The organism is Roseovarius confluentis, from assembly GCF_002917925.1.
Classification (GTDB): Bacteria; Pseudomonadota; Alphaproteobacteria; order Rhodobacterales; family Rhodobacteraceae; genus Roseovarius; species Roseovarius confluentis.
Genome location: NZ_PPFE01000005.1, coordinates 112,565 through 168,296, shown reverse-complemented (window position 1 = coordinate 168,296; position 55,732 = coordinate 112,565). Strand labels below are relative to the sequence as shown.

Annotated in this window: 54 protein-coding genes (2 of these 54 cut by a window edge); 32 read left to right on the top strand and 22 right to left on the bottom strand. The window is 63.5% G+C overall.

The features are described from left to right. From mdoH to C2I35_RS13590, 6 genes are all read right to left on the bottom strand, one after another. Positions 1–1,586: the 5' portion of a glucans biosynthesis glucosyltransferase MdoH gene (gene mdoH, locus C2I35_RS13615; protein ID WP_103763612.1), read on the bottom strand. Its footprint begins 283 nt before the window's first position; the window shows 1,586 of its 1,869 coding nt (coding positions 1–1,586); it begins with the start codon at positions 1,584–1,586; its stop codon lies beyond the left edge, outside the window. Between the two features lie 2 nt (positions 1,587–1,588). Beyond that, complete coding sequence (locus C2I35_RS13610) at positions 1,589–3,121, bottom strand: OpgD/OpgG family glucan biosynthesis protein (RefSeq protein WP_103763690.1); 1,533 nt, start codon at positions 3,119–3,121, stop codon at positions 1,589–1,591. Then, positions 3,118–4,428, bottom strand: coding sequence for an OpgC family protein (locus C2I35_RS13605; RefSeq protein WP_103763611.1), 1,311 nt, complete (start codon positions 4,426–4,428; stop codon positions 3,118–3,120). Before C2I35_RS13605 ends, C2I35_RS13610 begins: the two co-directional genes overlap by 4 nt. A 45-nt stretch (positions 4,429–4,473) precedes the next feature. Continuing rightward, on the bottom strand, positions 4,474–5,838 hold the full coding sequence (locus C2I35_RS13600) for a tetratricopeptide repeat protein (RefSeq protein WP_103763610.1): 1,365 nt from the start codon (positions 5,836–5,838) through the stop codon (positions 4,474–4,476). 235 nt (positions 5,839–6,073) lie between these two features. Further along, complete coding sequence (locus C2I35_RS13595; protein ID WP_103763609.1) at positions 6,074–7,696, bottom strand: thiamine pyrophosphate-binding protein; 1,623 nt, start codon at positions 7,694–7,696, stop codon at positions 6,074–6,076. Positions 7,697–7,864: 168 nt separating this feature from the next. Beyond that, positions 7,865–8,821 carry an HpcH/HpaI aldolase/citrate lyase family protein gene (locus C2I35_RS13590; protein WP_103763608.1) on the bottom strand — a complete coding sequence of 319 codons (957 nt, stop codon included), beginning with the start codon at positions 8,819–8,821 and terminating at the stop codon, positions 7,865–7,867. A gap of 143 nt (positions 8,822–8,964) precedes the next feature. On the opposite strand from C2I35_RS13590, the gene C2I35_RS13585 reads away from it, so the two are divergent. From C2I35_RS13585 to C2I35_RS13570, 4 genes are all read left to right on the top strand, one after another. Then, positions 8,965–10,251: an MFS transporter gene (locus C2I35_RS13585; RefSeq protein ID WP_103763607.1), complete on the top strand. Its 1,287-nt coding sequence runs from the start codon at positions 8,965–8,967 to the stop codon at positions 10,249–10,251. 104 nt (positions 10,252–10,355) lie between these two features. Beyond that, positions 10,356–11,357: an N-acetyltransferase DgcN gene (dgcN, locus tag C2I35_RS13580; RefSeq protein WP_103763606.1), complete on the top strand. Its 1,002-nt coding sequence runs from the start codon at positions 10,356–10,358 to the stop codon at positions 11,355–11,357. 78 nt (positions 11,358–11,435) lie between these two features. Beyond that, a complete protein-coding gene (gene dgcA / locus C2I35_RS13575; RefSeq protein WP_103763605.1) occupies positions 11,436–12,401 on the top strand; it encodes an N-acetyl-D-Glu racemase DgcA in 966 nt (321 codons plus the stop codon). Continuing rightward, a complete protein-coding gene (locus C2I35_RS13570) occupies positions 12,398–13,261 on the top strand; it encodes a D-amino-acid transaminase (RefSeq protein WP_103763604.1) in 864 nt (287 codons plus the stop codon). Before dgcA ends, C2I35_RS13570 begins: the two co-directional genes overlap by 4 nt. Positions 13,262–13,543: 282 nt before the next feature. On the opposite strand, the gene C2I35_RS13565 is transcribed toward C2I35_RS13570, so the two are convergent. The 3 genes from C2I35_RS13565 to C2I35_RS13555 are packed head-to-tail and all read right to left on the bottom strand — an operon-like array spanning position 13,544 to position 15,040. Further along, a complete protein-coding gene (locus tag C2I35_RS13565; protein WP_103763603.1) occupies positions 13,544–13,858 on the bottom strand; it encodes a DUF1244 domain-containing protein in 315 nt (104 codons plus the stop codon). 21 nt (positions 13,859–13,879) lie between these two features. Further along, positions 13,880–14,221 (bottom strand): tautomerase family protein, encoded by a 342-nt coding sequence (locus tag C2I35_RS13560; RefSeq protein WP_103763602.1) that lies wholly within the window; start codon positions 14,219–14,221, stop codon positions 13,880–13,882. 48 nt (positions 14,222–14,269) lie between these two features. Continuing rightward, the gene (locus C2I35_RS13555) at positions 14,270–15,040 is read right to left on the bottom strand and encodes an N-formylglutamate amidohydrolase (RefSeq protein ID WP_103763601.1); all 771 of its coding nucleotides are present in this window, start codon (positions 15,038–15,040) and stop codon (positions 14,270–14,272) included. A 117-nt stretch (positions 15,041–15,157) separates the two neighbouring features. On the opposite strand from C2I35_RS13555, the gene pyk reads away from it, so the two are divergent. Together pyk and C2I35_RS13545 are read left to right on the top strand one after the other, a co-directional pair. Then, positions 15,158–16,603, top strand: a complete 1,446-nt coding sequence (gene pyk, locus C2I35_RS13550; RefSeq protein ID WP_103763600.1) for a pyruvate kinase — start codon at positions 15,158–15,160, stop codon at positions 16,601–16,603. A gap of 46 nt (positions 16,604–16,649) precedes the next feature. Further along, positions 16,650–16,874, top strand: coding sequence for a hypothetical protein (locus tag C2I35_RS13545; protein WP_103763599.1), 225 nt, complete (start codon positions 16,650–16,652; stop codon positions 16,872–16,874). Positions 16,875–16,917: 43 nt separating this feature from the next. Here C2I35_RS13545 and adh read toward each other — a convergent pair whose 3' ends face one another. The 3 genes from adh to C2I35_RS13530 form a co-directional block, all read right to left on the bottom strand. Further along, positions 16,918–18,438, bottom strand: coding sequence for an aldehyde dehydrogenase (gene adh, locus C2I35_RS13540; RefSeq protein WP_103763598.1), 1,521 nt, complete (start codon positions 18,436–18,438; stop codon positions 16,918–16,920). Positions 18,439–18,571: 133 nt separating this feature from the next. Next, positions 18,572–19,564: a helix-turn-helix domain-containing protein gene (locus C2I35_RS13535; protein ID WP_245890492.1), complete on the bottom strand. Its 993-nt coding sequence runs from the start codon at positions 19,562–19,564 to the stop codon at positions 18,572–18,574. A 43-nt stretch (positions 19,565–19,607) separates the two neighbouring features. Further along, the gene (locus C2I35_RS13530; RefSeq protein WP_103763597.1) at positions 19,608–20,498 is read right to left on the bottom strand and encodes a cation diffusion facilitator family transporter; all 891 of its coding nucleotides are present in this window, start codon (positions 20,496–20,498) and stop codon (positions 19,608–19,610) included. A 214-nt stretch (positions 20,499–20,712) separates the two neighbouring features. Between C2I35_RS13530 and rpmI the strand changes: the two genes are divergently transcribed. Beyond that, positions 20,713–20,913, top strand: a complete 201-nt coding sequence (gene rpmI / locus C2I35_RS13525; RefSeq protein WP_103763596.1) for a 50S ribosomal protein L35 — start codon at positions 20,713–20,715, stop codon at positions 20,911–20,913. Positions 20,914–20,925: 12 nt separating this feature from the next. Next, on the top strand, positions 20,926–21,291 hold the full coding sequence (gene rplT, locus C2I35_RS13520; protein ID WP_103763595.1) for a 50S ribosomal protein L20: 366 nt from the start codon (positions 20,926–20,928) through the stop codon (positions 21,289–21,291). 333 nt (positions 21,292–21,624) lie between these two features. Here rplT and C2I35_RS13515 read toward each other — a convergent pair whose 3' ends face one another. Beyond that, positions 21,625–22,305: a hypothetical protein gene (locus C2I35_RS13515; RefSeq protein ID WP_103763594.1), complete on the bottom strand. Its 681-nt coding sequence runs from the start codon at positions 22,303–22,305 to the stop codon at positions 21,625–21,627. A 252-nt stretch (positions 22,306–22,557) separates the two neighbouring features. Between C2I35_RS13515 and C2I35_RS13510 the strand changes: the two genes are divergently transcribed. From C2I35_RS13510 to C2I35_RS13420, 19 genes are all read left to right on the top strand, one after another. Next, positions 22,558–23,451 carry a fatty acid desaturase gene (locus tag C2I35_RS13510; RefSeq protein WP_103763593.1) on the top strand — a complete coding sequence of 298 codons (894 nt, stop codon included), beginning with the start codon at positions 22,558–22,560 and terminating at the stop codon, positions 23,449–23,451. A gap of 179 nt (positions 23,452–23,630) precedes the next feature. Then, positions 23,631–24,704 carry a phenylalanine--tRNA ligase subunit alpha gene (gene pheS / locus C2I35_RS13505; RefSeq protein ID WP_103763592.1) on the top strand — a complete coding sequence of 358 codons (1,074 nt, stop codon included), beginning with the start codon at positions 23,631–23,633 and terminating at the stop codon, positions 24,702–24,704. Continuing rightward, on the top strand, positions 24,638–25,150 hold the full coding sequence (locus C2I35_RS13500; RefSeq protein WP_146050037.1) for a hypothetical protein: 513 nt from the start codon (positions 24,638–24,640) through the stop codon (positions 25,148–25,150). The genes pheS and C2I35_RS13500 overlap by 67 nt, the downstream gene beginning before the upstream one ends. A 56-nt stretch (positions 25,151–25,206) precedes the next feature. Beyond that, positions 25,207–25,623 (top strand): BLUF domain-containing protein, encoded by a 417-nt coding sequence (locus tag C2I35_RS13495; RefSeq protein WP_103763590.1) that lies wholly within the window; start codon positions 25,207–25,209, stop codon positions 25,621–25,623. 70 nt (positions 25,624–25,693) lie between these two features. After that, positions 25,694–25,972 (top strand): YrhK family protein, encoded by a 279-nt coding sequence (locus tag C2I35_RS13490; RefSeq protein WP_103763589.1) that lies wholly within the window; start codon positions 25,694–25,696, stop codon positions 25,970–25,972. A 120-nt stretch (positions 25,973–26,092) separates the two neighbouring features. Further along, positions 26,093–27,025 carry a dimethylarginine dimethylaminohydrolase family protein gene (locus tag C2I35_RS13485; protein WP_103763588.1) on the top strand — a complete coding sequence of 311 codons (933 nt, stop codon included), beginning with the start codon at positions 26,093–26,095 and terminating at the stop codon, positions 27,023–27,025. Positions 27,026–27,140: 115 nt separating this feature from the next. Then, positions 27,141–28,517 carry a hypothetical protein gene (locus tag C2I35_RS13480; protein WP_103763587.1) on the top strand — a complete coding sequence of 459 codons (1,377 nt, stop codon included), beginning with the start codon at positions 27,141–27,143 and terminating at the stop codon, positions 28,515–28,517. An 84-nt stretch (positions 28,518–28,601) separates the two neighbouring features. Continuing rightward, positions 28,602–29,888, top strand: a complete 1,287-nt coding sequence (locus C2I35_RS13475) for an ABC transporter substrate-binding protein (RefSeq protein WP_103763586.1) — start codon at positions 28,602–28,604, stop codon at positions 29,886–29,888. Between the two features lie 38 nt (positions 29,889–29,926). After that, a complete protein-coding gene (locus C2I35_RS13470) occupies positions 29,927–30,853 on the top strand; it encodes a branched-chain amino acid ABC transporter permease (protein ID WP_103763585.1) in 927 nt (308 codons plus the stop codon). Further along, positions 30,850–31,794, top strand: a complete 945-nt coding sequence (locus C2I35_RS13465) for a branched-chain amino acid ABC transporter permease (RefSeq protein WP_103763584.1) — start codon at positions 30,850–30,852, stop codon at positions 31,792–31,794. Before C2I35_RS13470 ends, C2I35_RS13465 begins: the two co-directional genes overlap by 4 nt. Then, on the top strand, positions 31,791–32,498 hold the full coding sequence (locus tag C2I35_RS13460) for an ABC transporter ATP-binding protein (RefSeq protein ID WP_211286146.1): 708 nt from the start codon (positions 31,791–31,793) through the stop codon (positions 32,496–32,498). Before C2I35_RS13465 ends, C2I35_RS13460 begins: the two co-directional genes overlap by 4 nt. Further along, the gene (locus C2I35_RS13455; RefSeq protein ID WP_103763688.1) at positions 32,498–33,193 is read left to right on the top strand and encodes an ABC transporter ATP-binding protein; all 696 of its coding nucleotides are present in this window, start codon (positions 32,498–32,500) and stop codon (positions 33,191–33,193) included. The genes C2I35_RS13460 and C2I35_RS13455 overlap by 1 nt, the downstream gene beginning before the upstream one ends. Positions 33,194–33,326: 133 nt before the next feature. Next, entirely contained in the window at positions 33,327–34,178 is an 852-nt protein-coding gene (locus C2I35_RS13450; RefSeq protein ID WP_103763687.1) for an FAD binding domain-containing protein, read from the top strand. An 8-nt stretch (positions 34,179–34,186) separates the two neighbouring features. After that, positions 34,187–36,865: a molybdopterin-dependent oxidoreductase gene (locus C2I35_RS13445; protein ID WP_103763582.1), complete on the top strand. Its 2,679-nt coding sequence runs from the start codon at positions 34,187–34,189 to the stop codon at positions 36,863–36,865. After that, entirely contained in the window at positions 36,858–38,297 is a 1,440-nt protein-coding gene (locus C2I35_RS13440) for a 6-hydroxynicotinate reductase (RefSeq protein WP_103763581.1), read from the top strand. The genes C2I35_RS13445 and C2I35_RS13440 overlap by 8 nt, the downstream gene beginning before the upstream one ends. After that, a complete protein-coding gene (locus C2I35_RS13435; RefSeq protein ID WP_103763580.1) occupies positions 38,297–39,139 on the top strand; it encodes a UPF0280 family protein in 843 nt (280 codons plus the stop codon). The genes C2I35_RS13440 and C2I35_RS13435 overlap by 1 nt, the downstream gene beginning before the upstream one ends. Further along, positions 39,132–39,713, top strand: a complete 582-nt coding sequence (locus C2I35_RS13430; RefSeq protein ID WP_103763579.1) for an amino acid synthesis family protein — start codon at positions 39,132–39,134, stop codon at positions 39,711–39,713. The genes C2I35_RS13435 and C2I35_RS13430 overlap by 8 nt, the downstream gene beginning before the upstream one ends. A 94-nt stretch (positions 39,714–39,807) precedes the next feature. Further along, complete coding sequence (locus C2I35_RS13425; protein WP_103763578.1) at positions 39,808–40,731, top strand: HNH endonuclease; 924 nt, start codon at positions 39,808–39,810, stop codon at positions 40,729–40,731. 213 nt (positions 40,732–40,944) lie between these two features. After that, entirely contained in the window at positions 40,945–42,729 is a 1,785-nt protein-coding gene (locus C2I35_RS13420; RefSeq protein ID WP_103763577.1) for an ABC transporter ATP-binding protein, read from the top strand. 713 nt (positions 42,730–43,442) lie between these two features. On the opposite strand, the gene C2I35_RS13415 is transcribed toward C2I35_RS13420, so the two are convergent. Beyond that, a complete protein-coding gene (locus C2I35_RS13415; RefSeq protein WP_103763576.1) occupies positions 43,443–44,306 on the bottom strand; it encodes an aldo/keto reductase in 864 nt (287 codons plus the stop codon). Between the two features lie 677 nt (positions 44,307–44,983). Between C2I35_RS13415 and C2I35_RS13410 the strand changes: the two genes are divergently transcribed. Genes C2I35_RS13410 through C2I35_RS13400 form a run of 3 tightly spaced genes read left to right on the top strand, consistent with a single transcriptional unit; the run spans position 44,984 to position 47,072 of the window. Continuing rightward, complete coding sequence (locus C2I35_RS13410; RefSeq protein WP_281255067.1) at positions 44,984–45,688, top strand: phosphatidylserine decarboxylase; 705 nt, start codon at positions 44,984–44,986, stop codon at positions 45,686–45,688. Beyond that, positions 45,675–46,439 carry a CDP-diacylglycerol--serine O-phosphatidyltransferase gene (pssA, locus tag C2I35_RS13405; protein WP_103763574.1) on the top strand — a complete coding sequence of 255 codons (765 nt, stop codon included), beginning with the start codon at positions 45,675–45,677 and terminating at the stop codon, positions 46,437–46,439. Before C2I35_RS13410 ends, pssA begins: the two co-directional genes overlap by 14 nt. A gap of 9 nt (positions 46,440–46,448) precedes the next feature. Then, on the top strand, positions 46,449–47,072 hold the full coding sequence (locus tag C2I35_RS13400; RefSeq protein ID WP_103763573.1) for a class I SAM-dependent methyltransferase: 624 nt from the start codon (positions 46,449–46,451) through the stop codon (positions 47,070–47,072). A gap of 105 nt (positions 47,073–47,177) precedes the next feature. Here the strand turns inward: C2I35_RS13400 and C2I35_RS13395 are convergent, their stop codons facing one another. Genes C2I35_RS13395 through fdhD form a run of 4 tightly spaced genes read right to left on the bottom strand, consistent with a single transcriptional unit; the run spans position 47,178 to position 51,329 of the window. Further along, complete coding sequence (locus C2I35_RS13395) at positions 47,178–49,289, bottom strand: molybdenum cofactor synthesis domain-containing protein (RefSeq protein ID WP_103763572.1); 2,112 nt, start codon at positions 49,287–49,289, stop codon at positions 47,178–47,180. Beyond that, entirely contained in the window at positions 49,286–49,777 is a 492-nt protein-coding gene (gene mobB / locus C2I35_RS13390) for a molybdopterin-guanine dinucleotide biosynthesis protein B (protein WP_103763571.1), read from the bottom strand. The genes C2I35_RS13395 and mobB overlap by 4 nt, the downstream gene beginning before the upstream one ends. After that, positions 49,774–50,418, bottom strand: coding sequence for a molybdenum cofactor guanylyltransferase MobA (mobA, locus tag C2I35_RS13385; RefSeq protein ID WP_103763570.1), 645 nt, complete (start codon positions 50,416–50,418; stop codon positions 49,774–49,776). Before mobA ends, mobB begins: the two co-directional genes overlap by 4 nt. After that, positions 50,415–51,329, bottom strand: coding sequence for a formate dehydrogenase accessory sulfurtransferase FdhD (fdhD, locus tag C2I35_RS13380; RefSeq protein ID WP_103763569.1), 915 nt, complete (start codon positions 51,327–51,329; stop codon positions 50,415–50,417). The genes mobA and fdhD overlap by 4 nt, the downstream gene beginning before the upstream one ends. A 31-nt stretch (positions 51,330–51,360) precedes the next feature. Here fdhD and C2I35_RS13375 point away from each other — a divergent pair, with 31 nt between their 5' ends. After that, entirely contained in the window at positions 51,361–52,074 is a 714-nt protein-coding gene (locus tag C2I35_RS13375) for an AzlC family ABC transporter permease (protein ID WP_103763568.1), read from the top strand. Beyond that, positions 52,074–52,397 (top strand): AzlD domain-containing protein, encoded by a 324-nt coding sequence (locus C2I35_RS13370; RefSeq protein ID WP_211286144.1) that lies wholly within the window; start codon positions 52,074–52,076, stop codon positions 52,395–52,397. Before C2I35_RS13375 ends, C2I35_RS13370 begins: the two co-directional genes overlap by 1 nt. 96 nt (positions 52,398–52,493) lie before the next feature. Here C2I35_RS13370 and C2I35_RS13365 read toward each other — a convergent pair whose 3' ends face one another. The 4 genes from C2I35_RS13365 to C2I35_RS13350 all read right to left on the bottom strand — a co-directional run. Next, positions 52,494–52,631 carry an aa3-type cytochrome c oxidase subunit IV gene (locus C2I35_RS13365; protein ID WP_103763566.1) on the bottom strand — a complete coding sequence of 46 codons (138 nt, stop codon included), beginning with the start codon at positions 52,629–52,631 and terminating at the stop codon, positions 52,494–52,496. A gap of 84 nt (positions 52,632–52,715) precedes the next feature. Next, positions 52,716–53,171, bottom strand: a complete 456-nt coding sequence (locus C2I35_RS13360; RefSeq protein ID WP_103763565.1) for a hypothetical protein — start codon at positions 53,169–53,171, stop codon at positions 52,716–52,718. Positions 53,172–53,184: 13 nt separating this feature from the next. Beyond that, a complete protein-coding gene (locus C2I35_RS13355) occupies positions 53,185–54,219 on the bottom strand; it encodes an MBL fold metallo-hydrolase (RefSeq protein WP_103763564.1) in 1,035 nt (344 codons plus the stop codon). Then, on the bottom strand, positions 54,219–55,732 hold the 3' portion of the coding sequence (locus C2I35_RS13350) for an acyl-CoA dehydrogenase (protein WP_103763563.1). 202 nt of this gene lie beyond the right edge of the window; 1,514 of the gene's 1,716 nt are visible here — the last part of the coding sequence; the start codon falls outside the window, past its right edge — the gene reads right to left on this strand; it ends in the stop codon at positions 54,219–54,221. The genes C2I35_RS13355 and C2I35_RS13350 overlap by 1 nt, the downstream gene beginning before the upstream one ends.

The following is a 55,732-nucleotide window of genomic DNA, read 5'->3' as shown; positions in this document are numbered from 1 at the left end:
AAGGTGCCCAAGCCGTAGCGGCCACCATCGCGTTGTTGCGGGCTCCAGCCGCTTTGCAGGCCGAACACGGTGCGGAAGACCGCGATCATCTGCTGCACCATCAGGATAGGCGCATAGGCGACGGATAGCGCGAGTTCGGACAGGAATGACAACGCGAAACGCCATGGCCCACCGTATTCGGCAAAGCGCGACCGTGTCAGCGGGACCACCAGGATGCCCAGTAGTTTCGGCAGCAAGAGCAGCGAATACATAAGGGCAATGATCAGGACGTGTTTCGCCTCGGTCATCTCGGGCCAGACCGGCATCAGCGGGTTGTCGGGACGGAAGTAGGTCAGCACGGACTTTTCGCCGCCCTGGCCCATCAGCGCCCACATCACCAGAAGCGCGAACCAGATCGGCGACGCGAGATAGCTCATCGCGCCGTGGAACATGTGAAAGCGCGATGCGGTCCGCAGGCCGCGCGTCGAGAGAAGGCGCAGGTGCTGCAAGTTGCCCTGGCACCAGCGGCGGTCTCGTTGAATGTGGTCGATCAGCGTCGGCGGCGTTTCCTCGTAAGAGCCGCGGATGCGCGGAAGGACCCGCACGCCCCACCCGGCCCGGCGCAACAGACCGGCCTCGACAAAATCGTGGCTCATGATCAACTGATCGCGGCCCGTCAGCGAACGCAGGTGCGGCAGGCCGGCGCTGGCCGCAAAGGCCTCGGTGCGGATGATCGCGTTGTGACCCCAGTAATTGCCTTCCTGCCCGGTCCAGCGGGCCAGCCCCTCGGCGAGGGCGGTGCCATAGACGCCGTTGGCGAACTGCTGCATCCGGGAAAAAACGGTGTTGGCGCCGATCAGCTGCGGACAGCTTTGAATGAGGCCCGCGCCCGGATCCTGGGCCAGCGCATCGGTCAGGCGGCCTATCGCGCGGCCGGACATCAGGCTGTCAGCATCCAGCACCAGCATGGCGGGCCAGTCGGCGCCCCAGTTCTGCACCCAGTCCGTGATGTTGCCGACTTTGCGGTCGGTATTCTCGGCGCGTCTGCGATAGTAGATGCGCAGCCCCGGAGACAGCGTGGCCTGAAGCGAGCGGATGGAATCCTGTTCCGCACGGGCGATAGCGTCGTCCCTCGTATCACTAAGGATGAACATGGCGTATTCATGCGGACCGCCGCGCGCCCTCAGTTCTTCCAGCATGGAACGGGCGTTGCCAAGCACGTACCACGGCACCTCGTTGTAGATCGGCATCAACAGCGCCACCTTCAGAGGTCGTGGATGACCGGGCCGCTTCAGCGCCTGTGTCAGAGAGCCGATCCCCAGCAAGACCGTGGTGACCGTCAGGCAGAGCCAGAACACGTTGAACGACATCAGGCCCAGCAGAGTGCCCTCGACCCAGGTGATGCCATCGGCACCGAACCAGTCCCACATGAACCAGATGAAACCGATGGTCGCCAGAATCGCCGGGATGAAGACCACGCAACGCCAAAGCGTGACGCGTTCTTCCGGTCGGGCAGGGGGCGCCTTGGGATCTGCGTAACAAACGTCGAGATCCTGCTCGGGCATGTCGAGCGGGGCCAGTGGCGGCATTACGCGAAGGTCGTTCATATTCATGCTGTCCACCTGTAAAGCCACACCTCGGATGCGTTTTGTCCGTCCTTGCGCAATTGTGCGCGGAGTTCGACATGCCCGCGTTCGCCGGGGTCGAAATTGAACGCCAGTCTCAGCCCGCCCGTGGCCGGGTTGCGCTGCAGGACGCCGTCGCTGACCTCGACTTGCGGCGAATGGATATGCATGTCGATCTCGTCCGGCCCGTCATCGAAGAGCGGGTTATCTTCGAAATCGATCACGACGACCCGGCCTTCGCCAAAGGCGCGTTTGCCCATGGCGGTGTTCAGCACGCGGGGCATGTCGCCTTGCACGGGTGCCTCCGCCGCCCATGTCAGCCGATAGGACAGATCCACCTGCTGGCCCGCTGGCATGGGATCGGCCGGTCGCCAATAGGCGACGATGTTATCGTAGATCTCTTCCTGTGTCGGAATTTCCACCAGCGTCACCGTTCCCCGACCCCAGTCGCCTTTCGGTTCGACCCAAAGGCCGGGCCGGTTGTGATAAAGGGCCTCGAGATCAGCAAAATCAGACAGTTTGCGGGCGCGCTGCATCAACCCGAACCCACGCGGGTTGGTATCGACGAAGCTGGACACCTGAAGCTGTTTCGGGTTGGCCAGTGGCCGCCAGATCATCTCGCCATTGCCGTTCATCATCTGCAACCCGTCGGTGTCATGCACCGCGGGGCGGAAATCGTCAAAGCGGCTGCGATTGGTCTGATCGTAGAGAAACATGGATGTTAACGGCCCAACGCCGACATTGTTCAATTCGACACGCGGAAAAAGCGTTGCCTCGACCTCCATCACGCTGGCTGCGCCGGGCGTTATGTCGAAACGATAGGCCCCGGACACGCTGGGACTGTCCATGAGGGCATGCACGACCATGTTTTCCTGATCTGACCCGGGCGCTTCCAGCCAGAACTGGATGAACTCGGGAAACTCCTCGCCCTCGGGACCGGCGGTGTTCAGCGCCAGACCTCGACCGGACAACCCGTAGGTCTGCCCTATGCCGATGGCGCGGAAGTAACTGGCGCCCTGAAATACGCAGAACTCGGTTTTATATTCCGGGTGACCAAGGTCGGTGCGTAGGCGGATCCCGGAAAACCCTAGGCTTTCAGCGGTTTTGGTCAGGTCCGGCACGAGGTCGCCCTTGTCGAACATCGCAAGGTCGAACGTCACCGGGCGAGCCATGCCGTCTTCGACCGAAAAGACCTTGACGGCGCGCGGAAAATAGAGGCCCGGCGCGAAGAAATCGATATTATAGGAGCGGTCCGTGTCGGCCCAGAGCGCATGGTCCCGAGGAAAACGAATGTCGCGATACTGGTCGTAGGTCAGCGCTCGCCAATCTTCGGGTACGGTGTCGCGTGGCGTGTAGTCCTGCTGTGACCTTTGCCGCGCCAACTCGATCACCATCTCACGGCTGAAAGGCACGGGCCCGTCGGTGGCGGCTGCGTGCCGCGTCGCAATGGACCAAAGTGCCGAAGCCGCGACCCCACCCAGTAGTTGGCGGCGCGAAAGCGAGAAAGCACGGTTCATATTGGTGACCTTGTCGGTTTGCGCGGTTTCCAAGGAGTCGACTTGAAATAGGCTGCTGTGTAGGCGCAGGCAACGAGCAGACCGAAACCGACCAGATTAATGACCGCGTTGGTCCATGGGTTGCGGACGAGGTCGTCACCATCCAGCGTCGACGTTTCGTCAAGCCAGACACCCAGTAGCCGCGCGAGCAGCATCGAGAACACGAAGACAGCGAGCGATTGCTGACCGACTTTCATGATGATGTTGTTTACCACCCAGGACCAAACCTGTCCGACCCGGAGGTGTTTGCCCCCTTCGCCCACGGCGACCCAGCCGAGATAGCCAAGCGCCAGCAGGTGAAGATAGCGAAACAGCCCGAATTCCGTTTTGCTGCGCAGCGCGCCAAAGTCGCGATATGTCTCCCACTGCCAACTGCGGATGCTGTCCCACCAAGCCGGTTGCCAGTCATAGGCACGCATGCCGACAGAGGAAAAGACGAAGGAAAAGAGCACGTAAGCCGTGGCGGCACCGATCAACAGGCGGTTGACCGGTGGGCGGGGCAACCAGCCGATCATCAGCGCGAAACCGGTGAAGAAACACAGCTGCCAGCCGAACGGGTTAAAGAACCAGGGGCGTTCATCCTTGCCTTCGGGGAACCAGAGTTGCGCGGGCAGTTGCAGCGGCGTGACGTCGGTATCGCTGACAAGTTCGAGCATCTCGACATTGGCTGTGCACCAGATGAGGACGCTGGCGCCCAGTACTGCGAGGGGATGAAGCCGCGACAGGGCCATCATGAACGGGATCATCGCGAGGATCACCAGGTACATGGGCAGGATATCGAAATAGTTGGGCACATAGGTCAGCGTCATGAGGCCGATCATGTTGCCTTCGATATTATTGAGAAACGGCGGCAGGTTCAGCTGGCTGACGTAGTCCCGCAAGGTGAAGCCCAGGTAGGGCAGGGCAAGCATGCAGGCCAGCACGACGAAAAAGAGGCCGATATGCGCCCAGTAGACCTGCCAGACCCGAAAGGCGATTCTGGCAGTGCCCATGGCGAGGCCCTTGCTCTGGAACAGTTTGCCGAAGGCGATGGCCGACGCCATGCCGGAGCAGAAGACGAACATCTCGGTCGCGTCGGAAAACCCCCAGCGCGCGGGAAGCCACTTTGTCCAGAGATTTCCGGGCGTGTGGGCCAGAAGGATGATGAACATCGCGATGCCGCGGAAGAAATCCAGCCTGGGATCGCGCAGTGTAGCCACGGGCGTTGCGCTGACGGCAGGAGCCTCGACGGTTTCTTGGTAATCGGATGATGGCGAAATGGTCGCCATGGCATTGGTCTTTCTTGTTACAAACCGGGAGTCGATCGTGATCTATTAGGCCGGCAATGAGGTTGTTTCATACCCGCCACGACCCGACGCGATCAGCGCACGGCGGGCTGCGGTATATCCGTCTTCGCGCCCCGCACGCTTGGACTGTCGATCATCTAGTATTGCTTCGGCCTGATCCAAGTACCCGGCGCGAATTCCGGCATCGATCGTCATGCGCTCGAACACGTCGCGCTGCGCGTGGCTGCCGCCGGCGCGCTGCATCCCGTCTCGTGCCTGTGCTAGGTTGAGAAACGCAGCGTCGTATCGCGCATCGCCAAACGCCTCCAGCCCCTGTGCAGCGGCGACGCCGGGGTCGCTCATACGGTTGCCCATCTCGCAGTTGGACTTGGCATCCTGTGCGATTCTTTGCAGCAATCGCGACGTCGCGCCGGGCCGCTTGTCGCCGGTCAATGCCATCAGGTAGTGCAGGTCAGCGAAGATCAGGCAACCATCCTCGGTGCGGTTGGCGCAAAGCTCGGACAGCTCCTCCCACCGGTTGCCGACATTCACGCCTTCCAGTTCCAGCCGCATCAGCAGAGAGGTTGCGTTCGAGATGTCGCGGTAGTCATCTGTCCGGTCGCTTCGGATCTGGGTGTCATAGAGGTTCAGAACAGCGTCCACTTGGCCAAGGTCGAGATGCATCAGCGCCTTGTGCCACCAAACGTGGTACCTGAAATTGTTGCAGTGCGCCCAGGCAGCTTCTCGGCCTGTCAGCCAGTCGAGACCTTTCGCGGCATTCGCCGTCATGTCATGCACATGTGCCACGGCATGAAGCCCCCACGCGTCATCCGGCGCCATCCAGAGCGCCTGACGCCCCGCGATTTCCGCCTTCTCGTAGTCGCCGGTCTCTTCGAGCGCGAAGGCATGGCATCCAAGAAGATAGCCTCTTGCGGCATGATCGTGGCCATAGGCCGGAAGCACCCGCTCAATGGACCGACGCATTCCGCTGGAATCTCCAAGAAGAAAGCGCAGGGCGTGACTGAGCTTCATCGCAAGCGCATCTTGCGGCTGAGCCGTCAAGACCTCTTCCAGAAGTGCTATGGCATGACTTGGCCGGCCATCTAGCCAAACGCCAAGCGCGTGGACGTATTTGCGCTCCCGCGTCGTCGCCCCGACGGTTTCCAGCGCTTCGAGCGCTGCTGCGCGAGCCTCGTGCGCGGTTTGGAGAAGTTCATGGCGGCCAAGCAGGATGTAGAACATGCCCTTGACCGCATGGCCGAGCGCAAAATCAGGCTCGATCTCCAGCACCTTGCCAAGATGCTTGGGCGTGACAGCCGCATGGGCGAGAAAACCCAGCATCGTATTGTTCCAAGCCTCAACGGCGTTTTCCTTTGTCAGGCAGACGGGCTGATCGAAAACATCGGACTTCATAAATTCTTCCGTAATTGACGCGGGACCGCCCCGCTGAACCTGCTTAACAAACAGATAAGTCAGGCACACAACGGTATCGTTCGCGCTAACGTATTGGTGAAGCTTCGTGTATCGAGATTGGGGTGCGATTGCGAAAAGTCGCCTAAAAATCGTACCTCTCGGCGGAAATACCCCGATATGGGTGTAAATTCGCCGGTTTTTTGGGCGAATGTTACAAAATTATGAGCTAACAGGGTCAGATACGTCCGTCATACCCGCCCGGTTCGATCTCGGCTGCGATCACGGTGAACGTCTTGCAGGACTGCGCCTCCTGCAGCGCCGCGCGCAATTCGGCTCGGTTACGCACAGTGTGACCCGCGCCGCCGAAAGAGCGGCCCATGGCGGCGAAATCGTGCCGAGCGAAGTCGACGCCCTGGTTCTGCATCTGTCGCTGTCGCTGTTTCAGCTCGATCAGCGCAAGGCTGGCATCGACGAAGACAAGGAAGATCGGTGTCAGCCCCAGCTCCGACGCGGTCGCGAGCTCCCCCGCGACCATCAGAAAGCCCGCATCGCCGGAAAAGCTGATGATGGGCCTGTCAGGCTCGGCGATCCTGAGGCCAATGGCCATCGGCACGGCGCACCCCATCGTGCAAAGACCCGAGGATTGGATCAGACCGCGGGGCTCGCTGCAGCGCCACATCTGGCTGAGGAGAATCCGATGCGCCCCGCTATCGGCAGTGGCAAGCGTGGTATCGGGCATCACTGCACGGGTTTCGGCGATGACAGCGGCGGGGCCCCAGTCATCGCCATGCGGAAAGGCGTCGGCCAAGGCCGCCCGCGACTTGTCTGGCGCGCCGTCCGCCCAAGTCTCGCGGACCGCCGTATTCTGGGCCAGCATCTCGAGCGTTTCTCCGGTATGGCCGACGAAGTTCAGCGTTGCCTGATGCATGTAGTGGGTGTTGGGTACAGCGGCGATGTCGATAACCGTCTGCCGCGCCGGGTCGACGGCGTTACGCCAGCCGGTGCGCATCTCGATCGGGTCATACCCGATGCACAAGACAAGGTCCGCCCGGGCGACCAGCGGAAGCAGGTGCGTGTCGGCCAATGGCGACAGGCCCGCAGCGCCGAGACAGAGCGGGTGGTCTTCCGGCAGGACTCCCTTGGCCTTGTAGGTGGTGACGAAAGGAATGCCGAACTGTTCCAGAAAGGCTCGCAACACAGTATGTGAGCTGTCTTGGAGTACATCCAGGCCGACAATGGCGACAGGGCGCTCCGCCTCGGCCAGGGCCGTGCGCGCACGCGCGGCGTCGGCGCCACTGGGGGCAACGGGCGATGCGGCGGGTCGAACGGGGCGCGGTATATCGGCCGAAACGGGCGCATCCGCGACGCTGATCGGCACGTCGATCAAGACCGGCCCGCATCGCGGCTCGGTTGCGATCGACACGGCCTTGTCGGCCACGATGCCGGCCCCGGCGGCCGTCAGTTGAAATGTCGCCTTGGTGATCGGGGCAAAGACGGCGCGGTGGTCAAGGACCTGATGCGTGTAGGTCAGCGCCTCGTCCGCGTCGACGCATCCGGTCAGCACGATCATCGGAACCCGGTCCTGCTCGGCGTTGGCGACGACGTTGACGCCGTTCATGGCGCCGGGCCCGACGGTGGCGACGAGGATCGCAGGTGCGCCGTCGCGGTGATGTACCGCCTCGGCCATGAACCCGCCGGCGTTTTCGTGTTTGACCAGCGTGAACCGGATGCCTGCCTTTTCGAGCGCGTCAACGACGGTCAGCACTTCGCCTCCTGGCATACCGAACGCGTGGCGACACCCCGCCTGGTAAAGTCGCTGAGCAAGAATGTCGGCGGCACGAAGCGGGGGAGTCGTCATCGTCTGTCCTTGAAGCGGTTGGTCCTGTGGCGGAGCCTAGCCGCAGTCGCAATGGGATGTCCCGTGACATTTGTAAAACTGTAATCACGCATGCGTCAGAAAGCGGGATCTTCAAAATAAAACGGCCCCCGAAATTCCGGGGGCCGTCCTGTCCAGCGCGATAGCAGGTCAGTCTTCGATCATTTCTGCCGATTTGACGATGACCTCGGCCTGCTTGATCGAGGCGATGTCGATCAGGCGACCCTTGTAGGTGGTCGCGCCTAGCCCCTTCTTCTTGGCTTCTTCCATTGCCTCAAGGATCTCGCGCGCTTCGGTGACGGCTTCCTCGGTCGGGGTGAAGATCTCGTTGCACGCCTCGACCTGGCTGGGGTGGATCGCCCATTTCCCGACCATACCTTGCGTCAGCACACGCAATGCCTGCGCGCGAAAGCCTTCGGGGTCGGAGAAGTCGCCGAACGGGCCATCGACCGGCAGAAGGCCATGGGTGCGGCAGCAGGCGACGATCTTGGCGGTCGCCCAGTGCCACGGGTCGACCCAGTAGTTCTCGCCTTTGCGGTGCATGTAGTAATTTTCCTGCGTGCCGCCGATGCCGGTGGTCTGCATGCCCATGTAGGCGGCGAAGTCGGCGGCGCCGAGGCTCATCGCCTCCATCCGGGGGCTGCCTTGCGCGATATCCTCGACATGGCATATGCCCATCGCGGTTTCGATGATGCATTCGAAGGCGATACGCTTCTTGTGGCCCATGGCCATCTCGATCGAGCTGACCAGCGCGTCGACGGCGTAGATATCATCGCCCGATCCCGCCTTGGGGATCATGATCATGTCCAGCCGGCCATTGGTCTGCTCCAGCAGATCGACGACGTCTTTGTACCAGTACTGGGTATCAAGGCCGTTGATGCGCACGCTAAGGGTCTTCTTGCCCCAGTCGATGTCGTTGATGGCCTCGATGGCGTTCTTGCGGGCCTGGTCCTTGTCCGATGGCGCCACGGCATCTTCGAGGTCGAGGTTGATGACGTCGGCCTTCGACGCGGCCATCTTCTCGAACAGGCTGGGGTTGGAGGCCGGGCCGAAGAGTTGGCAGCGGTTGGGGCGCGCGGGTGCGGGAGGTTGCGGGCGGAAACTCATATTGTGATCCTTTGGTCAGATTGTTGCGAAACCACGTCGCAGACCAGCTATAAAATTGCGCGGGCATTGGCAAGCAGATGACAACGACCTTCTCGCGTCGCAAACGCACGGTCGCGGCATCGCTCACAGATTAGCATGGCCGCATGAGACGCGCCTTGCTGGAAAACTGGGCCCTGTTCCTGGGCATGACGATGCTGATGGTGGCCAATGGGCTGCTGGTGACGTTGCTGACGATTCGCGGCGCGGGGATCGGGTTTTCGGACTTTTCCATCGCGATGATGCAGGCCTGCTATCCGCTGGGGGCACTGGCCGGAACGGTCGCCACCCCGCGATTGATCGAGAAAGTGGGGCATATCCGCGTCTTCTCGGCGCTGGCTTCGATGGTGTCGGTGGCCGCGATTGCGCACCTTCTGACCAGCGATCCCGTCAGCTGGAGTGTTATGCGCCTGTTGGCGGGGTTCTGTTTTCCGGGCCTCTACGTGATCACCGAAAGCTGGCTGAACGCCAAGGCCGAAAACCGGCTGCGGGCGCAGATACTTTCGGTTTATTTCATTATCCAGACGGCCGGGCCGGCGCTGGGGACAGCGATGGTGGGCTTGCCCGACCCGACGGGAAACATGCTCTTCGGGCTTGCCTCGATCCTGCTGTCGGTGGGGTTCGTGCCGCTGCTTTTGTCCAATAATCGGGCCCCGGATTATACCGCTCCGGAACGGATGCCGGTCGCCCGGCTCTACCGCGTGTCGCCGATGGCCGTGCTGGGGATCGTGATCATGGGCGCGGGGGTGGTTTCGTGGTTCATCGCCTTGCCCCTTTATGCCCTGCGCAGCGGATTTTCCGAGGCGCAGGCGTCGGGCGCGCTGGTGGTCGCGATGATCGTGGCGGCGGTGGTGCAATATCCCGTTGGCTGGATTGCGGACCACGTGGACCGGCGGTTCGTCGTCATGGGGCTGGCCCTGATCACCGCGGCTGCGGCGCTCTGGATGGCGGTGGATACGGCGCCGTCGCGGATCGTTCTGGGCTTTTCGGTCATCGCGGCGGTGTCCTTGCCGGTGTATTCCGTGCTGGCGGCGCATGCCAATGACCACCTGAGCCCTGGACAGATCGTGGCGGCAAGCGGAACGATGGCGTTCCTGCTGCAACTGGGACAGTTCGGCGGCATGTTGCTGGGGCCGAACCTGATTTCCATGATGGATGGGCGGGGCCTGCAATTGTTCATCTTCACGACAAGCGTCGTGGTGGCCGGAATCGCCATTGCCCGGCGGGTTTCGTCCGAGCCGCCAGAAGAAACCGGCTCCGTCCAGGCGATGGGCGTTCTCGGCGTGCCGCAACCCGGGCTGCTGCAGGCCGAGACCTTGTCGGAAGAGTTGGAGGGGCGGGTGGATGCATCCGACCCCGCGACGCAAGAATCTGCTGAAAAATTCGCAGGATGACAGGAAATCTTGTCGCCCTACGGTCATCGGCGGCCAAATTGGTACCAAATACAACGGGATTCATCGCACCATTGTGCAAACCTGATTCCGGAAAGGACTGCGAGATGATCGAGACCCCGTACCTGCTTTTTCTCGGCGATGCGCCTGACATGCTGGCGGCCAAGGTTGCTATTGGCATTCGGGACTGGCGACCGGAATACGCGACGGGTCAGATCCGGTTGCCGGGATGCGGGGCTGACCTTGGCCTGACGGACTTGTCGCTGGCCGAGGCGCGGGAAGCGGGCGCCAAGACGTTGGTGATCGGTGTGGCGAACCGCGGTGGCGTGATATCGGACAAATGGAAGGAAGTGCTGCTGGAGGCGCTTGCGATGGGCTATGACATCGCGTCGGGCCTGCACAACCTGCTGAAGCACGAGGAGGACCTTGTGGCAGCGGCACAGAAGCATGGCCGCACGCTGCATGACGTGCGCGTGCCGTCGGTGCGCTATCCGATCGCGGATGGCAAGAAACGCAGCGGCAAGCGTTGCCTTGCGGTCGGCACCGATTGTTCGGTCGGCAAGATGTACACGGCGATGGCGATGGAGCGGGACATGCATGAACGCGGCATGAAGGCCGCGTTTCGCGCCACGGGACAGACGGGTATCCTGATTACGGGCGACGGCGTGCCACTGGATGCTGTGATCGCCGATTTCATGGCCGGGTCGGTCGAGTACCTGACGCCGGACAATGACGACGATCACTGGGATCTGATCGAGGGGCAGGGCAGCCTGTTTCACGTGTCCTATTCCGGGGTGACCATGGCGCTGATCCATGGCGGCCAACCCGATGCGCTGATTCTGTGCCACGAGCCGACGCGCACGCACATGCGCGGTCTGCCGGATTATAGCTTGCCCAGCCTTCAGACGCTGCGTGACACCGCGTTGCCGCTGGCACAGATTGCGAATGCGGACTGTCGCGTCGTCGGTGTTTCGGTGAACACCCAGCACATGAGCGAGGACGACGCAAAGGCTTACCTCGCAAAGGTCGAGGACGAGATGGGGCTGCCCGCGACGGACCCGTATCGCTTTGGATCGGCCAAGCTGGTGGACGCGCTGGAGGCTTTCTGATCCAACCGTTCTTGCTGGTGGCGTCTGCCGGATGCCTCCGGCGGGGATATTTATGGCCAGAAGAAGGGGCCGTTTTTGATGCAAATTACCGTGACGCGCGATGTGTTCAAACTGGCGCAGGTGTTCACCATCAGCCGGGGCTCGCGCACCGAGGCAAAGGTCCTGACCGTGCGCGTGACCGAAGGCGGCATCACCGGCTGGGGCGAATGCGTGCCCTATGCGCGGTATGATGAGACGCTGGACAGCGTGACGGCGCAGATCGAGAGCCTGCCCGAGGAAGTTTCCCGCGAAAAGCTTTACGGACTGTTACCGGCTGGTGCGGCGCGGAACGCGGTGGATTGCGCGCTGTGGGATTTGCAGGCGAAACAGGCCGGAAAGCGGGTGTGGGACTTGGCCGGATTGCCCGCGCCGGGGCCTGAGATCACGGCCTATACGCTATCGTTGGATGCCCCGGAAAAGATGCGGGAGCAGGCGGCGAAGAACGCGCATCGGCCCCTTCTGAAGATCAAGCTGGGCACGCCCGATGACATGCCGCGGCTGGAGGCCGTACGTGCCGGCGCGCCCGATGCGAAAATCATCGTGGATGCCAACGAGGGCTGGAGTGCCGAAGTCTATGCCGACCTTGCCCCACACCTTGTGCGGTTGGGCGTGGCGCTGGTGGAACAGCCTTTGCCGGCGGGGGAAGACGACGCGTTGCTGGGCGTGGAGCGGCCTGTGCCGGTCTGCGCGGATGAGAGCTGTCACGACCGCGCTAGCCTGCCCAGGCTGAGGGGCAAATACGACATGGTGAACATCAAGCTGGACAAGACCGGTGGGCTGACCGAGGCGCTGGCGCTGCGCGAGGCGGCGCTGGCCGAAGGGTATGACGTGATGGTGGGCTGCATGATCGGGTCGAGCCTTGCGATGGCGCCCGCGGTGCTGGTGGCGCAGGGTGCGACGGTGACCGACCTTGACGGCCCGCTTCTGTTGGCCGAAGACCGGGACGAACCTTTGATTTTCGACGCGGCCGGGGTGCATCCGCCCACCGCAAAGCTATGGGGATGACGATGCGGACCGTGTATGTGAATGGCGATTACCTGCCCGAGAATGAAGCGAAAATCTCGATTTTCGACCGGGCGTTCCTGATGGGGGACGGGGTGTACGAGGTGACCAGCGTGCTGGGCGGCAAGCTGATCGATTTCGAGGGTCACAATCGCCGTCTACAACGGTCGCTGGACGAGCTGGACATGCCGCACCCGGCGGTGCTGGATGATCTGCTGGACATCCACCGCGAGCTGGTGCGGGTGAACGAGATCGAGGACGGTCTTGTCTACCTGCAGATCACGCGGGGTGCGCCTCGCGACCGGGACTTTGCCTATCCCGATCCCGACACGCCGCCGACCGTGGTTCTGTTCACCCAGTCGAAGCCCGGGCTGGCGGATAACCCCGTGGCGAAAAAAGGTATCAAGATCATCACTGTAGAGGACATGCGCTGGGGCCGTCGGGACATCAAGACGACGCAGCTTCTGTATCCGTCGATGGGCAAGATGATGGCCAAGAAAGCCGGTTGCGATGACGCGTGGATGGTGCAGGACGGGTTCGTGACCGAGGGCACCTCGAACAACGCCTATATCGTCAAGGACGGCAAGATCATCACCCGCGCGCTGTCGAACGACATCCTGCACGGGATCACCCGGGCCGCCGTGCTGCGCTTTGCCGAAGAGGCGCAAATGCAGGTGGAGGAACGGAATTTCAGCGTCGACGAGGCCAAGGCGGCCGACGAGGCGTTCGTCACCTCGGCCAGTGCCTTCGTCATGCCGGTGGTGGAAGTCGACGGTGTGGCTCTTGGCGACGGGACGCCCGGCACGGTGGCGACGCGGTTGCGGGAAATCTACATCGAGGAAAGCCGGAAAGTCGCGGTCTGAGCGAATCGAAGGTTGACGCTGGAAACCCACGTCGGTATCGCGTCGGTATCTGGGTGGTATCGCGACGGTATAATCCGCAAATCGCGTTCGTTGACCGACCGTCCGGTGCTCTGGGGCCGATCTGACCGATGAAGCAGCGTTCCCGTCCTTCGAAGCGCTTGGCACCGGGGTCGATCTGGCCCGCAGACAAGACCGCCCTGCGTGGGGACATGGGTGAGGCCGATATGGCCCGCGCCGGCGTTGTTGAAGTGCGACAGCATCTCGCGGGCGGGCCTCATGACCTCAGGTCTTGGAGCCCACGTTTTCGGCAAAGGACTTGTCGAACGCCGCTTTCTTGTCGTCCGAGGCGTCGGTCTGATAGTTGGCTTTCCACTCGTCCATCGTCATACCGTAGAAGATTTCGCGCGCCTCGTCCTTGGTCATGTCGATGCCGCGCTCGTTCGCGGCTTCCTGGTACCAGCGGCTGAGGCAATTGCGGCAGAAGCCGGCGAGGTTCATCATGTCGATGTTCTGCACGTCGGTGCGTTTTTCCATCAGGTGTTCACGCAGGGTGCGGAACGCGGCGGCCTCAAGTTCGATGCGGGTTTGATCGTCCATTTCCGGGGTCTCCTTTTTGAGTCAGAGCATACGCTTCATATAGGGCTGTTGGATATCATCCAACCGGACGGTCAGGCTGCCGACGTCCGGCAGGTGGGCCTGAAGCGTGTCGAGCGTCAGTTGCGCCAGTTCGGCACGGACAGCGTCACTGCGGCCGGGCAGGAGGAGGAGCGTGGCGTGGGCGAAGGTTTGTGGCTCGACCCCGATGCGCGAGGCGGTGGCGGCGATGGTGCGGGTGCGCACGGTGTCGGGTGCGCTGACGCTATGGTGACCCGCGAATTTTTCCCAAAGGTCGCCGCAAAGCGCCTGAAGGTCGTGGCTGTCTTCCAATCCGCCGGAATGTTCGATGATGATGTGCGGCACGGGGCGTCTCCTGACGTGAGGGATGAGCGTGAGGGCGGTTGAAGTGAATCAGCCCGGTTGAGGTGATACAGCCTCTAATTCGGCACCGGCATGACCAGCCGCTTCAATCAGCATGGGAGCAAGGCGATTGGCCCAGGCGGTTTGCTGGTCTTCGCTGATGATGAGGTCGTTGCGCAGTTCTATCAGGGCATTGAGACGCTGATAGGCGATGCCGTGACGGGCGATGGCGTCGCCGGGCAGGTGGCCGCCATAGGGCTCGTTCTCGCCCACGCAGATGTCTGTTTCTTGCGCCATTCGATTGATCAGCGGACGGGTCAGGCGCTCGTCCGTGGCATAGAGCACGCCGATGTGCCAGGGCCGCGGCGGGCGGCCCTGAAGCTGGCGGGTGAAGGAGTGGATCGAGACGATGATCGTGTCGTCCTGCCGTGCCGCCATGCGGGCCAATTCGCTGTGATAGGGTCTATACAAGGCGTTTAGCCGCTGTTCGATATCGGCCGGGCCGACATGGCGGTTGGCGGGAATGATGGTCCCGTCATAGAGTTTCATCACGAGGGTCGGGTCATCCTCGCCCCGGTTGGGGTCGATCACGAGCCGGGAGAAGTTGGTCATGATGCACGGTGCGCCGAGCGCACGGGCCAACGCACGCGCAACCCCGGCGGCGCCCGGATCATAGGCGATATGGCGCGCCATGTCCGCCGGATCGAGCCCGAGCGAGCCGCCGTTCACGAAGGGCGGAACGGTGTTGGCGGCATGATCGCAGGTCACGAGCCAGCGGGAGGGACGATTTGCCCCTTCTGTAAAAAACGGTCGATATGTCATGGTGATGTCATCTCTTGACCACCACTTTTATGTCAGTTGTCAGGAAATGGGAATTGGGTAATAAACCCTCTGTAAGTTTAGCGCTAACGCAAGCTGAACATAAAGGTAAGGACAGACATGAGACGCCATCGCAACGTGAAGATCGTGGCCACCCTGGGCCCGGCATCGGAGACCTATGAAACCATCCGCGCGCTGCACGAAGCGGGGGCGGACGTGTTCCGGCTGAACATGAGCCACGGCACGCAGGACGATATTCGCGCCAAGCACGAGATCATCCGCCGTGTCGAAGAGGAGATGGACAGCCCGATCGCAATCCTGGCCGACCTTCAGGGGCCGAAGCTGCGCGTGGGGCCGTTCGAGAACGGGTCGGAAGAGCTTGAGGAAGGCGCGTCTTTCCGGCTGGACCTGGACGAGGCGAAAGGGACGATCGACCGGGTGAACCTGCCGCATCCCGAGATTTTCCAGGCGCTGAAGCCCGGTGCGCGGCTGTTGGTGAACGATGGCAAGATTCGCCTGAAGGTGACGAAATGCGGCACTGACTTTGCCGAAACCGAGGTGATTACCGGCGGCACGATTTCCGACCGCAAGGGTGTGAACGTGCCGGACGTGGTGCTGCCGCTGGCGGCGCTGACAGAGAAAGACCGCGACGACCTGGAATTCGCCTGCGAGCTGGGGGTGGACTGGCTGGCGCTGAGTTTCGTGCAACGGGCACGGGACGTGATCGAGGCCAGCGCGCTGGTGCGCGGACGGGCGGCGATCATGGTGAAGGTGGAAAAACCCTCTGCGGTGACCGATTTCGACGAGATCCTGGACGAGGTGGACGGCATCATGGTGGCGCGGGGCGATCTGGGCGTGGAACTGCCCGTGCAGAACGTGCCGCCGTTGCAAAAGCGCATGGTGCGCAAGTGCCGGGCCGCGGCCAAGCCGGTGATCATCGCCACGCAGATGCTGGAATCGATGATCGCAAGCCCGATGCCGACGCGGGCCGAGGTCAGCGACGTGGCGACCGCGATCTACGAAGGGGCGGACGCGATCATGCTGTCGGCGGAATCGGCGGCGGGCGACTATCCCGTAGAGGCAGTGCAGACGATGGACAACGTGGCACAAGAGGTCGAGGACGACCCGACCTATACCGAGATCATCGAAGCCTCGCGCAAGGCGGACCGGACCACGGTGGCCGATGGCATCGTCGCCGCCGCGCGGGAAATTGCGGAGACAACGCAGGTCGCGGCGATCTGTTGTTACACGCAAAGCGGGACAACCGCGCTGTTGACCGCGCGGGAGCGGCCGCGCGTGCCGATCATCGCGATGACGAACGTGCGCGAAACCGCGCGGCGCCTAACCCTGAACTGGGGGACGGATTGCGTGATGACGCCCGAACTGACGCGGTTCAAGATGGCGGTGCAGAACGCCACGCGCGCGGCGCTGAAACAAGGCTATGCCACCGAGGACGACCTTGTGATCGTGACTGCGGGCGTGCCGTTCAACGTGCCGGGGACCACCAATATCCTGCGGGTAGCGCCTTGTAACCAAAAGGAACTTTCTTCGACCGACCAGGACTGAACTGCGCTATACTATTGCGCAGAGCAGTTCATGGAGGATCTTTGAAATGGATCCCGATCTTATTTTCATCATCGGCCTGGTTCTGGGCGTTTTTTCAATCCCGTCGATCCTGTCGGCACTGTCTGACGGGCATGCGCCGCGGGTTGCGGCGATTACGATCATCTCGTCGGGGCTGATGGTGTTCTGGGCGGTTGGGAACAAGCCGGGCGGATACGATATCAACGAGATCCCCAACGTCTTTGTCCAGGTGGTGGCGCGGTACCTGACCTGACATGGAACAAGGGGCGACACGCTGTGCCGCCCCGAACCCTGCCTTAAAAGAAACCCAGCTTGTTGGGGTTGTAGCTGACCAGCATGTTCTTGGTTTGCTGGTAGTGATCGAGCATCATCTTGTGGTTCTCGCGCCCGATGCCGGATTGCTTGTAGCCGCCAAAGGCCGCGTGGGCCGGGTAGGCGTGGTAGTTGTTGACCCAGACGCGCCCGGCCTGGATGCCGCGCCCGAAACGGTAGCAGGTGTTCGCGTCGCGCGACCATACACCGGCGCCAAGACCGTAGATGGTGTCATTGGCCAGCGCCAGCGCCTCGGCCTCGTCCTTGAAGGTTGTGACAGAGACGACCGGGCCGAAGATCTCTTCCTGGAAGACGCGCATCTTGTTGTGGCCCTTCAGGATGGTCGGCTGGATGTAGTAGCCTTCGGACAGTTCGCCGTCCATCTGCGCCGCCGCACCGCCGGCGAGCACCTCGGCGCCTTCCTCGACACCGATTTGAAGGTAGCTGAGGATCTTGTCCTGTTGTTCGCGGCTGGCCTGGGCGCCGACCATCGTGTCCATCAGGCGAGGATCGCCCTGCTTGATGGCTTTCACCCGTTCGATGGCGCGGGCGATGAACTCTTCATAGATGTCTTCCTGGATCAGGGCGCGGCTGGGGCAGGTGCAGACCTCGCCCTGGTTGAAGGCGAAGAGCACGAAGCCCTCGATTGCCTTGTCGAGAAAGGCGTCGTCCTTGGCCATGACATCGGAGAAGAAGATATTGGGGGACTTGCCGCCCAGTTCCAGCGTGACCGGGATGAGGTTCTCGGTCGCGTATTGCATGATAGTGCGGCCGGTCTGGGTGGAGCCGGTGAAGGCGATCTTGGCGATGCGGTTGGATTTCGCGAGCGCCGCGCCCACCTCGGCGCCGTAGCCGTTGACGATGTTCAGCACGCCATCGGGCAGAAGATCGGCGATGACCTCCATCAGCACCATGATCGCGGCGGGGGTCTGTTCCGCCGGTTTCAGGACGATGCAATTGCCGGCGGCCAGCGCAGGCGCAAGTTTCCACGCGGCCATCAGAACCGAGAAGTTCCACGGGATGATCTGGCCCACGACGCCCAGCGGCTCGTGATAGTGATAGGCCACAGTGTCGGCGTCGATCTCGGACATCGCGCCTTCCTGTCCGCGCAGGACGCTGGCGAAATAGCGGAAGTGGTCGACGGCGAGCGGGATATCGGCGTTGACAGTCTCGCGGATCGGCTTGCCGTTGTCCCATGTCTCGGCCACCGCGATCAGGTCGAGGTTTTCCTCGATCCGGTCGGCGACCTTGAGCAGGATGTTGGCGCGTTCGGTGGCCGAAGTGCGACCCCAGGCGTCTTTCGCGGCATGGGCGGCGTCGAGCGCCAGGTCCACGTCGGCGGCGTCGGACCGGGCGATTTCACAGACCGCCTGGCCGGTGATCGGGGTCACGTTGTCGAAATACTTGCCGTTCACGGGTGGGGTGAATTTGCCGCCGATGAAGTTGTCGTAGCGGGATTTGAACGGCGATTGGAATTCCGCCGAGAGTTGCGTGAGTTCGTTCATGTTGGTTCCTCCTGGTCGCCTCGGGTCCTCCGCCCGAAGTCGTGAGGACAGGGGTGCCGTGTGCGAGGCGATTCGTCAGGAGGGGGTCAAACGGTGATAGGGCGCTTGTGTCTCAGAACTGAGACAGGTGCGGTCAGGTGTCGTCCAGACCCAGCCGTTTCATGCGGCGATAGAGGGTGGCGCGGCCTATTCCCAGAGCGCGGGCGGCCTCGGACACGTTGCCATTGGCACGGGTCAGGGCGCGGACGACGGCGGCGCGCTCGGCCTTCTCGAAGCCGCGGGGGCCGTCCTCGCGGCCAAAAATGTCCGATGCCGGACGCGGCGTGAACGTGCCGCTGGGCGAGAGGCCAAGCGCCTTGCGGGCTTCGCGGGTGGCACCCACCACGATGTCGTCGCCATCCACGGCCAAGAGGGTCGCCGCGCCGCCGTCGGCCGAATCGGCGACGACGATGCGGGCCTTGGGATAGGAGGCGCGGAAGAAATCCGCCTCGATCGCGTGGGCAGTCTGGTCGACCATGGCGGCGATCAAACGGTTATAGGCCTCGGTCTGGTCGACGCGCGCCGAGGAGACATCGAGCGCGGCCAGAAGTCCGCCGTCGGGGCCGAAGATCGGCGCGTCCATGCAGCTCATGCCGATGTTGCGGGCAAGGAAGTGATCGTCGCGGTGTATGGTGATGCGGCGCTTCTCGGTCAGGCAGGTGCCGATCCCGTTGGTGCCCTCGGCGGCCTCGCTCCAGTCGGCGCCGACGGTCAGGCCCCAGTCCTCGAAGGTCGTACGGTCGCCGTCGGAACAGCGCTGGTCGAGGATGATGCCGCTTTCATCGGTCAGGAGCACGCCGCAGCCGGAAAGGCCGACAAGGCCGAAGAGCTGATCGAGCTTGGGGGCGGCGATGGTCATGAAGCGGTCGAGCCGTGCGCGGCTTTCGTCCACGACGCTGTGATCGACGCGCTGGCCCTGCGCGGGGGCAGCGGGATCCAGTCCGTGCCGCTCCATCGAGCGGTGCCACGAGGCCGCCAGCGCCGAGCGCGCGGCGGCAGAGGGCGAATTGACCGCGCTCACGACCTTGTCGATATGGGTTTTCTTGTCCAGCGTGCCTGTCCTCCCGTTCCGCGATGTTAGGGGCAACGGGGATTTCGCGCAAATGGCACGTCTGGCGTGCCTGCCCCAGTCAGTCCAGAACGACGATGCCGGAATGCTTCTGCTTGTGCTCGGGTTCGACATGGATCGTGATCCGCGCACCCTCGACCGCCTCTTTCAGCGCGGCCTCGACCCGGTCGCAGATCTCGTGCGCGTCGAAGACGGTGGTCTCTCCGGGCACAACGAGGTGAAAGTCGATGAAGGTCGCCTGCCCGGCATGGCGGGTGCGCAGGTCGTGGGCCTCGACCGCGCCGCCGGCCTGGGTCGCGATGATCTCGCGCACGGTGTCCAGGGTTTCCTGCGAGACGGCCTCGTCCATCAGGCCGCTGAGCGATTCGCGCACCACCTTGGAGCCGGACCACAGGATGTTGACCGCGACGATGGCCGCCATGATCGGATCGAGCACCCACCAACCCGTGACCAGGGCCATGAGGACGCCGAGCGCGACGCCGGCGGAGGTGACGACGTCGGTCAGCAGGTGCTTGCCATCGGCCACCAGCGCCGGCGAGCGGTTGAGGCGCCCGCGGCTGATCAGCACCCAGGCCCAGAGCGCGTTGATCATGGTGGCGGCGCCGTTGATCAGAAGCCCCTCGATCGGCAGGTCCAGCGCCACGGGGTTGAGAAAGCCGTGGTAGGCTTCGCGCAGGATCACCAGCGCGGCGATGATGATCATGACGCCTTCGAGCACGGCGCTGAAGAACTCGGCCTTGTGATGGCCGTAAGGGTGCGAGGAATCGGCCGGGCGCGCCGCGACGCGAATGGCGATGAGCGCCGCGATGGCCGTGGCCACGTTGACGGTGCTTTCCAGGGCGTCGGACAGAAGGGCGATGGAGCCTGTCAGCCACCAGGCAAGGGTTTTGATCGCGAGGACGAGCGCGCCGACGAAAATGCTTCCGATGGCGAGCCGGAGAGTGGTGGACACGGGGCGTCTCCCTAGGCTGGGAAAATCCGGTCTAGCCCTGCCCGTGACGGTTGGCAAGCGCCCGTCATGCGGCAGGGGTCCCTGACGACTGATCCGGCGGCAAACGCCCCTTGCTTTATGTACGCTGTCGTCCTATACGGCGCTCTCATTCGCGCGGCCGGCCGAAGTGGCATGCCGAGTCGCGCATAAGACCGACCATCAAGAGGAGCCGGAAATGCCCAAGATGAAGACGAAATCGAGCTGCAAGAAGCGGTTCAAGGTGACGGCCAAGGGCCGCGTGGTGGCTGGCCAGGCTGGCAAGCGCCACGGCATGATCAAACGCACCAACAAGTTCATCCGCAACGCGCGTGGCACCACGACGCTTTGCAAGGCTGATGAAGGTATCATCAAGCCGATGATGCCTTACGCACGCTGAGGAGTTTGAGACATGGCAAGAGTCAAAGGTGGGACAGTCACCCACGCCCGTCACAAGAAAGTCACCACAGCTGCGAAAGGCTATTACGGTCGCCGCAAGAACACCTTCAAGGTGGCGGCGCAGGCCGTGGACAAGGCCAACCAGTACGCGACGCGCGACCGCAAGAACCGCAAGCGGAATTTCCGCGCGCTGTGGATCCAGCGGATCAACGCCGCCGTGCGCGCCCATGACGAATCGCTGACCTATTCGCGTTTCATCAACGGCCTGTCGCTGGCCGGTGTCGAAGTGGACCGCAAGGTCCTGGCCGATCTGGCCGTGCACGAACCCGCCGCATTCGGCGCCATCGTGGAACAGGCAAAAGGCGCGCTGACCGCGTAAGCCTGCCGTTCGAGGGACAAGAAAATGAGCGCCGTCGGGAACGCCCGGCGGCGTTTTTCATTGTGCCGTATCCGTTAACAATTTCCTAAAATTTGCCATACTCTCCCCGCAAAGATGTGCGATGCCTTTTGACACAACGGTTCGAAAAGGACGGAAAACCAAGAGGCAGAAACATGGTACGCACCATCGTGCAGACCCGCGACGGGCAATCCGAATTGAGTGAAAAGGCCAAGCGGCTGCTGGCGGCGCATGACCGCGAAGTGCGCGCATTGCGCAGCAAGTCAGCGGTCTGATTTCCACTGGCCCGGTACGCGGCGGGCGCGTAGTTGCGGCTCAGGTAACGGCAGACCGTTCGAACCTGGCGGTGTTGGCCGGCGCCAGAAAGATCGACGTGGTCAGCAGGCTGAAGACGAATTCGTACACCTCCCATTGGCGGGGGATCTCGACCACCAGCATTACCACGCTGGCGATAACGCCCATGATTCCGTGACGCCATGACGGCACCGGCCATGCCAGACGGTCCGCAATGCGCGTGACAAGGCGGGATTTGCCATAAAGTGCCGGCAATACCAGCAGGTAGAGCAGGATCGCGATGGTCAGCCCGCTGCCGAACACCGTCTTGGTCAGCTGCTTGCCGCCCACCACGATGTTGTGCAGCGTGATCTCATCCTGGAAGTTGACCTCGCGGAGGGAGTCGGGCGTCTCCAGCCCCAGGATGCGTTGACCCCAGGATATCTCTTCGCCCGTGCCGAAAACGAAAATCAGCGCGTAGATCGACAGGCAGACCCCGGCAAGCGCCTGGCCTTTCCGGAACTGGCGCGCGGATTGCCACGCCAGCACCAGCGCCGACACGAACAGCATGACGGCAGTGCCGTACTCGACGGGGCCGTCCTCGATGGCGAAGCCAGTGGCGAACTGAATGTCGAAGCCCAGTATCCAGTAGACCAACGTAAAGAGAAGGCTGGCGTTCATGAGCCCGAAAAGGAACTGGTCCACGGGGGAAAGATTGTTCATGGGGATCTGCTATTGTTGAGTAAAAAGCTTGCCCGCCTGCGCTATGGTTCGTCGTTGGGGGTGTCAAGTAACCCGTGCGTGAGCGGGCGCCGGCGCTCTCCCCTTGCCGGAGCGCGACGGGCTGCCTAAAGCGTTCCGCTCTTAACCCGAGGCATCAGCAAAAGGCGGAACGCGTGCAACGACTGAGCGGAGCACTGCGTTTCGTGAAAATCTGTGATTCAGGTTTTTCGCGAAACGCTTTAGGCTTTTCGCATGGATCACCGGGAGTTCATCGCCGCCTTGCCGCGAGACAAATTGGCCGGGCTGGCCGAGGCCGAGAATGCGCCCGGCCTGTTCCGATTGGCGCTGCATTTCGGGCTGATCGTGCTGTTCGGTGTCTGGATCGGGCTGGGCGGGCCGCTGTGGTGGGCGCTGCTGATCCCGCAGGGAATCGCGATCTGTTTCCTGTTCACGCTGGAGCATGAGGCGACGCACAAGACGCCGTTTCGAACGCTATGGCTGAATGAATGGGTCGGGCGGGTTTGTGGCCTGCTGATCGTGCAGCCATTCGAGTGGTTCCGGTATTTTCACCTGGCGCACCACCGGCACACCAACATCCCCGGCAAGGACCCCGAGCTTTTGGCCGGGGCGAAGCCCGAGAGTTGGCGCGCGTATGTGTGGCATGTGACCGGTCTGCCGTTCTGGTGGGCCATGATCGGGCAGACCCTGCGCAATTCGGTGGGCGGTGATCCGGGCGATTACGTGCCAGAGCGCGCGCGGCCGCGCGTGTTGAAGGAGGCACGGGTGATGCTGACGATCTATGCGCTGGCGTTTTCAAGCCTGCCGGTGACGCCGGTGCTGTTCTGGGCCTGGATCTTCCCCGCGCTGCTTGGGCAACCTTTCCTGCGGCTCTACCTGCTGGCGGAACACGGACGCTGCGCCTTCGTCGCGGACATGTTCCGGAACACCCGGACGACCTACACAAATCGCCTCGTGCGGTTCCTGGCGTGGAACATGCCCTATCACACAGAGCATCATGCCCTGCCGCAGGTGCCGTTTCACCGGCTGCCGGAATTGCACGGGATGATGCAGGGCCATCACGGTGTCACGTCAGAGGGCTATGCTGCCTTCAACAGAGACTACACAAGCGGTTTTCGTAAGAGCTGATGGAACGGATGCCCGAGGAAATGGCCCGCCAGATCAGGCCGGGGCAGGAGCCGGACCCGGACCTGATGCGGCGGATGTAGGAGCTGTAACGGCCCTGAGGCGCGGGCAGGCAGGCGCGGCTTGCGCAATCGCGTCAGGCGGGGTAACCCCGGCCCGATGGATTTGGCCGGACAGACGACATGGATGACCTGAGAGACAAGTACCTGAAAGCCATTGCCGAGGCCGGTGACGAGGCCGCGCTGGAGGATTTGCGCGTGCAGGCCGTCGGCAAGAAGGGCGAGGTCGCGCTGAAGATGCGCGAGCTGGGCAAGATGACGCCCGAAGAGCGGCAGGAGATGGGGCCCAAGCTGAACGCGCTAAAGGACGAGATCAACAGCGCGCTGGCGGCCAAGAAGGTGGCGCTGGCGGATTCCGCGCTGGACGAACGGCTGCGCGGCGAATGGCTGGACGTGACCTTGCCGGGGCGGCCACGGCGCGAGGGCACCATTCACCCGATCAGCCAGGTGACCGAGGAAGTCACGGCGATCTTCGCGGACATGGGCTTTGCCGTGGCAGAGGGGCCGCAGATCGAAAGCGACTGGTACAATTTCGACGCGCTGAACATCCCCAGCCACCACCCGGCGCGGGCCGAGATGGACACGTTCTATACCCACCGCGCGGAAGGCGACGACCGCCCGCCGCATGTGCTGCGCACGCATACCAGCCCGGTGCAGATCCGCGCGATGCAGGCGCAGGGCGCGCCGATCCGGGTGATCGCGCCGGGGCGGGTGTATCGCGCCGACTATGACCAGACGCACACGCCGATGTTCCACCAGGTCGAGGGCTTGGCCATCGACAAGGACATCAGCATGGCGAACCTGAAATGGGTTCTGGAAGAGTTCGTGAAGGCGTTCTTCGAGGTCGACGAGGTCGAACTGCGGTTCCGCGCGTCGCATTTCCCGTTCACCGAGCCGTCGGCGGAAGTCGATATCCGGTGTTCGTGGGAGGGCGGCACGCTGAAGATCGGGGAAGGCGACGACTGGCTGGAAATCCTCGGGTCCGGCATGGTGCATCCGCATGTGTTGCGTTCGGGCGGGATCGACCCGGACGAGTGGCAGGGCTTTGCATTCGGCATGGGGATCGACCGGATCGCGATGCTGAAATACGGCATTCCGGACCTGCGGGCGTTCTTCGACAGTGATCTGCGGTGGCTGCGGCACTATGGCTTTGCGGCGCTGGATGTGCCGACGCTGCATGGGGGCTTGAGCCGCTGAGCGTCGGGCAGGGCATTCTTGCGCTTCTTTGCGTGATTGCGGCGCTTGTGGCCTATATCGCGGTCAAGGTCACGCGGGCGTTTCGGCGGCTGACTGAGGCGCGGATCAGGCTCTATTCCGAGCATTTGACCCAATTGCATAAGATGGCGCACGCCCTGTATCATGGGCAGGATCTGCCGGAGCGTGCGCCGGGGGAGGGCAAGGCGATTGACGTGATCGCGTCGGTCGCGGTGATGCGGGCCAGCACGGAGGCCTTTGAGGCGGTGCTGGCGTATCACCATGCCAGGAGCGAAGGCCAAGGCGCGGCGCGGATCGAGGCGGCGAAACAGGCGCTGGAGGCAAAGCTGGTCGAGCTGAACGTGAAGATGCGCGACGACCTGAAGCTGAATCGTGGCGCGGGGCAGTTTCCCAATGCCGAGGTGTTTCGGGCAAAGCGCGGCGCGTGAGGCGCGTGGACAGTTGTGATGCTGTCGCCTAGGCTGTGCGGGAAAGGAGCCCCGCCATGGCGCTCACCCAGTTGATCTATGCCTCCCGCCCCTTCGGATATGACGACGCGATGCTGGCCGGTATCCTGCTGGATGCGCGGCGGTGCAATGAACGCGATGATATCACCGGGGCGCTGATCTGTCGGGCGGATCTGTACCTGCAATTGCTGGAAGGGCCGGACAAGGCCGTTCGAGACTGTTACGCCCGGATAAGACAGGATGACCGCCACGTGGAGCCGCGCAAGCTGATGGAGCGGACGATCCGGACACGGCTGTTTCCGGCCTGGGCGATGCGGGATGACCCGGCGCAATCCTGGGTCTGGAGTCGCGAGGCGGTGCGCGCGGGCGCGGTCGAGCGGGCGACCGAGGACGAGGTGCTGGGCTTTTTCAATCGGCTGGCGGCGGATGGCGTTGTGCCTTTTCCGCAGGATTAGGGTCTGAGTCTTGCCAAACGTGCGAGCTTGCTTTTTCTAGGGCGCGACTGTCGAACCCCGGAGGCACCCCATGCAGATGTTCAAGGACAAGCGCCACGTCAGCGCCGAGACACAGCGGCTTTACGCGGTATTCGAGCTGTTGCACACGCTGGCGGATTTCGTCGCGGCGTTCTCGTTCCTGATCGGGTCGATCCTGTTTCTGTGGAAAGAGACGGAGGCCGCGGCGATCTGGTTGTTTATCGTGGGCTCGGTGTTCTTCTGCCTGAAACCGACGCTGAAGCTGATCCGGGAGGTGAAGCTGGCGTCGATCGGGGATACCGAGGACCTGGCGGAGCGGTATGAGCCTTAGGGTTTTGTCCCTGCGATGGCTTCATTTTGCGCAATGGACAATGGCCACGGCGGCGGTGGCGCGGTCGCGCTTGACTTGGGCGTGGCATCGGCTCAGCCTTTCGCGCAAAGGAGAGTCCACATGAAAGATCAACCGGCAGACAATTTTACCCTGCGCGCGCGGCGCGAGGGCGGTGGCACGCCCAGGCTGAACGACTGGGGTGCGGATAGCGACTATGGCACGTTGCGGTCGGTCCTGCTGGGGCCGATCGAGAATTACCGCTGGCTGAAGACATCCTCGGTGAGCAAGAAGACGTTGCGCAGAGGCGTGGAATTCGACCCTGTTACTGCCAAAAAACAGCATGCCGAGATGGTCAGCGCCTATGAAAGCGCGGGTGTCGAGGTGCAGACCCATGTGCCGGACCCGGAGCTGCCCTACCAGGTCTATGCGCGGGACAGTTCGGTCATGACGCCCTATGGCGCGATCATCACGCATATGTCGCAATACTGGCGCCGGGGCGAGAATTTCCGGGCGATCGAGACCTACCAGGGTCTTGGGGTTCCGATTTACGATTTCGTCACGGCGGGCACCTTCGAGGGCGGCGATTTCAACGTGATCGAGCCGGGCTGCGTCCTGATCGGCTGGGAAGGCGAGGAAGGCCGGACCATGGAGCAGGGTGCGCGCCAGGTGGCGTCGTGGATGGAGGCCGAGGGCTGGGAAGTGAAGCTGGCCGATATCGACCCGTTTTATGTGCATATCGACCTGATGGTGGTGATGCTGGCGCCGAAGTTGGCGGCTGTCTGCACTGACTGCACCGATCCCGAGATCGTGGACTGGCTGCGGGCGAAGAATATCGAGATCGTCGAGGTGCCGTTCCAGGAAACGATCGCGCTGGGCTGCAACGTGGTGGCGCTGGGGCAGGACCGGGTGCTGTTGCCGGAAGGGTCGAAAACGCTGAAAGAGAAGCTGAGGGCGCTGGGATTCGAGATTTTTGACCCGGACCTGAGCATGATCACCCAAGGGGGCGGCGGCGTGCATTGCATGTGCCAGAGCCTGATCCGCGACCCGGGGTGACCTGAATGAGTGGCTGCGCCACGCTCGATTCGTGGGAGGAGGGGCCAGCCCCTCACGTTGAAACTGCGTTTCAACGCTCACCCCGGGGTATTTTGGGCCAGAAGAAGAGATCGTGATGCGCGGATTGCTGGTTTGCCTCGTCCTGTTCTGGGGCGGGATGGCATGGGCGCATGCGTCGGAGCAGAGCTTTGTGTTGTTGCTGCCGACGGATGTCTACATCTCGGCGGGGGTGGCGAGTGTTGTCCTGACGGTGCTGCTGCTGGCGGTGTTGCCGGCGCGGGCGGGGGAGGCGGTGTTTTCGCCGGTGCCGTTGGTGCGGCGGCTGCGCTGGGCATGGCGGCATGCGACAAGTCTGCTGGCGACCGGGGTGCTGGCCTTTGCTGTTTGGCAGGGCTTTGCAGGGCCGCGCACGCCGATGGAAAACCCGATGCCGCTTTTGCTGTGGACGGTGTGGTGGGTGGCGTTGGTGAGTCTGCAAGGGCTTTTCGGCAATCACTGGCGCTGGACGAACCCCTGGACGGGGGTGGTCGCGGTTTTGGCGCGGTGGACCGGGATCAGGCCCTTGATGCGGTACCCGCGCAGGTGGGGATACTGGCCTGCTGTGGGACTTTTCCTGGCCTTTGCGGCGTTCCTCTTGTGCGATCCGGCGCCGGCCGATCCGGCGCGACTGGCCAGTGTCGTGGGGCTTTACTGGTACGCGGTGCTGTTCGGGGTGCTGCTGTTCGGGCCGGCGTTCCTGCTGCGGGGCGAGATGGTGACGGTGATGATGCGGGCCTATGGGCGCATGGGGGTGCTTGCCCCGGTGCGCGGGCGCCTGGCGCTGGGCTTGTGGGGGTGGCAGGGCGTGATGCGGCGGGCGCCGCCCTTGGCCTTGGCCGTTTTGATGGTGCTGCTGCTCGGGACGGGCAGTTTCGACGGGCTGAACGAGACCTTCTGGTGGATGGGTGTGATCGGGGTCAACCCGCTGGAGTTTCCGGGGCGGTCGGCGGTGGTGGTCCCGAACCTGATCGGGCTGGTGGTGGCGAATCTTGGGCTGTTGACGGTTTTCGCGGCTTGCCTGTGGCTGGGGGAGCGGATCGCCGGGACGGGGCGGCGCCTGCGTGCGGCGTTTTGCCTTTTCGCGCCGTCGATCCTGCCGATCGCGTTGGGCTATCACGTGGCGCATTACTTGCCGACGTTTCTTGTGGAGGTTCAGTACGTGGTGCAGATGCTGGACGATCCGCTGTCCAGTGGCGCCCATTTTCTGGGCATGGACGGGTTTTACGTGACCACCGGGTTCTTCAATACGCAGGATACCGTGCGGCGGATCTGGCTGAGCCAGGCCGGGGCCGTGGTGGTGGGGCATGTCGTTGCGATCCTGATGGCGCATGCACTGGCCATGCGGGACCGGGCCGATCGGCGGCGGGCCGTGCTGGGGCAGGCGCCGCTGGCGGTGTTCATGGTGGCCTACACGTTCTTCGGGTTGTGGCTTCTGGCGTCGCCACGGGGGTAAGGCGCTGGTTTAAAACGCTGGACAAACCGGGGCAGGCTTCGCAGGATCGGGCCAATCCATATCGAGAAACAGGGAGAGGTCGTGATGACCAATCAGAAAAAGGCCACGTCGCGCCGTGGCGCGCTGAAGACATTGGCCGGGGCCGCCGCCGGAGCCGCGAGCCTTCCGCTTTGGGCGCGGTATGCGCAGGCGCAAAGCTCGGAGCCGATCAAGATCGGGTTTCAGCAGCACAGCACCGGCATCGGCGCCGCCTATGGGCGCTGGTACGGGCGCACCACCGAGGCGGCGGTCAAGCTGATCAACGATGGCGGCGGGATCAATGGCCGGATGATCGAGCTGATTGCAGAGGATGACGGCACGGACCCCAAGCGCGGCGCCGAGGTGGTGGAGAAATTCGCCAACCAGCATGGCTGTGACGTGGGTTTCGGCACGCTGTTTTCGCATGTTGTGATCGGGTCCGCGCCACGGGCTGGCGAGTTGAAGCTGCCCTATTTCGTGGTATCGGAAGGGCACCACGTGGCGAGCGGAATGCTGAACCGCTATACGCTGCAACCCGGCATCACCGATGTGAAGAGCCAGGTGCAGGCAATGGCGCCCTACGTGTCGGAGAACCTTGGCAAGAAGGTCACGATGATTTTCCCCGATTTCGCATTCGGCCACGATCACCGGGATTTCTTTTCCGCCGCGATCAAGGAGCAGGGGGGCGAGGTGCTGGAGCAGATCGCGATTCCGCCGAGCGAGACGAGCTTTACCAAGTATTTCCCGCAGATTCCGCGCGATACCGAGGTGCTGTATCATGTGATGGTCGGCCCTGCGGTGCTGACATTCGTGAAGGAGCTGGGCGAATTCTTCGGCGACCAGGGGCCGGAGATCTTTGGCTTTATCGACAGCCTGGAGGCGGTGGATATTTCCAGCCCGGGCCTGGAGTTTCTGGAAGGGACGTATTTCTGGGAAGGGATGCCGCGTTACGCGCAGGAGGATCAAAGCGAGCACGAGAAGTTCTATCGCGAGGCGGTGGGCGTGGACGAGAACGGCGCGTCGGTCAACGACCCGAGCGACGTGTCGACCTATGCGCATATGTTCGGCTGCTGGGAGACGCTGCACGTCATCAAGGCCGGGATGGAGGCGTCGGGCTATGCCGGGCCGCTGGACCGCGCCAAGCTGATCGAGGCGGTCGAGGCGATGGGCGAGATGCCCGAAAGCCAGGCGCATCCGCAGGGGGCCAAGCGGTTCAACGGCAAGACGCACCAGGTGTTCGGGCATCAGCATATCAGCCGGGTCGAGAACGGGCGGCTGGTGCGCGTGCACACGACGTCGATCGACGACACGCTGTATCCGGACGAGGTGGATTACACCACGCAGCCGCTTTGACGCCCTGCGCGGCGGGCCGGGGCGTGTGACCTGACCTGATGGAATTCGGACCTCATCTTATCCTCGCCACGCTGGAAGGCGCGGTGACGGCGGCGGTGCTGGCGCTGACCGCCGTCGGCCTGAGCCTTGTCTTTGGCGTGATGCGGGTGGTGAACATCGCGCATGGCGAATTCTACATGCTGGGTGCGGTGATCGCCTGGTACGTGGCGCAGATGGTGGGCGGGCATCCGGCGCTGGGGTTTGTTGCAGCACTTGTGATCGCGCCGCTGGTCGTGGGGGTGCTGGCCGCGGCGGCGGATGTGACCATACTTAAGCGTATTGAGTATGATCCCGAGCGGACGATCGTGGCGACGATCGGCTTGCTTTATATCATCCAGCAACTGACGTTGATGACCTATGGCCCCGAAGCGAGGCCTGTGGAGGCGCCGTTTAATACAAGGGTCGAGCTGCCGTGGTTCGACTGGTTCGAGACGCTGTTCGGCATGGCGCAGCCGTGGGGGTGGAGCATCACGTCCTACAAGCTGTTCGTGATCTTCGCCGCGGGCGCGGTGCTGTGCGGGGTCTGGGCGATGATGGCGCGCACGAAGATCGGCCTGTTGATGCGCGCCACGCAGGCGGATCGGGACATGGCGCTGGCCTTTGGCATCCCGGTGGAGCGGGTTTATGCGCTTGTTTTCGGGATCGGCGCGGCGCTTGCAGCTTTGGGCGCGGTACTGATCGTGCCGATCCAGCAGGCGCATTACCTGATGGGGGTCGAGCCGTTGCTGCTGGCCTTTATCGTGGTGATCATCGGGGGGCTGGGGAGCCTTCCGGGCACGGTATTGGCCGCCTTGTTCATTGGGTTGAGCGACGGGATCATCTCGGTCTTCTTCTCGCCAACGCTGGCGAAAATTCTCGCGACGTTGCTGGTGGGGCTGGTTCTGGTATTCCGGCCGCAGGGCCTGTTCGGGACCAGAACGGCATGAACATGGGCGGGCGTGTTCTGGGATTGCATCTGGGCCTGCTGGTGGTGCTGTTCGCGTTGCAGTTCGTGCTGCCGGCGTACCATCACGGGAATATTGCGCGGATCATGGTGCTGGCCAGTTATGCGGTGGGGTATAATATTCTGTTTGGCTACACGGGGCTGTTGAGCCTTGGGCACGCCTTGTTCTTTGCGGCTGGCATGTACGGGATGGGGCTGACCATTCAGCACGCTGGGTTCACGCCTGCGCCCGCGTTGATCGTGGGGATCGTGGCGGGGTCGCTGGTGGCTGGCGGGCTGGCGCTGTTGGCGCTGCGCACGGCGGGCGTGGCGTTCATGATCGTGACGCTGATGTTCGCGCAGGCGGGGTACCTGACGATCCTCTACTTTGGAGAATACACGCGCGGCGACGAGGGGTTCGTGATCCAACAGGCGCAAAGGGTGCTGTGGGGGATCGACCTGAGCGACCCGACGGCGCGGTATTTCGCGGCATGGGGGCTGTTTTCGGTCTGCTTCCTGCTGTCGCTGTGGCTGGTGCAAAGCCGGTTCGGGCGAACACTCATTGCCATCCGCGAGAACGAGGAGCGGGTGCGGATGTTGGGCTACGATACCTACGCGCACAAGCTGGGAGCCATGGTGGTGTCGGGCACGATCTCGGCCGCCGCGGGGGCGTTCTATGGGCTGCTGTTCGGCTATGCCGGGGCGACATTCGGCTCGGTGCAGTATTCGATCTTTCCGCTCTTGTGGGTTCTTTTGGGCGGTGCGGGCACGGTGCTGGGGCCGTTCGTGGGCACGCTCTTCATGTTCTACCTGATCGACCTCAGTTCCGGCGTGACCTCGGCCTACATGCTGATCGCGGGCGTGGCGCTGGTGGCGCTGACGCTGTTCGCGCCGCAGGGCCTGACCGGGGAAGTGCGCCGGCGGCTGTGGAAAGGGTTGCCGTGATGCTGCTCAAGGTGCGGGGATTGTCCAAGTCGTTCGACGGGTTGCAGGCGGTCACGGATGTGGATTTTGACCTGCCACAAGGCGAGGTGCGGGCGCTGATCGGGCCCAACGGGGCGGGCAAGACGACGCTGGTGGGGATGATCTGTGGACGTATCTCGCCGACATCGGGGACGGTGACGTTCGATGGTGAAGACATCACCCGGTTGCCCGCGCACAAGCGCATTATGAAGGGGATGGCGTACACGTTCCAGATTACCTCGATCTTTCCGCGTCTGCCGGTGAAGGAGAACGTGGCGCTGGCTGCAAGGCGGCGGTTGCACGGCAACGCAGTGGGCACCGCCACGGCGGAGGCTCTGGGCCGCGTCGGGCTGGAAGCACAGGCGGACGAGGACGCCGGGAACCTCAGCTACGGGCACCAGCGGCTGCTTGAGATCGCTATGGGTTTGGTGCAGGTGCCGCGACTGCTGATCCTGGACGAGCCGACGCAGGGTCTTTCGGAAGGGGAGATCGACGCGTTCAAGGCGTTGATCCGCGCGTTGGCAGGGGAGACGACGATCCTGCTGATCGAACACAACATGAAAGTGGTGATGGAGACCGCCGACACGGTCAGTGTGTTGAACTTCGGAGAGATGCTGGCCGAGGGCACGCCGCAGCAGATCCACGAGAATGCCGACGTGCAGGCGGCCTATCTGGGGACCGGATGATGCTGGAACTGCAAGGGGTCAATTCGGGGTATGGCGCGGCACAGGTGTTGCGCGATCTGTCCTTGCGGGTCGAGGCGGGCGAGATTCTGTGCCTGCTGGGTCGCAACGGTGCCGGCAAGACCACCACGATGCAGACGATCATGGGGCTGTTGCCGCTGATGTCCGGGCGGATCACGCTGGATGGGCAGGATCTCGGCAGCCTGCCCGCCCACGAGGTGCCGCGCGCGGGCATCGGGTATATCCCGCAGGGGCGTCGGCTGTTTGCCGGCCTCAGCGTGGCGCAGAACCTTGAGATCGGGTTGCAGGTGCGCGGCGCGGGCAAGGATGTTCTGGACGAGGTGCTGGACCTCTTTCCCCGGTTGCGGGAGCGGATGGACCAGCCGGCGCAGACCCTGTCGGGCGGAGAGCAGCAGATGCTGGCCACGGCGCGGGCGTTGTGCATTCAACCCAAGGCGCTGCTGTTGGACGAACCGACCGAGGGGTTGCAGCCCTCGATGATCGAGGCGATCCGGCAGGTGATCGTCAAGATGCGCGCGCAGGGCGTGGCAATTCTGTTGGTGGAGCAGCGGGTAGATGCGGTTCTGTCGGTGGCCGACCGCGTGGCGTTCATCGAGAACGGACGGAACGGCGAGGTGCTGAGCGCGGAGGCCCTGCGGCAGGATCATTCGATCGTGGACCGCTATGTGGGCGTCTGAAAGGCGGCGCAACATTCCATCGTTGCACGCGTTTCGCCTTTCGCTGATGCCTCGGGTCAAAGGCAAAACGCTTTGAGTTGACAGGACGAAACACCGCGTCGCACGATATCTGCACCCCGACATGGAGAGCGGCGTGACCGGATACACACGGCCCGAAACCCTGGACGACGCGCTGGCGCTGCTGGCGCAGACCGGTGGGCGCGTGGCGGCAGGCTGTACCGATCTTTTCCCGGCAACAGGTGCGCGGGCCTTGCAGGGGCCGGTGGTGGACATCACCGGGCTGGCCGGTTTACGCGGGGTCGCAGTGACCGATGAGGAGCTGCGCATCGGGGCGGCAACGACATGGACGGATATCCTGAAAGCGAAGCTGCCGCCGGCGTGCGACATGCTGAAACAGGCGGCGCGAGAGGTCGGTTCGAGCCAGATCCAGAATGCGGGAACGATCGCGGGCAATCTTTGCAACGCTTCGCCCGCGGCGGACGGGGTGCCGTGCCTGCTGGCGCTCGACGCAGAGGTGGAACTGGTCTCGGGCGAGGACGTGCGGAGATTGCCATTGAAGGATTTCATTGTCGGGCCGCGCCGCACGGCGCTGACCCCCGGCGAGATCGTGACAAGTGTTCACGTGCCGCGATCGGCGCTGAACGGACGGTCGCGGTTTCTCAAGCTTGGCGCGCGGCGCTACTTGGTGATTTCCATCGCCATGGTCGCGGTGCGGCTGGTCGTGGAAGGTGGGCGCGTCAACGACGCGGCGCTGGCCGTGGGTGCGTGTAGTGCCGTGGCCACGCGGTTGCCGCAGGTAGAGGCTGTGCTGAGGGAGCGTGCGGCAGACCATACGCTTGCGGATGTCATTTCCGAGGATGCCGTTTGCGCGGCCTTGTCGCCGCTGGACGACATGCGGGCGACGGCTGGCTATCGCGGGCACGCGGCGACGGAACTTTTGCGCCGGGCGGTGGCGGATGCGGTCGGCGCAGAGGGTGTGTCGTGAACCGTCCGATGGACACGTGCACGCTGACGGTAAACGGGCAACGCCACGTACTGCCCGCCGATCCGGCGCGGCGATTGTCGGAGGTCCTGCGCGACGGCCTTCGCCTGCGCGGCACGAAGGTGGGCTGTGACGCAGGCGATTGCGGGGCCTGCACCGTGTTGCTGGACGGTGCTCCGGTCTGTGCCTGTCTGACGCCGCTGGGTCAGGCGGCGGGGCGAAAGATCGAGACAATCGAGGGGCAGGCGCACACGCCTTTGCAACAGGCCTTTCTGCGGCACGGGGCGGCGCAATGCGGGATCTGCACACCCGGCATGGTGATGACGGCGGAAGCGTTCCTGCGCGACACGCCGGAGCCCACGCGCGCCGAGGTCGAGGAGGCCCTGGGGGGCGTGCTGTGCCGGTGCACCGGGTACACCAAGATCATCGATGCGGTGCTGGATGCAACTCCCGGCGACGTGGCGCCGATGCCCGACGCCGGAGAGGCCGTTGGCGCGGCCGTCGCAAGACTGGACGGCGTCGCAAAGGTGGACGGGACCGAGGCCTATGGCGCGGATCACGTGCCGGACGGTGCTTTGCTGGTGCGGGCGGTGCGCGCACCATACGCACCTGTATCCTTTCAGTTCGGAGAGGTCGCGGACTGGGCTGCGGCGCGAGGCGTGCAGGTTTTCACGGCGCAGGACATCGCCGGGACCAACCGCTTTGGCGTGATCCCGGCGTTTCGCGACCAGCCGGCGCTGGCGGAGGACCGCGCGCGGCTGGCGGGCGAAGCGGTGGCGCTGATCGCCGGTCAGCCTTCGGTGGTCGAAGCGTTGGACCTGTCGGACTTTCCGATCACGTGGCGCGAGGACCCGGCGGACCGGCTCGTGCACGATGCGCATCCCGACAACCTGTTGATCGCCGGCAAGGTCCGGCGGGGCGCGGCACGGCAAGCGATGCAGGACGCCGCCTTTACCGTCAGCGGCGCGATGCAGACGGGATATGTCGAGCACGCCTATATCGAACCCGAGGCAGGCGTCGCATGGATGGAGGGTGAGACGCTGGTGATCCGGGCCTGCACGCAGGCGCCCATCATGGATCGCGACGATACCGCCGCGGTGCTGGGCCTGCCGCCGGAGGCCGTGCGGATCATACCGGCGGCCACGGGTGGCGGGTTCGGTTCCAAGCTGGACGTATCGTTGCAGCCGCTGGTGGGTCTGGTGGCGCTGAAGACCAGGCAACCGGCGCGGATGATCTATAGCCGCGCCGAAAGCATGGCTGCGACCACCAAGCGGCATCCGTCGGACATGCGCTGCACCCTTGGCGCCGATGCCGACGGGCGGATCGTGGCGATGGACTTCGACGGAGATTTCAATACGGGGGCGTATGCCAGCTGGGGGCCGACCGTGGCGGGCCGCGTGCCGGTCCACGCCTCGGGGCCCTATTTCATCCCGAATTACCGCGCCGAGGCGCGGGCGAATTACAGCTATCAGCCGATCTCCGGCGCGTTCCGGGGGTTCGGCGTGCCGCAGGCGGCGATCATGCAGGAGACGCTGTTCGACGACCTGGCAGGCAAGCTGGGGATGGACCGGCTGGCCTTTCGCAAGCTGAACGCGCTGCGCGACGGGCAGGCGACGGTGTTCGGCCAGACTCTTAATGGCGTGGGAATCGCGGCTTGCCTGGAAGCGCTGGAAGGGCGTTGGACAGATGCGCTGGAAAGGGCCGAGCGGGCCAATGCGAGGGGCGGGAGCGTCCGGCATGGGGTTGGCATCGCCTCCTGCTGGTATGGCTGCGGGAATACGGCGATCGCGAATCCGTCGACTATTCGGATCGGGTTGACGCGCGATGGACGGCTGTGCCTGCACCAGGGGGCGGTGGATATCGGGCAGGGATCGAACACGGTAATCCCGCAGATCGCGGCGGATGCGCTGGGGTTGCCGCTGGCGCAGATGCAGATCATCGGAGCGGATACCGCGCTGACGCCGGATTGCGGGAAAACATCCGGGTCGCGCCAGACCTACGTGACCGGAAGCGCGGCATTGAGGGCCGGCCAGGCATTGCGGGCGCTGATCCTGAAGCAGACGAATATGGGGCCGGAGGCGGTTCTGCACCTTGAGGGCGCCATTCTGCGCGTGAGCGACGGCGCGCGGGAGCAAGTGATTGATCTGGCCACGCTTTCCGAGCAGGCGCATGGCTATGTCCTGTGCGCCGAGGAAAGCTATGATCCGCCGACCCAGCCCTTGGACGAGGACGGGCAGGGGGTTCCATATGCCGTTTATGGCTATGGCGCACAGTTGGTGGAACTGTCGGTGGACATGGGCCTTGGCACGGTGAAGGTGCACAAGGTCACGGCGGCGCATGATCTGGGCCGGGTGATCAACCCGCAGCTGGCCGAAGGGCAGGTTGAGGGCGGTATCGCGCAGGGGCTGGGACTGGCGCTGATGGAGGAATTCATTCCGGGGCGGACGGAGAACCTGCACGATTACCTGATCCCCACGACGGGCGATATGCCGGAGATAGCGACGATTTTCCTGGAGGTGCCGGACCCCGAGGGGCCGATGGGGGCGAAGGGGCTGGGGGAGCATGTGCTGATCCCGACCGCCCCCGCGATATTGAACGCGATCCGGGATGCGACCGGGGCGCTGGTGACACGTCTGCCCGCGCTGCCGCATCGCGTGCTGGCGGCGATCCGCGAGGCCGGAGATGGCTGAGCGCGGGCGCGAGGAGAAGATCCGCTGCGATGCGTGTCCGGTCATGTGCTACATCGCGCCGGGCAAGATCGGGGCGTGCGATCGCTATGCCAACGAGGATGGCCGGATCGTGCGCTGTGATCCGCTGACCATACTTGACCGTAGGGTTGCCAAGGGGGACGCGGTGAAGCCGTTCCTTGGGCCGGACTGGGATGGTGAGGTTCTGGGCGGCGAGGAGGTGTTCGTTAGTGGTGTGGGGGCGGGCACGACCTATCCCGATTACAAGCCCGCGCCGTTCATCGTCAGCCGCGAGGTGGAGGGGGCCGATTTCGTCACCGTGGTGACCGAGGCGATCTATTCCTATTGCGGGGTGAAGGTGAAGATCGACACGGACCGCCATCTCGGGCATGAGGCCGCCACCGTGCGCGCGGGCGGCGAGGCGGTGGGGCATGTGACCACGTCGGAATATGGCTCGCAGATGTTGTCTTTGGGCGGGGTGGATCATCTGACCGGGGGCGGCAAACCCGAGGGACGTGCGACCTGTGATGCGCTTCTGCGGCTGTGCAACCGCGAGGCGGTGGAGCTGGAGATCGACGACGGCGCGACCGTGGTGGTGCAGGCGGGGCAGGCACCCGTGGTCAACGGCCAGCTCGAGGAACGGATGCGCGTCGGCTGTGGCTCGGCCACCATCGGCATGTTCGCCAGTCAGTGGCACGGGCTGGTGGACGAGGTGGTGGTGGTGGACGACCACATCACCGGCGTGGTCAGCGAACACCAGGCGGGCAAGGTGCTGGGCTGGCCGGATACGGGGATACGGATCAAGGGGCGCCGGTCGACGCCGGGGCGGTATTTCAAAGTGGCCGAGCCGGGGCAGGGCTGGGGCGGTACGGACCTGGACGATCCGTTGGCGATCTTGAACCCGTGGCTGGAGAAGAAGGGCGCGAGACCGGGGCTGACGCTGTTGATGGTGAGCACGACGGGCGAGCATCACGGGTATTACGTGCTGGACGATGATTTGCGGCCGCAAGAGGCGGCTTTGCCAGAGGTTTTGAAGCCGTCGGTGGAGTTGATTGCCGAGAATTGCGAACCGGCGCTTTGCACGGTGATGTTCCAGGCGGGTGCGGGCGGGTCGCTGCGGTCGGGCGTGACGCAGAACCCGGTGAAGCTGACCCGATCTGTGCAAGCGCTGAAGACGCGTGTGACCTGTGGCGGCGCGCCGGCCTTTGTCTGGCCCGGGGGCGGGATCACGTTGATGGTCGACGTGTTGACGATGCCGGAAGGATCGTTTGGGCATGTGCCGACGCCCGCCTTGGTGGCGCCGCTGGAATTCACGCTGAGCCGCGCGGATTACCGGGCGCTGGGCGGGCATGACGCGGCTGTGCGGACGGTGAGCGATATCCTGAAGCATGGCGGCGAATACGGCAGTGCGGTGCGTTTCGTGGAGCGCGATTGATGTCGGGGCCGCAGGCGAACTGGCTGCCGGATGGGCGGCGGCTGCACCTGCATCACGGGCCGATCGACATGATCGTGGGTATCGAGGGCGCGGGACGCGACGCGGCGTTTCAAAGAGCGGTGGCGAGATTCGGGGCGTTGCTGGACGAATTGGTGGCGGAGTTGCCGCGCTTGCGCCGTCCCTGTGGCGGGCCGGTCGAGGCCGAGACGGCGCAGCGCATGGTCGAGGCAGTCCGGCCCTTCGCGCCTGACTTCGTCACGCCGATGGCGGCAGTGGCGGGCGCGGGGGCGGAAACGATCCTGGCCGCCGTGCTGGCAGGGCCGGGGGTGTCCAAGGGGTATGTGAACAACGGCGGGGACGTGGCGTTTCACATCGCACCGGGCGAGACGATGACGGCGGCCATCGCAAGCCCGGTGCCGGGCACTGTCACCTTGCGGGCCTGGGATCCGGTGCGTGGCGTTGCAACCTCGGGCGCGGGGGGGCGGAGCCATTCGCTGGGGATTGCTGACGCGGTGACGGTGCTGGCGCAAGGTGCGGCAACGGCGGACGCCGCCGCGACGATGATCGCCAATGCCGTGGACCTGCCGGGGCATCCGGCGATCGTCCGCGTTCCGGCCTGTGACCTGTCGCCCGACAGTGATCTTGGCGAGCGCGCGGTGACGCAGGAGGTCGGCACGCTGGATGTTTGCGAGATCGCGACGGCGTTGGAGGCCGGGCGCGGCTATGCCGCGAGACTGGTCGCGCGCGGGATCATCCAGGCCGCCTGCCTGAGCCTGCGGGGCGCTTGCGTGACCGTTGGCGAGACTGTCATGATCGAAGAAAGGGACCCTGAACATGCCTGATTTCACCCTGCGCAAGACCGCGTTGTTCGTCGAGGAGATCCACCATGACGGCGGGCCGGTCGCGGACCTGCCGCGTCGCCGCGCCGCGATGGCGGCTCTGGTGAAAAACCCGTTTGCCGGAACCTATGCGGAGGATCTGCAGTCGGCCATGGAGGACCTGAATCCGCTGGGTCTGATGATGACCGACCGGCTGATCGAGGCGATGGGCGGTGTCGGGGGCATCGACGGCTATGGCAAGGCTGCCATGGCGGGTGAGGCCGGCGAGCTGGAGCATACGGCGCTCTGGCACGTGCCGGGCGGTTACGCGATGCGCGCGCGGCTGGGCGAGGCGAAGGCGATCGTGCCCTCGTCGATGAAGCAGGGCGGGCCGGGCAGCCGGATCGACGTGCCGCTCGGTCATATCAACGCAGCCTATGTGCGTAGTCATTTCGACGGCATGGAAGTGGGCCTGCCCGACGGGCCGCGGGCCGATGAACTTTTGTTCGTGCTGGCCATGAGCCGCGGGGGGCGTATCCATGACCGGATGGGCGGTTTGACGGTGGATGAGGTGAAAGGCGACGACGGGTTGCGCTGAAGGCGTTTCAGCGCATTGCAAGACGGATGAAAATGGCGCGACGACCACGTCTGAAAAAGCTTGCATTCCGGCTGGTTAAAGCTTTCCTGGGGCTATGGTTAAGCTTGTTTTGCTTCATAAGGCCGACTCGAACTACGACGACGAGTTGGACGATGTCTATGATTTTCCTCGCGCGTATCTGAAAGCAATCAATGAGGCGGTTGGCGACTGGATTATCTATTACGAACCCGTCAAGGCAGGGCCGCGCGGGTATTTCGCAACTGCGAAAATTGACCAAGTGATTCCGAAGCCTGGGGTTGAGGGCAGATACCTGGCTATCATCGACCCGAAGTCTTTTCTTCCGTTTGACCGTGAGGTGCCCCGTCTGCGGGACGGGCGCCCTATGGAATCGGCCCTGACAGAACCGGACGGCACACCGAGAAAGGGAGGCGCGGTACAGCTTGCTGTGCGACGATTGCCGGAAGAAGACTTCGCCCGTATTGTTGACCTTGGGTTGCCTCAGGAATTGGAACGGATTGAGGCGACGCGCTATGATCCACAAATTCCTGGGATTAATGAGGGCTCGGAGCCCTTTAAACGCCCGGTTTTGGAGCGCCTTACCCGTAGGCCCTATCGTGATGTCGCTTTCCGTAGAAATGTACGCGAGGCCTACGACTACCGCTGCGCGATGTCAGGCCTGATGTTACGCAATGGCGGCGGCCGTCCGGAGGTGCAGGCCGCGCATATTCGACCTGTTGAGCACCAGGGAAGCGACTCTGTTCGCAATGGCCTCGCGCTGTCCGCCACTTTGCACTGGATGTTTGATCGCGGGTTGGTCTCTGTCGCTGACGATAACGAGACAATTCTCGTGTCGCGCAACAAAGTACCGGAAGACGTCGTGGATCGTCTGCTGCGACCGGATTGCAAACTTTGGAAGCCGAAGGATCGGGAAAATTGGCCAAGCCCAAAGAACTTGAAATGGCACCGCGAGAATGTTTTCGGTCAGGTGATCGGCGAGGATCCAATCAAGTGGAATTGAATAGTCACGGAAAACACCCACGTTGCTCTCCGCCGGAAGGTCAGTGCGCCCTAAATCGCTTTAATATGGAGGCTTGCCCCCGTCCCGGGCAGGCCCGGGACTCCCCCAGGATATTTTTGGCCAGAGGAAAAGGGGGCGTCGACGCGGGGGGCTGACCTTTGGGATTGAACCCTCTATAGGCCTCAGTCGAGAAGCGATCGGATTGCAGCCCATATGAGCGATACCCCAGCGAAGAAACGCCAGCCGCTTTACAGCGCGGCGGACAAGCGGAACATGCGGTGGTTCTGGCACGGCTACCTGCGCAAGCATTCCGGCAAGCTGTTGCTTGTGCTGTTGCTGATCCTGGTGCAGGGCTTGGTCTATCAGCAGTTTCTGGCGATGACCGAAGACGGCCTGCGGGTGATTTTCGAGTCCGGCGCGATGCGGGACCTGATCGAGGTCTGTGTCGTGGTTTTTGTCCTGTTCGCGACGCGAGGCGTGGTGTCTTTCCTGGCGCCGATGATAACGGTCAAGATATCAAACCAGGCAATCTACGAGATGCGGCGGGATCTGATCGGGCACCTGATGTCGCTGGACCTGGCCTATTTCGAGCGGACGAAATCGGGCGAGATCATCCAGAAGCTGGTGACGCAGACGCAGCAGATCGGGTTGTTCGTGGGCCTTGGCGTGGCCGGTGCCCTGAGGGACGCGGTGACCGTGATCGTGGTGTCGGGATATCTCATCTGGAAGAACCCGATCCTGTTCGTATCAGCCATCGTGGTGCTGCCGTTCATCATCATGGTGATGAATTTCGTATCCGACCGGGTGAAACAAGCCCAGGGCGAGGCCGAAGAGGCGCTGGGCGGCTACATGAACGGCATCGAGGAGACGGTGAACGGGATGCGCACCGTGAAGATCGCCCGGCAGGAAGAGGTCGAGAAGGACCGGTTGATGCGTGGCACCGACGCGATCCGGCGGCTGATGAACCGGGTGCAGGTGACCCAGGCCCTGATTTTGCCGTCGATCGACCTGAGCTCGGCCTTCGTTTACGTGCTGGTGATCGGGGGTGGCGGATATATGGTGTTGTCGCCGGACTACGACGTGGACGGTGCGGGGATCATTACCTTCCTTCTGGGGATGGTGATGGTCTTCGACCCGGCACGCCTGCTGGCGCAGTTCTTTGGCGGATTGCAGTCGAACCTCGTGCTGCTGGACCGGGTGCGGAACCTTTACGACCAGGAGTCCAGCATCCGGGACGCGGACGATGCGAAGACGTCGTTCGACACGAGTGGCGATATTGTTCTGGAGAATGTGAGCTTTTCCTATTCCGCCGATCAACCGCTCTTTGAAGGGCTGAGCATGGGATTCGAGGGTGGAAAGGTCTCGGCGATCGTGGGGTCTACGGGGTCGGGCAAAACCACGATCCTGTCGCTCTTGTCGCGGCTTTACGATGTGAAGGGCGGCGACATCACGTTCGGTGGCACGCCCATACGGGAGTTGCAGGTGGCGGCCCTGCGCGGCGCGTTTTCCGTGGTGGCGCAGGATATCGTGATCTTCAATGCATCTATCTGGGACAATATCCGCTACGTGAACCCCGACGCGAGCGACGCGCAGGTCTGGCAGGCGGCCGAGGATGCGGAGATCGCCGACCTGATCCGCGCGCGGGGCGAGACGCCGGTGGGTCCAAAGGGGGCACAACTGTCTGGCGGGCAGAAGCAGCGAATCGCGATTGCGCGGGCCTTCCTGCGGGATGCGCCGATATTGCTGCTGGACGAGGCGACCTCGGCGCTGGACCAGGCGACGGAAGAACGCATCAAGTCGGCGCTGGCGCGGCTGACCAATGGAAAGACGACGATCGTGGTGGCGCACCGGCTGAGTTCCATCTCCGAGGCTGACCGGATTTTCGTGCTGGAATCGGGGCAGTTGGTGGAGATGGGCCGGCACGAAGAACTGCTGGCCGAGAACGGGCTTTATGCGCGGCTCTACCAGGCGCAGAAAAAAGGCTATGACGGCAGGTAATCGGTGCGGCGGTGCCGCGCAGATTTGTCTCGGCGTCGGCGCTGGGCCTCCGCCTCGGACGACTTGCAGATGTGACGCCTTATCGTGAGATGGATGCGCGCGTGGATGGTTCCGGATGCCTCCGGAGCTTGTCGCCCGCTATACGAGTTGGCGTTTTCCCAAGGCCATGCCGTCGATTGGCACAACAAGGCGTATGCATTGAGCCTGCTCCGGAATTGCCACCATAATACGGCGCGATCCGTAACCTTGACCTGCCGGTAGCCAGTCAGAATCCGCGTCCTGTCGGGGTCATTCGCCATGAAGTCGGGCCATGAAAAACCAGGTGCCGCAAAATACCCGGACCGCCGATCAAACACCGTCAGGTCTGGTGCATCAAGCTCGATTTCCTCGGTTTTGTCCCGGCGACTGCGGTCTGCGTATGCCTGCCAAATAAATCCTCGGAATGATCGGTGCGGCCGGCCCCAGCCAAATCGCCAGCCCGAGGGAGGGGCTGACGATGGTCAAGCCGCTTCGCGGCTGTTAATCGGCTGGGTGCTCGACATAGATGTCTCATAAGGGCTCATAGCGTTCAGCTAGATACGAACCCTGACAGCACCTAAACTGCACCACGAAATGCAAATGGCAGAGCCCAAGTTCCGCCCTCCGCATGCATCAAGGCTTTGCAGTCTCGATCATCGCCCCCCGGCCGCGTATCGCAGCCGGAGGTATTCCAATTACATCGTGCCGCCGTAGACCGGGAACACGCTCGCGTCGCCGTAATCCTCGATGGGCTTCGCGTTCTTCAGGGTTTCCATGTCGGCGTCCGAAATCTCGAAGTCGACATCGGCGTTGTTGCGCATGTGATCCGGGTTTGCCGTTTTCGGCAGCGGCAGCAGGCCCAGTTGAAGCAGGTAACGGATGCAGAGCTGCGGGACGCTGACACTGTACTTGCCGGCCATTTCGCCGATCTCGGCGTTGTCGAGAATCTGGCCGTGGCCGACGGGTGAGTAGGCTTCTACCACGAGCCCCTTGGACCTGGTGTAGTCGATCAGGTCGAAGGGCGTGTTGCTGACATGCGCGAGGATCTGGTTCAGCATCGGCTTCACCGTGGCGTTGTCGAGCAGGTTGTCGAGGTCCTCCTTCTGGAAGTTCGACACGCCGATCGCGCGCAGCTTGCCCGCCTCATACGCCTCTTCCAGCGCCTTCCACGCCGCCAGGTTGCCTTCGAAATAGCGGTCGGACCCGCCGAAATCTTCCCAGGGCTGGGGGCTGTGGATGATCATCATGTCGATATAGTCGAGGCCCATCGTCTTCAGGGAGCTGTCGATCGAGGCCCTGGCCGTCTCGTAGTCCTTGATGCCGGCATCCAGCTTGGTCACCACGAAGAGTTCCTCGCGGGGCACGGAGGCGTTGCGGACGCCGTCGCCCACGCCGCGTTCGTTGCCATAGGCCTGGGCGGTGTCAATGTGGCGGTAGCCGATCTCGACGGCAGCCTTCACCGCATCGGCAGCCTTGTCGTCGTCGATGAACCAGGTGCCAAGGCCCAGCTTTGGGATCTCGACGCCGTTGGACAGGGTGTAGGTGCTTTGCAGTATCATGGTGGGTTTCCTTTCTTCATGGTGTCGGTCGGCTCGCTCGATCCGGACAGGACCGCCTGTCTGGCTGTCGAGCGGAGGGACCGCTGTTTCTCAGTCGGTCGAGTTGGCGACGGCGCCCCGCGCCGTGGCGGTTGCGGAAAGAAGGGCGAGGCCGGTAAGCCGCGTGGCGGTCGGTGCATCTCTCATGCAGAATCTCCTCGACAGAAGGGAGCGGAACTTCGCTCCGTTACGAGACAAGACATCATGCGCCTCGGGGCGGAATGTAATAAGCTTCTGATGCACGTCACACATGAGCGGGTTTCATCAATGACGCGACTGCGCTGTCGACAATCAACGGCGCTCGAACGGTGGCGGCTCGGAGGCCATCTGCGTTCTCCTTTGCCGCATGGATAAATGGTCAAAAGAGCCGCTTGAATTCTTTGCATTTCCAGTGAGTGTCCAGATTTCGGGGGTGGCTCAGGGCCCGTCTATCTTTAGGGTGCCGTGCCGGGACTGAAGGTCGGCCAAGGGACGTGCCTACAAGTCAATCTTTAGACCGCCCCTATTGAGACCGGGCCACATTCGACGGCCCTGGAGTGTTCTTTGGTGACTCGCAGCGACCAGTCTTGCGCCGGTCGAATATACCCCGGACTTGCTCTTGGGCTTGAAGTTGTGGCTGACGGGCTCCATAACGCGGGATCACTCAGCGGACACGGGAAACCTCCATGCGAATGCTCGATACATTCATCAAACCGATGCATCCGGAAGGTAGAAAGTTCGTTGCGATTTTTGCCGCGGCGACCCTCCTGTTGTTTCTCGTAGCCGACATCCTGGGGTGGATTGGTGTTGGGCTTACGGTCTGGTGCTACTATTTCTTCCGGGACCCCGAGCGCGTGCCGCCGTCGCGAAGCGGTGTCATCGTCAGCCCCGCGGATGGCATCGTCTCGTTGATCGAGCAAGCGGTCCCGCCCGAGGAGTTGGGGATGCCTGGCGAGGCCCTGACCCGCATCAGCGTCTTCATGAGCGTGTTCAACTGCCATGTGAATCGTATGCCCGTCGGTGGCCGGATCGAAGCGGTCGCCTATCGGCCCGGAAAGTTCTTCAATGCCTCGCTGGACAAGGCCAGCGCGGACAACGAACGCAACAGTCTGCGCATCCGCATGGCGGATGAGCGGGACGTCGCTGTCGTGCAGATTGCGGGGTTGGTGGCGCGGCGGATCGTGTGTTTTGTCCAGCCGGGTGATACCCTGTCGACCTCGGAAAGATTCGGACTGATCCGGTTTGGCTCCAGGCTGGATGTCTATCTGCCCGAAGGTGTTATGCCCTCGGTTCGCGTGGGGCAGACCATGATCGCCGGAGAAACCGTTTTGGCGGACCTCAAAGTGCCTGATGCCACGAGATAACCAGACCCCACGGAACAACGCCGGCAGGAAAAGAAACGACGCCGCGCTTGTCCAGCTGCTGCCGAACCTGATCACGCTTGCCGCGATCTGTGCCGGCATGACGTCGATCAGGTTCGCGGTGCAGGCGGATTACATCTTGGCGGTGCAGCTTGTGCTGCTGGCCTGCGTGCTGGATGGCGTCGATGGCCGGGTCGCGCGCTTGATGCGTAGCGACAGCAAGATCGGCGCCGAGCTCGATTCGCTGGCGGATTTCCTCAATTTCGGTGTCGCGCCGCCACTGATCCTGTATTTCTGGGGCCTGCAGGAGATCCGCAGTGCGGCCTGGATTTTCGTTCTTTTCTTCACGGTCTGCTGCGTCATCCGGTTGGCGCGTTTCAATGTCGATCACAAGGTCGAGGAGGCGCCGGGGCCGAGCGCCCACTTCTCGGGGGTGCCGTCGCCTGCCGGTGCGGTGCTTGTCATGGTGCCGCTTTTCCTGTCGTTCGCATTCGAGACCGTGCAACTGCCCGGCTTCGCAATCTGCATCTACATGGTGCTTGTCGGCCTGTTGATGATCAGCACCGTGCCGACACTGTCGCTCAAGGGCGTGTCGATTTCGCGGGCAAGGGTGAAGTTTTTCCTGGTCGGCGTCGTCCTGGCCGGGGCCGCCTTCTTTACATTCACCTGGATTGCATTGTCTGTGCTGTCCGTGTGCTATCTGATCATGGTGGCATGGTCCGCCGTGACAAAGGCGCGAGAGTTCGGCAAGTAAGGAGAACGCATGGATATCAACGCCGTCAGTACGTCCTACGCCCGGTGGGCTCCAATCTACGACAGGACATTCGGAGCGGTGACGAATGTCGGCCGGAAGCGTGCGGTAGAGTATATCAACACCCGCCCCGGCACCGTTCTCGAGGTGGGCGTGGGCACGGGGCTTGCGCTCGAGCATTATGACCCGGCGATGCAAGTCAGCGGGATCGACTTCAGCGAAGAGATGCTTGCCAAGGCCCGCGACAAGGTGCAGCGCCTGAATCTGGGGCATGTCAGGGAATTGCGGCAGATGGATGCCCGCACCCTTGATTTCCCGGACAATCACTTCGACACGGTCGCAGCGATGCATGTCCTGTCGGTCGTTCCCGAGCCCGAGCGCGTGATGCGCGAAATAGGCCGGGTCTGCAAACCGGGCGGTAAAGTGGTGATCACGAACCATTTCGTGCGGCAGACAGGCGTGCTTTCCGTTCTGGAGAAAATGCTGGCGCCAGTGGCCAATGTTATCGGGTGGCATTCCGATTTCGAGATCGAAACCGTGCTTGGCCAAGAGTGTCTCAAGATCGACGTGCAAAAGCCGTTGCCGCCCCTTGGAATGATGACTTTCCTCGTGTTGGAGAAAGCGTCAGACCAGTAGTACATGGCTGCTTCGGGCGAACCTGCGGAGCAGAGGCTGCAGGTTTCTGGACCATCCGGTTTGGCCCGAAAACAGGCTTGCGCTACGGGTCGGGTCAAGATCCGCTCAGTGGAAAAAACTGGCGAAGGGGATGTAGGTGACCGGATCGCCGGGACTGATCGTGATGGCTTGGTCGGGAAGTTCGACCAGCCCGTCGGCCCAGCTCAGGCCGCTTATGCGCCCGGAGCCTTCGGATTTGAATATTTCGGCCTGCCCGTCTGTGACCCGGGCGCGCAGGTATTCGCGGCGGCCGGGTTTCTTGGATTTCGAGAAGGCGGCGGGCAGGGAAAAGCCCTGTGGACGGTGCCAGCCCTGGCCCGAGAGGAGGCCCATCGCGGGACGGGCGAAGACGAGCGTGCAGACGAGTGCGGCGACCGGATTGCCGGGGAGGCCGAAGACGGGTGTGCCGTTCCAGAGCCCGAGCGCGAGCGGGCGGCCCGGTTTGACGGCGATGCGCCACTGAGACATGGCGCCGGTCTCGTTCAGCAGGGCCGAGACGTGGTCTTCGTCGCCCGAGGAGGCACCGCCGGATGTCAGGATGACGTCGGCCTGTGCCGCGCCCCTGTCGAGCGCGGTGCGGAGGGTCTCGCGGTCGTCGGGAACGCGGCCGAGGTCTACGGGCGTGAAGCCGAAGCGTTCGGTCAGGCCGAGAAGCATGGGGCGGTTGGCGTCGAAAATCTGGCCGGGTGCCGCGGACGCACCCGGCTCGACCAGTTCATCGCCGGTGGACAGGATCGCGACGCGCAGGGGGGCGTGGACGGTGAGGTCGGTGTTGCCAGTGGCGGAAAGGAGCGCGAGGTCGGCGGGGGTGAGCTTGCGGCCCTTCGGCAGGATCGTGTCGCCGGCCAAGACGTCTTCGCCCGCCTTGCGGGTGTTCGCGCCGGGATTGACGCCGGGGCGAAAGGCGATGGCGGTTTCGCTGGCGGTGACGTCCTCTTGCAGGATCACGGTGTCGACTCCCTGTGGCAGGGCGGCGCCGGTGAGGATGCGGATGGCATGGCCGGGGGGCACGGTTCCCTCGAACGCCTTGCCAGCGGCGGCGCGGCCGGGCGTGAGTGGCAGGGTCTGGTCGCCTTCCGTCAGGCTGGCATGGGCAAAGCCGTAGCCGTCGACGGCGGTGTTTGCATGGGGGGGATTGGCCCGTTTGGCCGTCACATCGGCGGCAAGGATGCGGCCAAGTGCATCGGTGAGCGGTAGGGTTTGGGTCGCAACGACCGGGTGCAGCCTGTCCTGCAGCATGGAGAGGGCATCGTCCACCGGGGTCCAGTCCACGCCGGCAGGCAGCGCGAAACAGTCGTCGCGCAGGGGTGGGGGGCGCAGGGTATCGTCGGCGGTGGCCATCAGTTTGTCCTCGTGTTCCAGCCCCATGATCCAGCCTTCGACCGGGGCGTTGACGTCCAGCATGGCGGCCAGCGCGTCGGGGTGCAAGCGGGCGACGGCACGGGCCAGCAGACGCACCTGGTGGGCGTCGCGGATGCCGCCGCTTGCCTCGGCCTCTTTGACGATCCGATTGATGAGGCCGGGCCAGATCTCGACGAGGGCGACGGGTTTGTCGAGAGGCTCGAAGGGCCATGTGGCGATCAGGCCGGGGAAGCGTTGGCGCAGACGGTGCAGGATGGGCAGGCCGGTAAGGACTTGGCCGCCAACGGCGCCCGCGCCGGAGAGTTGCCAGCACGTGAAGCTGCCCTCCGCCTGCTTTTCGACCGCGCGGCGGTCGGGGAAGGGGTTGTGGTAGGTCCGTTTGGTCCTTGGCAAGCCGGGAACATCGTGATTGGGGCGACCATTGCCCCAGAACGGGCCGATGCCATCGCCGAGCGTTCGATTGACAAGGCCGGCGACGTCGAAACGGTTGTTGGTCTTGGGGCTGTCTTCGATATGTCTGTCCAGCCAGCTCCAGACGGCGAACGGGTCATCGGTGCCGGCAAGTGCGCGGGCGAAGCCATCGGGATAGGCGAAGGGGAAGTCGAGGCCGATGAAGAGGCGACGGTTGGCGGCGGTCTCGGTTTCGATGAGGTTGGCGAGTAGGGTTTCAGCCTCAATACGGTTTCGTATGTATTGTGGTGCGGTATCGTTTCCGTCGCGGGTGAGGCCGAGCCATATCGCGTCTTTGCGCGGACGGGCGCCGGTGTCGTTGCCACCGGACCAGTCGATGATTGCGACCGTGTCGTACGGGGTCACAAGCCGACCTGTGCCAAGATGAAATCTGCGATAGCTTTCGTGTCGTCGAGGTCGAAGACGGGGCGATCGAGGTCGAGGGGCGTGTCGCTGGCCACGGCGTGGATCGTCGGATCGCCCGGTGCGATCAGCGGGTTGCCGGTGACGGAGCGGTGCGCCTCGACCTTGGGATGCGCGTCGCGCTTGTAGCCTTCGATCAGCACGAGATCGACCGGGGAGAGCTTGGAAAGAAGCGTGTCGAGCGAGGGTTCGTCCTCGTCGCGCAGCTCGTGCATCAGGGCAAAACGAGCGCGGGAGGCGAGCAGCACCTCGGTCGCACCGGCAACGCGGTGGCGGTGGCTGTCCTTGCCGGGGTGATCGACGTCAAAGCGGTGATGCGCGTGCTTGACGGTGGAAACGGTCAAGCCGCGACCCGAGATTTCGGTCACGAGGCGTTCCATCAGGCCGGTCTTGCCGGCGTTCTTCCACCCTACGACACCGTATAGTTTCATCTGCGGTCTTTCATCATGTCCTGCGCGCGGGCGAGATCCTCGGGCGTGTTCACGTTGAAGAACGGATCGCCCGGGATGTCAAACAGCGCCTCGCGGCCGCCATGCTTTTCGGTCCAGAGGACGACCTTGCGCAGCCCGTCCTGCAGGGCCGTACGCAGGTCGTCGCGCAGGGCTGTGGGCCAGAGGCCGAAGGTGGGATGGCGGACGAGGCCGGAGCGGGACATGGACTTGGTTTTCTCGTCCGCGCCACGCGGCGTGGCGGCGAGGACGAGCGGGTGAGTCATGTCTGCCGCTGTTTCGGTCAGGTGAGATACGAGATTTTCGGGAAAAAACGGCGTGTCTGCTGCGACGGTAACGATGGTGTCCGCGCCTTGCGTCGCGGCCCAGTCGAGACCGGCCAGCACGCCCACAAGTGGCCCGGGGAAATCGGGCAGGGAGTCGGGCAGGACCGGCAGACCGAGATGCGCGAAGCGGTCGGGGTCGCCGTTGGCGTTCAGGGCCATGCCCGCCACCTGTGGGTCGAGGCGGGCGATGACCTGATCGAGGATCGTTCCGTCACTCAGCGGGAGCAGGCCCTTGTCGCCGCCGCCCATGCGCGTGGCGAGGCCGCCCGCGAGGATCACGCCCAAAGGCTTGGTCATGCGTCTGCGCTTTTGCGGCGGTGTTTCTTGTCCTCATCGGGGATTGAGGACGGGTCTGCGTCGCGTACCAGACGTTCCTCGCCCGCAAGGCAGACAAAACGCCGGCCGCGCATCCGGCCGATAAGGGTGAGGCCCACCTCGCGGGCGATCTCGACCCCCCAGGCAGTGAAGCCGGAGCGGGAGGCGAGGGCGGGGATGCCCATCAGCGCGGTCTTGATGACCATTTCCGAGGTCAGGCGCCCGGTGGTGTAGAGCAGCTTGTCGTCGGGTGACACGCCTTCCGACAGCATCCAGCCGGCGATCTTGTCGACGGCGTTGTGGCGGCCGACATCCTCCATGTAGACCAGCGGGCGGTCGCCCTGGCAGAGCACGGTGCCGTGGATCGCCCCGGCCTCCAGGTACAGGGACGGCGTGCGGTTGATCGTGCTGGCGAGCGCGTAAAGGTCGGAGGTCTTGACCCGCAGGTCTGGCAGGGTGGTGTCCTCCAACCCCTCCATCATATCGCCGAAGACGGTGCCCACGGCACAGCCCGAGGTGCGGGTCTTTTTCTTGAGCTTTTCTTCGTAGGTGGTTTCGCCATCGGTGCGCACGACGACGGTTTCGAGATCCTCGTCATAGTCGACGCCCTTGATCGTCTCGTCGTCCTTGAGCATCCCCTGGTTTCTCAGGAAGCCGACGGCGAGGTAGTCGGGGTAGTCGCCGATGGTCATGGCGGTCACGATTTCCTGACCGTTGAGGAAAATCGTCAGAGGCCGTTCCTCGACCACCGCGATATTCGTCGGATTGCCGTCATGGTCCACGCCTTCCACGGACCGTGTCAGGCGCGGTGCCTTGGGGTCGGGAGCGATGATATACGCGTTCGGAGTGTCGGTCTTCGCCAATTGCGGTCCCTCTAATTGCAGGATAGGCATCCTAGGGTAAGTGGTAACGTAAGATGTTCGGATGACAACGGAAACCGACAAGTCGATTTTCTTCAAAGGGGTACGCGATGCGGCCCCCTTTGTTTTGGTCGTGTCGCCCTTTGCCACGCTCTTTGGCGTGGTGGCGACCGAGGCCGGGCTGAACGTGCTGGAGGCGCTGACCTTTTCCTTTGCGGTCATCGCGGGGGCGGCGCAGTTCACGGCACTGGCGTTGATGGTGGACAATGCGCCGGTCATCCTGGTGCTGGCCTCGGCGCTGGCGGTGAACCTGCGGATGGCGATGTATTCCGCCGCGCTGACACCCTATCTGGGGGCCGCGCCGCTGTGGCACCGGGCGCTGGCCGCGTATTTCATCGTCGACCAGAGCTATGCGTTGGCGCATATGCGGTTCGAAGAGAACCGGGATTGGGCCTTGCGCCAGAAGCTGTTGTATTTCTGGGGGACGGTCGTACCGGTCTGCCCGTTCTGGTACCTGTTCACGGTCATTGGCGCGGTGCTCGGCAGTTCGATCCCCGATTGGATGGCACTGGATTTCGCGGTGCCAATCACGTTCATCGCGATCATCATGCCGATGCTCCGCACGCGGGCGCACCTGGCGGCGGCTCTGGTCTCGGTCGTGGGGGCGCTGATCTTCGCCTTTTTGCCCTATAACCTCGGCCTTTTCGTGGCGGGGATTGCCGCGATGATGACGGGCGCCGAGATCGAGCGGCGCACACACCCGGACGGGGGCGTGTGATGGATACCGCAACCATCTGGACCGTGATCGTCCTTCTTGGGCTGGGCAGTTACCTGCTCCGGTTCTTTTTCATCGGCATCGTCGGGGACAGGCCGCTGCCGCCATGGCTGCTCAGGCATTTGCGCTATACCGCGGTTGCGATCCTGCCCGGGCTGGTGGCGCCGCTGGTCTTGTGGCCCGCGGCCACGAACGGAGAGCCGGACCCGGCGCGGCTGGTGGCGGCGGCGGTCACTGTCGTGGTGGGTGGATGGACCCGCAACATCATCGCGGCGATTCTATCGGGCGGTGTCGCGCTTTACCTGATGCTGTACCTGGTGGGGTGACGCGGCGCGCTTTTGCGGGGCAGGCGTCACATAACAAAACGCCCCCTCAGTGTCCTGCGGGGGCGTCGCATTCCTGTCGGTTCGCCGACGCGCGGCCTAGATGTTTATCATCGCCAGCAGAATAAGAAAGATAATGGAGCCGGCCGCGACGTAGGTCGATGCCTTCAGGAAGCCCTCGAAGGTCTTTTCCTGAACCCTGATATCCATTTCGCCGTGCTTGTGTTCGTTGGCCATGATCCCGATCCTCGTGTGCGGTTGTCACTGTTCGCGACTGGATAACGGATTTCAAAGCGGCTGTCACGGCCCGGAACGTCGCAGTCAGGCAGACGTTTCCAGATCCTGCGCAAGGCGGAAGCCGATACGCGCCGGCTCGGATGTTTCGGGTGGTTTGGGCAGGGCACGGAGCATCACGCCAAGCTGGCTGACATGCTGGATCAGCTGGGTCTTGGCGCCCGACGGATCTGAGCCGTAGAAGGTGACGATGTCGGGATCGAAATAGCCCATGCCCTCGATGCGCAGGGTGCCGGGGCTGCCACCGGCAAAGCCCATGGCGACCTCGTGCTCGTTGTCGAGCGTCTTCTCGAAGTTCTGGATGTAGAGAATCAGCCGCTCGTAGGCCCATTGTGCGGGGCTCTTGGCGCTTCCGGCGTTCTCATTGATCAGGTTGTCGGGAATCTCTGTACAGGGTGTGTTCGGATCGACATGTACCTCGTGGCATCGGGCGAGAACGGCGCTCTCTGCATACTCTGCCGTCGTTTCGATCACGTCGTCCATGTTGGCGTACCCCTTAAACCTTCCAGAGCCACGCACCTTCCGGGTTCAGATGACGCGTGATGCGGCCAGCCTGATACAGATGATTCAGGTGTGCAATCGCCTCGACCAGTGCAAGGCCGTAGGTGCCGCTGTCAATCCTGCGCTTGAAGAGCGGGGGGAAGCATTCGGCGGCCGTGCGCGGCGTTTCGAGATGGGCTTCCAGTCGTTCCAGGGCGTGGTGATGATTGTGGGCCAGTTGGCGCATCCGCGTGGGCAGACCGGTGAAGGGCAGCTTGTGACCCGACAGGACCAGCTGATCGGGTCTGGCAAGCGCAGACAGGCGTTCGCAGCTGTCCAGCCATTCACCCAAAGGGTCGGCATCGGGCTCGGTCGGGTAGACGCCGATATTGGGGCTGATCGACGAGATGATCTGGTCGCCCGCGATCACAAGCGCATCGTCGCGGGACCAGAGCGTCAGATGCTCGGGCGCGTGGCCGTGGCCCACATGGATGTCCCAGGTTCGGCCGCCGGCGGTGAGCGTGCCGCCCTGTTGCAGGCGGGTGTAGCCAACCGGGATGGGCGCGCAGCTGTCCGCGAAGTTGAACGGTCGGTCGTTCTTGCGGGCCTCATAGATCTCGGGGTCCATGCCCGCGCGTTGCCAGAATTCAAGCGCCTGTGGCGTGGGGCGATCCTCGACATCGAGGATCAGCATCCGGGCCATCAGGTAGGCGGTGCGGGTCATCAGGAGGTCCGCGCCGAAGCGGTCCATCAGCCAGCCCGCCATGCCGATATGGTCGGGGTGGTGGTGGGTGAGGATCACGCGGGAGACCGGTTTGCCTTTCAGCGGCCCGGTCAGCACGTCCTCCCACAGCGCGATGGAGCGTTTGGTGCGCACGCCGGTATCCACTATGGTCCAACTGTCGCCCTCGTCCAGCGCGTAGATGTTGACGTGGTCAAGCGCCATTGGCAGGGGCAGGCGGATCCAGAGGATGCCGGGGGCCACTTCGACCGCCGCGCCGTGCTCCGGTGCGCTCTCCCAGGGGGTGGTGATCTTGCTTCCGTCGGCCATCAGGCGGCAAAGTCCTCGGGGGCGAGGGCGTAGAGGTCGTCGGCCCCGGCGGTGGCGTGGGCAATATGCGCCTGCGCCTCGGGCAGGATGCGGGTGATGTAGAACCGCGCCAGCCGGGCACGGGTGCCATCGGTGTCGTGCATCGCGGCCAGCAGGTGCGCGTGACCACCAAGGACGCGCGCGAAGGCCCGCAGGAAGGGCACAGCGCCGGCGAAGCGGTTGTTCATGTCGTTCTGGGCGACCATCCACTCCGTCGCCTCGCGCAGGGATTCGGTGGCTTGCCAGACGGGCTCGGCCAGCTCGGGGTGCTTGGCGCGGGCGGCTTCGGCGGTGCTTTCGATCTCGTCGAGGATGGCATAGGCGGCCTCGCCCCCGTCCATCAGCTTGCGGCCCACGAGGTCCATCGCCTGGATGCCGTTGGTGCCTTCGTAGATTGCGGTGACGCGGACGTCGCGCAGGTATTGCGCGGCGCCGGTTTCCTCGATGAAGCCCATGCCGCCATGCAGCTGGATGCCCATGTTGGCCACCGCGATGCCGGTATAGGTGCCGAACGCCTTGGCGATGGGGGTGAGGAAGGCGGCGCGTGCGGCCCAGTCGGGCGCGGCGGTGGCGGTTTCCATGTCGATGGCGGCCGCACAGGTGAGCGCGATGGCGCGGGCGGCGAAGGTCTCGGCCTTCATCGTGGCCAGCATCCGGCGCACGTTGGCGTGGTCGATGATGGTGCCGGTGCCGTTCTCTATCGTGCTGCGGCCCTGCTTGCGGTCTTGCGCATATGCCAGCGCGTGCTGGTAGGCGCCGTCGGCCACGCCGACGCCTTGCGTTCCGACGCCGAGGCGGGCGTTGTTCATCATGGTGAACATGGCGCGCATCCCGTCATGTTCCTCGCCCACCAGCCAGCCGGTCGCGCCGTCATACTGCATCACCGCGGTGGGGCTGCCATGCAGGCCCATCTTGTGTTCCAGGCTGACGACCTTGAGGTCATTGGCGCGGCCCGGCTCGCCGTTCTCGTCCGGGATGAATTTCGGCACGAGGAAAAGGCTGATTCCCTTGGTGCCGGGTTTGGCGTCGGGCAGGCGGGCCAGCACGAGGTGACAGACATTCGGGGTGAAATCATTGTCGCCCCAGCTGATATAGATTTTCTGGCCGGTGATGGCGTAGGTGCCATCGTCGTTGGGCACGGCCTTGGTGGAAAGCGCTCCGACGTCGCTGCCGGCCTGCGCCTCGGTCAGGTTCATGGTTCCGGTCCATTCGCCGCTGACCAGCTTGGGCAGGTAGGTCTGCTTGAGCGCGTCGCTGGCATGGTGCTCCAGCGCCTCGATCTGGCCCTGGGTCATCAAGGGGCTGAGTTGCAGGGACAGGCAGGCGGCCGACATCATGTCATTCACGGCCGTGGTCACGGTCATGGGCAGGCCCATGCCGCCATGCTCGGGGTCGGCGGCGATGGCGACCCAGCCGCCCTCGGCAATGGCCTTGTAACCCTCGGCATAGCCGGGGCTGGTGCGCACAACGCCGT

Excerpts from the sequence above, each read along its gene's own strand:
- C2I35_RS13610 (WP_103763690.1), bottom strand. The coding sequence starts at position 3,121 with ATGAACCGTGCTTTCTCGCTTTCGCGCCGCCAACTACTGGGTGGGGTC.
- C2I35_RS13605 (WP_103763611.1), bottom strand. The coding sequence starts at position 4,428 with ATGGCGACCATTTCGCCATCATCCGATTACCAAGAAACCGTCGAGGCT.
- C2I35_RS13600 (WP_103763610.1), bottom strand. The coding sequence starts at position 5,838 with ATGAAGTCCGATGTTTTCGATCAGCCCGTCTGCCTGACAAAGGAAAAC.
- C2I35_RS13595 (WP_103763609.1), bottom strand. The coding sequence starts at position 7,696 with ATGACGACTCCCCCGCTTCGTGCCGCCGACATTCTTGCTCAGCGACTT.
- C2I35_RS13590 (WP_103763608.1), bottom strand. The coding sequence starts at position 8,821 with ATGAGTTTCCGCCCGCAACCTCCCGCACCCGCGCGCCCCAACCGCTGC.
- C2I35_RS13585 (WP_103763607.1), top strand. The coding sequence starts at position 8,965 with ATGAGACGCGCCTTGCTGGAAAACTGGGCCCTGTTCCTGGGCATGACG.
- dgcN (WP_103763606.1), top strand. The coding sequence starts at position 10,356 with ATGATCGAGACCCCGTACCTGCTTTTTCTCGGCGATGCGCCTGACATG.
- dgcA (WP_103763605.1), top strand. The coding sequence starts at position 11,436 with ATGCAAATTACCGTGACGCGCGATGTGTTCAAACTGGCGCAGGTGTTC.
- C2I35_RS13570 (WP_103763604.1), top strand. The coding sequence starts at position 12,398 with ATGACGATGCGGACCGTGTATGTGAATGGCGATTACCTGCCCGAGAAT.
- C2I35_RS13565 (WP_103763603.1), bottom strand. The coding sequence starts at position 13,858 with ATGGACGATCAAACCCGCATCGAACTTGAGGCCGCCGCGTTCCGCACC.
- C2I35_RS13555 (WP_103763601.1), bottom strand. The coding sequence starts at position 15,040 with ATGACATATCGACCGTTTTTTACAGAAGGGGCAAATCGTCCCTCCCGC.
- pyk (WP_103763600.1), top strand. The coding sequence starts at position 15,158 with ATGAGACGCCATCGCAACGTGAAGATCGTGGCCACCCTGGGCCCGGCA.
- C2I35_RS13545 (WP_103763599.1), top strand. The coding sequence starts at position 16,650 with ATGGATCCCGATCTTATTTTCATCATCGGCCTGGTTCTGGGCGTTTTT.
- adh (WP_103763598.1), bottom strand. The coding sequence starts at position 18,438 with ATGAACGAACTCACGCAACTCTCGGCGGAATTCCAATCGCCGTTCAAA.
- rpmI (WP_103763596.1), top strand. The coding sequence starts at position 20,713 with ATGCCCAAGATGAAGACGAAATCGAGCTGCAAGAAGCGGTTCAAGGTG.
- rplT (WP_103763595.1), top strand. The coding sequence starts at position 20,926 with ATGGCAAGAGTCAAAGGTGGGACAGTCACCCACGCCCGTCACAAGAAA.
- C2I35_RS13515 (WP_103763594.1), bottom strand. The coding sequence starts at position 22,305 with ATGAACAATCTTTCCCCCGTGGACCAGTTCCTTTTCGGGCTCATGAAC.
- C2I35_RS13510 (WP_103763593.1), top strand. The coding sequence starts at position 22,558 with ATGGATCACCGGGAGTTCATCGCCGCCTTGCCGCGAGACAAATTGGCC.
- pheS (WP_103763592.1), top strand. The coding sequence starts at position 23,631 with ATGGATGACCTGAGAGACAAGTACCTGAAAGCCATTGCCGAGGCCGGT.
- C2I35_RS13495 (WP_103763590.1), top strand. The coding sequence starts at position 25,207 with ATGGCGCTCACCCAGTTGATCTATGCCTCCCGCCCCTTCGGATATGAC.
- C2I35_RS13490 (WP_103763589.1), top strand. The coding sequence starts at position 25,694 with ATGCAGATGTTCAAGGACAAGCGCCACGTCAGCGCCGAGACACAGCGG.
- C2I35_RS13485 (WP_103763588.1), top strand. The coding sequence starts at position 26,093 with ATGAAAGATCAACCGGCAGACAATTTTACCCTGCGCGCGCGGCGCGAG.
- C2I35_RS13480 (WP_103763587.1), top strand. The coding sequence starts at position 27,141 with ATGCGCGGATTGCTGGTTTGCCTCGTCCTGTTCTGGGGCGGGATGGCA.
- C2I35_RS13475 (WP_103763586.1), top strand. The coding sequence starts at position 28,602 with ATGACCAATCAGAAAAAGGCCACGTCGCGCCGTGGCGCGCTGAAGACA.
- C2I35_RS13470 (WP_103763585.1), top strand. The coding sequence starts at position 29,927 with ATGGAATTCGGACCTCATCTTATCCTCGCCACGCTGGAAGGCGCGGTG.
- C2I35_RS13465 (WP_103763584.1), top strand. The coding sequence starts at position 30,850 with ATGAACATGGGCGGGCGTGTTCTGGGATTGCATCTGGGCCTGCTGGTG.
- C2I35_RS13455 (WP_103763688.1), top strand. The coding sequence starts at position 32,498 with ATGCTGGAACTGCAAGGGGTCAATTCGGGGTATGGCGCGGCACAGGTG.
- C2I35_RS13445 (WP_103763582.1), top strand. The coding sequence starts at position 34,187 with ATGGACACGTGCACGCTGACGGTAAACGGGCAACGCCACGTACTGCCC.
- C2I35_RS13440 (WP_103763581.1), top strand. The coding sequence starts at position 36,858 with ATGGCTGAGCGCGGGCGCGAGGAGAAGATCCGCTGCGATGCGTGTCCG.
- C2I35_RS13435 (WP_103763580.1), top strand. The coding sequence starts at position 38,297 with ATGTCGGGGCCGCAGGCGAACTGGCTGCCGGATGGGCGGCGGCTGCAC.
- C2I35_RS13430 (WP_103763579.1), top strand. The coding sequence starts at position 39,132 with ATGCCTGATTTCACCCTGCGCAAGACCGCGTTGTTCGTCGAGGAGATC.
- C2I35_RS13425 (WP_103763578.1), top strand. The coding sequence starts at position 39,808 with ATGGTTAAGCTTGTTTTGCTTCATAAGGCCGACTCGAACTACGACGAC.
- C2I35_RS13420 (WP_103763577.1), top strand. The coding sequence starts at position 40,945 with ATGAGCGATACCCCAGCGAAGAAACGCCAGCCGCTTTACAGCGCGGCG.
- C2I35_RS13415 (WP_103763576.1), bottom strand. The coding sequence starts at position 44,306 with ATGATACTGCAAAGCACCTACACCCTGTCCAACGGCGTCGAGATCCCA.
- pssA (WP_103763574.1), top strand. The coding sequence starts at position 45,675 with ATGCCACGAGATAACCAGACCCCACGGAACAACGCCGGCAGGAAAAGA.
- C2I35_RS13400 (WP_103763573.1), top strand. The coding sequence starts at position 46,449 with ATGGATATCAACGCCGTCAGTACGTCCTACGCCCGGTGGGCTCCAATC.
- mobB (WP_103763571.1), bottom strand. The coding sequence starts at position 49,777 with ATGAAACTATACGGTGTCGTAGGGTGGAAGAACGCCGGCAAGACCGGC.
- mobA (WP_103763570.1), bottom strand. The coding sequence starts at position 50,418 with ATGACCAAGCCTTTGGGCGTGATCCTCGCGGGCGGCCTCGCCACGCGC.
- fdhD (WP_103763569.1), bottom strand. The coding sequence starts at position 51,329 with ATGCCTATCCTGCAATTAGAGGGACCGCAATTGGCGAAGACCGACACT.
- C2I35_RS13375 (WP_103763568.1), top strand. The coding sequence starts at position 51,361 with ATGACAACGGAAACCGACAAGTCGATTTTCTTCAAAGGGGTACGCGAT.
- C2I35_RS13370 (WP_211286144.1), top strand. The coding sequence starts at position 52,074 with ATGGATACCGCAACCATCTGGACCGTGATCGTCCTTCTTGGGCTGGGC.
- C2I35_RS13365 (WP_103763566.1), bottom strand. The coding sequence starts at position 52,631 with ATGGCCAACGAACACAAGCACGGCGAAATGGATATCAGGGTTCAGGAA.
- C2I35_RS13360 (WP_103763565.1), bottom strand. The coding sequence starts at position 53,171 with ATGGACGACGTGATCGAAACGACGGCAGAGTATGCAGAGAGCGCCGTT.
- C2I35_RS13355 (WP_103763564.1), bottom strand. The coding sequence starts at position 54,219 with ATGGCCGACGGAAGCAAGATCACCACCCCCTGGGAGAGCGCACCGGAG.